This is a genomic window from Streptacidiphilus albus JL83 (assembly GCF_000744705.1).
Classification (GTDB): Bacteria; Actinomycetota; Actinomycetes; order Streptomycetales; family Streptomycetaceae; genus Streptacidiphilus; species Streptacidiphilus albus.
On sequence record NZ_JQML01000001.1, the window covers coordinates 3,385,158 to 3,442,828 of the forward strand.

Consider the following 57,671-nt stretch of genomic DNA (forward strand, 5'->3'; position numbering starts at 1 on the left):
CCTGGCGAGTGAGTGGATCACTCATCTGTTCGCATCCTGCCCGCAGCCGGACACCCGTCGTCGGATTGTCGGTGGTCCCTTCTAGGCTGGCCGTCATGAGCAGCGACCCCCCGAGCCCGACCGTCACCCTGACCGCCGACGAGGCCCGCCGCATCGCGCTGCGCGCCCAGGGGCTGCTCGGCGCACCCGAGCGGCGCGGCGGGGTGCCGGGTGTGCTGCGCCGGCTGGGGGCGGTCCAGCTCGACACCATCTCCGTCCTGGCCCGCTCGCACGAGCTGATCCCCTACGCCCGGCTGGGCGCGGTCGGCCGCGCCGCGGTCGAGAGCGCCTACTGGGGCAGCGGCCGGACCTTCGAGTACTGGTCCCACGCCGCCTGCGTGCTGCCGGTCGAGGAGTGGCCGCTGTTCGCCTTCCGCCGCCGCGCCTTCCTGGCGCGCGGCCACCGCTGGCACCGGATGGAGGACGCCGAGCGCTCCTGCGCGGAGGTGCTCGCCCGGCTGCGCGCCGACGGCCCGCTGACCGCCACCGAACTGGGCGGGGCGAAGAAGGGCGGGGAGTGGTGGGACTGGTCGGAGACGAAGATCGCGGTCGAATGGCTGCTCGACACCGGCCAGGTGGTCTGCGGTGACCGGCGCTCCTGGAAGCGGGTCTACGACCTGGCCGAGCGCGCGGTCCCGGAGGCCCTGCTCGCCGCCGAGCCCGACGACGACGCCTGCCTCCGGCAATTGGTCCGGCAGTCGGGCGCGGCCCTGGGCGTGGCCACCGCCAAGGACCTCGCCGACTACCACCGGCTGAAGGCCCAGCAGGTCGGCGCGGCCCTGCCCGACTCCGGCCTGGTCCCGGTCCGGGTCCAGGGCTGGGGGCGCGACGGCGCCGCCGCCCCGGCCTGGGCCGACCCGGCCGCCCTCGCCGAGGAGCCGCGCGGCCGGCACCGCACCACTCTGCTCTCGCCGTTCGACTCGCTGGTCTGGGACCGGGCCCGCACCGAGCGGATCTTCGGCCTGGTGCACCGGCTGGAGGCCTACACCCCGAAGGCCCACCGGCTGCACGGCTACTTCGCCATGCCGCTGCTGGCCGGCGGCCGGCTCGTCGGCCGGGTGGACCCGGCCCGCGACGGCCGGACCATGGTCGCCCGGCAGGCCTCGCTGGACTCGCCGAAGTCCCTGCCCGCACTGGCCCGGGCGCTGACGGAGGCCGCCCGCTGGGTCGGCTGCGACCGTGTCCGGGTGGAGCGACTGGAGGACGAGGCGCTGCGCCCGGCGTTGGACGCGCTGCTGCGCGAGAGCCTGAACGGCCCGGACGGGGACGCCGCCGGGCAGCCGGCCGGCTGAGCCGGATCAGCCTATTTCGAGGATCTTCTCCCGCATCGCGTAGACCACGGCCTCCATCCGGGAGTGCAGCTGCAGCTTCTCCAGGATGTTGCGGACATGGTTCTTCACGGTGTTCTCGCTGATGAACAGCTGCTTGGCGATGTCCCGGTTGTTCAGCCCGGTGGCCACCAGCTTCAGCACCTCCAGCTCCCGGTCGGTCAGCCGGGGCGCGGGCAGCAGCCTGCGGTCGTCCGAGCGCTGCTGGATCATCGACTTGAACTCGGTCAGCAGCTTGGCCGCCATCGACGGGCTGATCTGCGACTGGCCGTCGGCGACGGCCCGGATCGCGGTGGCGACCTCGTCGGTGGAGATCTCCTTCAGCAGGTAGCCGGTGGCCCCCGCCTTGATCGCCTCGTAGAGGTCCGCCTCCTCGTCGCTGATGGTCAGCATGATGATCTTGGTACTCGGGGCCGCCTCCTTGATCGAGGTACAGGCCTCTATCCCGCTGCGGCGCGGCATCCGGACGTCCATCAGGATGATGTCCGGCAGCAGGTCGACCGCCTTCTCCACCGCCTCGGCGCCGTCCCCGGCCTCGCCGACGACCTGGATGTCCTCCTCCTGCGCGAGAACGATCTCCAGCCCGCGCCGGAACAGTGCGTGGTCGTCGACGACCAGGACCCTGATCGGCTCGACCTCGCGGCACGGGAGCTCACGATCCCGGTCGTCGTCGCTCCGGTGGTCCCATCGCTCCCCCATCCGGTCCTCCCCCTCGGCTGGTCGGCTCTTGTCGCTTATGATTCCACGCTCCGTGGGTCCTCCGATCAATCAGCGGTCGCCGATTCACCCGTGCGTGCATTCCAGCCGCGCCCCGGCACGCGCCAGGGGCGCGGCGCTGAGCGCCGCGCCCCTGGTCCGCGGTCGTCGGTCGGGAGCGTGAATCCGGTGTCCCGACCGGCCCGTGCTACTCCTCCAGCTTGAGATGGATCACGCCGTAGTCGTATCCGTGCCGCCGGTACACCACGCTCGGCTGCCCGGTGTCGGAGTCCATGAAGAGATAGAAGTCGTGTCCGACCAGCTCCATCTCGTAGAAGGCCTGGTCCAGCGCCATGGGCACGCCGGGGTGCGTCTTCTCGCGCACGATCAGCGGGCCGTCACCCTCGATCTCCAGGCAGCCGACCTTGGTCCGCGGCACCGCGGCCACCGGCTCCTCCGCCGCTTCGGACGCGGCCTCCTCCGCGGACAGCTGCGCCGTCGCCTCCGCCACGCTCAACGGCGAGCGGGGTCCTTTGTGCACCCGACGACGGTCGGCGACCTTGCGCAGTTGTGCGTCGAGCTTGGCGGAAGCCAGGTCCAGCGCCGCGTACGGGTCGGGCGCGCTGGCCTCGGCCCGGATGACCGGGCCCCGGCTGTGCAGCGTGATCTCCACCCGCTCGGAACGCTCCGCCTGACGCGGGTTGCGCTCCTTGGAGAGCTCCACGTCGAGGCTGATGACCTTGCCGTCGAGCTTCTGGATGCGCTCCAGCTTCTCGGCGACGTGCTTCCGGAACCGCTCGGGCACCTCGGTCTTACGACCCTTGACGACGATGTCCACGCAGATCTCCGATCCCTTGCGCTGTCGCCGCCGGACCCTGGGGTCCCGGCGGCCCATCGAGTACGCGGCACCGCCCGCTCGGGGTGGGCGAGTCCGCCCCTCACAACCCCTCCTCCCCAGTGGGAACGGTTGGAACCCCATGAAACAACGCTTCCTGGAGTTCCGCCCGCCCGGCCGTGGAGGAAACGGCGGTGATCAGGGCGGCGGCACGTCCTGCCCTCCCAAACTCGCGGCGCCGGAGGGACTTGTACAGCCCCTGGACAAGTCCTACCTCCTTTCGAGTGAACTCGCGGTAAAGCCACTACGGCGGCTGCGCCGACTGCACATGCTTGGGTCGCCATCCGTACGCACCGCGCCGTGCCCCGCGGAACCGGAGGAGGCCACCGTGCCCAACGCCGCCGTTCGCGTCCTCGACACCGCCCTCGACCTGCTCGTACCCGCCCGCTGCGTCGGCTGTGACCTGCCGCACACCCAGCTCTGCCCGGGCTGCCGGGCCCTGCTGGAGCAGGCCGAGCCCGTCGGCGCCCGCCCGGCCGCCGCACCGCCCGGCCTCCCCGAGGTCTACGCCGCCACCCCTTACGCCGGGCCGGTCCGGCAGATCCTGCTCGCCCACAAGGAGCGCGGCGCGCTGCGCCTGGCCCGTCCGCTGGGCACCGCCCTGGCCGCCGCCGTCCGCTGCGCCCTCCCCGGGCGGGCCGCCAACCGGCTCCGGCCGCTGCTGCTGGTCCCCATGCCCTCCGCGCGGGCCACCGTCCGGGCCCGGGGGCACGACCCGACGCTACGGCTGACCCTCGCCGCGGCCTCGGCCCTGCGCCGGGCCGACGTCCCGGCCCGGGTCCTGCCCGCCCTGCGCCAGCGCCCCGGGGTGGCGGACCAGTCCGGGCTGGGCGCCGCCGACCGGCAGCGCAACCTCCACGGCGCGCTGCGCGTACCCCGGCACCGGCTGCACCACCTGGACCAGGGCCTGATCGTCCTGGTGGACGACCTGGTCACCACCGGCGCCACCCTGGCCGAGGGGGCCCGTGCCCTCGGCGAGGCCGGTGCCGACGTCCTGGTGGCCGCCGTGGTGGCGGCCACCGCCAAGCACGGCCCCGGGGACCGCGCCCAGCCTCAGCCCGGGTAGCTCGGCATCGGTCCGGTCTTGGCCCCCTGTGCGTCCGCCACCGGCTGCCAGTGCGGGTTGGACGTCCCGGTCCCCTCCCAGACGTAGATCTTCCCGGGCTCCTCGGAGTCGCCCAGCAGCATCGCCGACGAGTTCGACTCCAGCGCGGCCACCGTGGTCATTCCCTCACCCGTCGACTCCGGCGCCGCCGGGGCCGGGATCAGCGTGGACGACCCGTCGATCTCCCAGACCGACAGCGCCTTGGCCGGCGTGGTCGCCGACTGGCCCAGCACCATCAGCGTGTCGTCGTCCTGCCAGGACACCGCCTGCACGCTGGTCAGCGCCGGAGCGATGGGATGCAGGGCGATGACCGTCAGCTTCGGATCGGTCGACGAGCCGGAGCGCACGACCGCGCCGACCTCGACCGTGCTCGCGCTGCCGTTGCCGACGATCATGGCGATCCGCGCCCCGTCGGCGGCGACCCGCAGCCCCTTCACCCTCGCGCCCGCCGGCAGCCCCTCCACCGTCACCGGCACATGGGCGCCGCCGCCGGGCAGTACCGCCATCACCTGCGAGTCGGCGGCCGGATCGCCGTCGGTCACCCACAGGGTGCCGGTGACATCCCAACTCGGGCTGGAGATCGCGCCCTTGACCAGACTCTGCAGCGCCGGATGCGACGGAGCCGTGGTGGCCTGCAGGGTGCTGATGTACAGCGCCTCCCCGTCCGGCGAGACCACGGCCACCTGCCCGGTACCACCCGGAGCGACGGCGAAGGCTCCGATCCCGGGCACGGTCGACGGCTCCAGCAGCCCGGGGACCGACGCGACCCGGCCCTTCGCCACGTCGAGGCTCTGCAGATGCCCCGCGCTGTCGACGAAGTAGGCGGTGTCGCCGGCCGGGGTCTGCGCCGAGGTGTACGCGCTGCTCGACGAGGCCGAGCAGGCCGCGTTGTCGGCATCGCCCTGGACCAGCGCGGCCGAGGTGATCTGCTGGCCGGCCTGGAGCGCCTGCTGGGTGGGGACCGAGTTCAGCGTGAGGTACATCTGCGCGGCCATCTCGGCGCAGGCGTTCGGACTGTTCAGCAGCGAGGCGTCCTTGGAGTCCAGGACGACCCTGGCCGTGCCGTCCGTCCCGACCGTCACCGAGTCGACCGACACCCCCGGCTCGAAGGCGGTGTCGACCGTCGGCCCCAGCCAGGACGACGCCCCGCTCACCAGGGCCTGGGCCGCGGCCTTCAGCGGGTCTATTCGGCTGCGCACCCAGATCGGATCGGCGACCATCGGCGGAGTCCCGTTGCTGCTCGACGAGCCCTTCGCGGGGAAGTACAGGTCCGCCGACTCGTACAGCCGCACGAAGTCCGACTGGCTGATGATCAGCCCCTGCGGCAGATCCGTGATCTGCCAATTGCCCTGGGGGTCCCGCTCGAAGACGAACTGCTGGGAGTAGCGGGTCTGGGTCTTGGGCGGGGAGAAGGTGTGGGAGGCGTCCAGCGTCGCCTCCACCTGCCCGGACACCTCGAAGGTCATCCGACCGCTGGCCAGGCTGCCCGACACCGGCGTCTGCTGGATGTCGTCCAACACCGTCACCTGGGCACCGGGGTTCCACGCCTTCGGTTCCGCCAGGTAGTCCTTCGCGGTGTGGTAGTCCGGCTCGTCGCTGACCAGGTCGTCGATGAAGCCGGACAGCAGGTTGGCCGGATCCTCCTTCGGCTGGGGAGGAATGGCGAAGACCACCACCTGCGAGTCCTGAACGCTGCTGCTCTGGTCGCTGGAGCCGAGGACCGGGGCGCCGCTGTCGGGCATGGTGGCGCACCCGGCCAGAACCACGCCCAGCGCCATCGCCCCCGCCGCCCGGACACTACTCCTGCGCAGCAGCACCCTCATCCCGCCCCTCCTTCGAGACCACGACCTGTGCACCGGTGGTGCCGTACCCCGACGCGGCCCGGACGTCGGCAGGATTGCTCGGCGGCAGCGGCACCCGCCCGGACGTACCCGGGATCACGGAACCGTATCCCAGCACTCCGCCCAGCCCGGACCCGAGGCCCGCCCCCAGGGTCTCGCCACGCTCGATGGTGTCGGTCAGCGCGGTGGACCCGGCCGGCCGGGCGGAACGCCGGTAGGGCATCCCCGCCACGTCCAGACCCCGGTTGCTCCGCGAGTCCTCGGGCTCCAGCGGGATCGGCGAGCGCATCACCTCGCTGCCGGCATTGCGCGGCACCGTCAGCCGGAACTGCGAGCCACCGCCCGGCTCGCCCCAGGCATGCAGCCAGCCGCCGTGCAGCGCCGCGTCCTCCAGGGCGATCGACAGGCCGAGCCCGGTACCGCCGGTGGTCCTGGCGCGGGCCGGATCGGCCCGCCAGAAGCGGTTGAACACCCGCGACGCCTCGCCCGGTTTCAGGCCGATGCCGTGGTCGCGCACGGCCACCGCGACCGCGCCGTCCCCGGCCGCGAGCCGCACCTCGATGTCCCGGCCCTCGCCGTGCTCCAGCGCGTTGACCACCAGGTTGCGCAGGATGCGCTCGATCCGGCGCGGATCGACCTCCGCCACGACCGGCTCGTCCGCGCCGCAGACCACGACCGCGCTGCCCTTGGTCCGGGCCAGCGGCTCGGCCGCCTCGATCACCCGGGACACCACGTCCCGCATATCGGCCGGCTCGGCATCCAGGATCGCCGCGCCCGCATCGAAGCGGCTGATCTCCAGCAGATCGGCCAGCAGGGACTCGAACCGGTCCAGCTGGTTCTGCAGCAGCTCCGCCGAGCGCTCCGCCGCCGGGTCGCCGAAGTCCTCACGCGACTCGTACAGCAGGTCGGCGGCCATTCGCACGGTCGTCAGCGGAGTCCGCAGCTCGTGCGAGACGTCCGAGACGAAACGGCGCTGGACCCGGGAGAGCTCCTCCAGCTGGCGGATCTGGGTCTGCAGGGCAGATCCCATCCGGTTGAAGGACTCCGCCAGCCGGGCGATGTCGTCCGTGCCGGAGACCTTCATCCGCTCCTCCAGCCGGCCGTCGGCCAGCCGCTCGGAGATCTCGGCGGCCATGCGCACCGGGGTCACCACCTGCCGCACCACCAGCCAGGAGATCGCCCCGAGCAGCAGCACCACGAACAGGCCCGCCGTCGCCAGCGTCTTGGTGACCAGGCTCAGGGTGTTCGACTCCAGCGTGAACGGAAACAGGTAGTACAGCTGGTAGGACTGGCCGTCGGCGGCCTTGAACTGCTGCCCGATGATCAGCCCCGAGGTGCTGCTGCGGGCACCGTAGTGGATGGTCGTGTACTGCTCCTGCAGGGCGTTCGGACCCCCTGCGTTGTTGGTCACCTGGGCCTGGAACTGGGTCGGGATGCTCGCGTACGGGTCCACTTCGCCGGTCGCCCGCGGCCCGTGCGCATCCGGGGTGTCCGAGGACGAGTAGCTCGACCGGATGCTGCTGTTGGGCACCATCCCGACCACCGCGTACTGGCCGGCACCACTGGTCATCATGGAGCTGACCAGGGTGGTCAGCAGGGTGCCCATGTCCGTTCCCGGCCCGGCCGCCGTCTGGCCGCCCACCGTCGTCCCGGTGGCGGAGCCCCGCCCGGAGCCGTCGCTCTCGATGGTCTTGGCCAGCGTCTGGGCCTGGTTGAACCCACTCTGGGCCTGGACCCGGGCCGCGTCCTGCTTGGCGTCGAGCAGGCCGTTGCGCACCGCGCTCATCACGACGACGCCCAGGACCAGCACCACGCCCAGCGACAGCACCAGCGTGCCGGCCACCACCCGTACCTGGATGGACCGCCGGTACAGCCTGGTCAACCGGACGAACGGGCGCGACATCCGGCGCCGGAGCATGCCGACGAGCGAGCCTATGCCGCTCGACGACGAACCTATGGAAGCCGACCGCCCGCCGACCGGCTCGGGCGCGGCGGGGGGCCGACCACTCATATCAGCTCGGTCCCGCCTTGTAGCCGACCCCGCGCACCGTCACCACGATCTCGGGACGCTCGGGGTCGCGCTCGATCTTCGACCGGAGCCGCTGGACGTGCACGTTCACCAGCCGGGTGTCGGCGGCGTGACGGTAGCCCCAGACCTGCTCCAGCAGCACCTCACGGGTGAACACCTGCCAGGGCTTGCGGGCCAGCGCCACCAGGAGATCGAACTCCAGGGGGGTGAGCGGGATCCCGCGCCCCTCACGCTTGACCGAGTGGCCGGCCACGTCGATGACCAGGTCACCGATGGACAGCTGCTCCGGGCTCGGCTCCTCAGCCCGACGAAGCCGGGCGCGCACGCGAGCCACCAGCTCCTTCGGCTTGAAGGGCTTGGTCATGTAGTCGTCCGCCCCCGACTCAAGGCCGACGACCACGTCCACGGTGTCAGTCTTGGCGGTAAGCATGACAATCGGTACGCCGGACTCGGCGCGGATCTGACGACAGACGTCGATCCCGTCCCGGCCAGGCAACATCAGGTCGAGCAGCACCAGGTCGGGCTTCACCTCGCGGAAAGCGGCCAGAGCCTTGTCGCCGTCAGCGACGAAAGATGGCTCGAACCCCTCCCCACGCAGCACGATGCCAAGCATCTCAGCCAGAGCAGTGTCGTCATCGACGATCAAGACGCGTCCCTTCATGAACCCATGGTCTCATTGCGGAAACGTGAGTTGGGGCACAGTGGACAGAGAGATCCGCCACTCGTTCGAACTTTTCGGGCTGGCAATGGGTCGCTTCAGCAACAAACCGGACTTTTCGGCGGCCCCGAACGGCCCCGTCGAACCCTGAACCAGCCCTGCTCGGCCGGGTTCTACCGGGGTCGACACGTGCTCGGGCCGGTGCGGGCCGGTGCACGGTCGACGGCGCGACGGGTCGAGCCGAGTCCGGTGATGTGAAGTCGACCACGGGAGCGTCTCCCCGGCGCCGGGTCGCCGGCCCGGACACACCGACTCGACCATCCCCGGGTGTGCCCGGGTGTGTGTCCGTTCCGGTGTCCGGACATGCCGAAGAGCCCCCTGACCAGTGGTCAGGGGGCTCTTCGATAAAGGTTGTTCGGCGGCGTCCTACTCTCCCACAGGGTCCCCCCTGCAGTACCATCGGCGCTGTGAGGCTTAGCTTCCGGGTTCGGGATGTAACCGGGCGTTTCCCTCACGCTATGACCACCGAAACACTATGAAGATATCGACTAACACGCTGCCGGAAGCAGGGGTCGTTTCTTCAGAACAACACAGTGGACGCGTAGCAACTATGGACAAGCCCTCGGCCTATTAGTACCGGTCAGCTCCACCCCTCACAGGGCTTCCACATCCGGCCTATCAACCCAGTCGTCTACTGGGAGCCTTACCCACTCGATGGTGGTGGGAGTCCTCATCTCGAAGCAGGCTTCCCGCTTAGATGCTTTCAGCGGTTATCCCTCCCGAACGTAGCCAACCAGCCATGCCCTTGGCAGGACAACTGGCACACCAGAGGTTCGTCCGTCCCGGTCCTCTCGTACTAGGGACAGCCCTTCTCAAGACTCCTGCGCGCGCAGCGGATAGGGACCGAACTGTCTCACGACGTTCTAAACCCAGCTCGCGTACCGCTTTAATGGGCGAACAGCCCAACCCTTGGGACCTACTCCAGCCCCAGGATGCGACGAGCCGACATCGAGGTGCCAAACCATCCCGTCGATATGGACTCTTGGGGAAGATCAGCCTGTTATCCCCGGGGTACCTTTTATCCGTTGAGCGACGGCGCTTCCACAAGCCACCGCCGGATCACTAGTCCCTGCTTTCGCACCTGCTCGACCCGTCGGTCTCACAGTCAAGCTCCCTTGTGCACTTACACTCAACACCTGATTGCCAACCAGGCTGAGGGAACCTTTGGGCGCCTCCGTTACATTTTAGGAGGCAACCGCCCCAGTTAAACTACCCACCAGACACTGTCCCTGATCCGGATCACGGACCCAGGTTAGACATCCAGCACGACCAGAGTGGTATTTCAACGACGACTCCACAACCACTGGCGTGGCCGCTTCAAAGTCTCCCACCTATCCTACACAAGCCGAACCGAACACCAATATCAAGCTATAGTAAAGGTCCCGGGGTCTTTCCGTCCTGCTGCGCGAAACGAGCATCTTTACTCGTAATGCAATTTCACCGGGCCTATGGTTGAGACAGTCGAGAAGTCGTTACGCCATTCGTGCAGGTCGGAACTTACCCGACAAGGAATTTCGCTACCTTAGGATGGTTATAGTTACCACCGCCGTTTACTGGCGCTTAAGTTCTCAGCTTCGCTCCGTCGAAACAGAACTAACCGGTCCCCTTAACGTTCCAGCACCGGGCAGGCGTCAGTCCGTATACATCGCCTTACGGCTTCGCACGGACCTGTGTTTTTAGTAAACAGTCGCTTCTCGCTGGTCTCTGCGGCCGGCCCCAGCTCGGAGTGCAAGACTCGTCACCAGTTCCGGCCCCCCTTCTCCCGAAGTTACGGGGGCATTTTGCCGAGTTCCTTAACCATAGTTCACCCGAACGCCTCGGTATTCTCTACCTGACCACCTGAGTCGGTTTGGGGTACGGGCCGCCATGAAACTCGCTAGAGGCTTTTCTCGACAGCATAGGATCATCCACTTCACCACAATCGGCTCGGCATCAGGTCTCAGGCTCATGTTGTGCGGATTTGCCTACACAACGCCCTACACCCTTACCCCGGGACTACCACCGCCCGGGCTGGACTACCTTCCTGCGTCACCCCATCGCTCACCTACTACCCTGTTGGGTCAGCGGCTCCACCACTCCTCATCACCCGAAGGATCCGAGACGGCTTCACGGCTTTAGCATTCAGAGGTTCGACGTTGGCGCTTCAAAGCGGGTACGGGAATATCAACCCGTTGTCCATCGACTACGCCTGTCGGCCTCGCCTTAGGTCCCGACTTACCCTGGGCAGATCAGCTTGACCCAGGAACCCTTGGTCAATCGGCGCAAGAGTTTCCCACTCTTGTATCGCTACTCATGCCTGCATTCTCACTCGTATACCGTCCACGACTGGCTTCCGCCGCCGCTTCACCCGGCACACGACGCTCCCCTACCCATCACAGCCCCCGTTAGGAGTTAAGCTGCAATGACACGGCTTCGGCGGTGTACTTGAGCCCCGCTACATTGTCGGCGCGGAATCACTTGACCAGTGAGCTATTACGCACTCTTTAAAGGGTGGCTGCTTCTAAGCCAACCTCCTGGTTGTCTCTGCGACTCCACATCCTTTCCCACTTAGCACACGCTTAGGGGCCTTAGCCGGTGTTCTGGGCTGTTTCCCTCTCGACCATGGAGCTTATCCCCCACAGTCTCACTGCCGCGCTCTCACTTACCGGCATTCGGAGTTTGGCTAAGGTCAGTAACCCGGTGGGGCCCATCGCCTATCCAGTGCTCTACCTCCGGCAAGAAACACGCGACGCTGCACCTAAATGCATTTCGGGGAGAACCAGCTATCACGGAGTTTGATTGGCCTTTCACCCCTAACCACAGGTCATCCCCCAGGTTTTCAACCCTGGTGGGTTCGGTCCTCCACACGGTCTTACCCGCGCTTCAACCTGCCCATGGCTAGATCACTCCGCTTCGGGTCTTGGGCGCGCTACTAAACCGCCCTATTCGGACTCGCTTTCGCTACGGCTACCCCACACGGGTTAACCTCGCAACACACCGCAAACTCGCAGGCTCATTCTTCAAAAGGCACGCAGTCACGACAGCTATGTGCAAGCACACGCTGCGACGCTCCCACGGCTTGTAGGCACACGGTTTCAGGTACTATTTCACTCCGCTCCCGCGGTACTTTTCACCATTCCCTCACGGTACTGTCCGCTATCGGTCACTAGGGAATATTTAGGCTTAGCGGGTGGTCCCGCCAGATTCACACGGAATTTCTCGGGCTCCGTGCTACTTGGGAGAAACTCAAGAGAGCCGTACAGGTTTCGTCTACGGGGGTCTTACCCTCTACGCCGGACCTTTCGCATGTCCTTCGACTACCCATACGGTTTCTGACTCTCCGACCGGCCGGCAGACCGATCAAGAATTTTCCCACGACCCCAACCACGCAACCCCTGCCGGGTATCACACATGACTGGTTTAGCCTCATCCGATTTCGCTCGCCACTACTCTCGGAATCACGGTTGTTTTCTCTTCCTGCGGGTACTGAGATGTTTCACTTCCCCGCGTTCCCTCCACACTGCCTATGTGTTCAGCAGCGGGTGACAGCCCATGACGACTGCCGGGTTTCCCCATTCGGACACCCCCGGATCAAAGCTCGGTTGACAGCTCCCCGGGGCCTATCGCGGCCTCCCACGTCCTTCATCGGTTCCTAGTGCCAAGGCATCCACCGTGCGCCCTTAAAAACTTGGCCACAGATGCTCGCGTCCACTGTGCAGTTCTCAAGCAACGACCAGCCACCCATCACCCCCACACCACAACGGTGCGAAGTTCACTGGGGCCGGCGTACCGAAGACAGACCTTGCGGCCGTGCCCTCAGGACCCAACAACGTGCCCGACCCGACCAACACCCACAGAACTTTCCACGCCGAAGCAGTACTCGTGTCCATGACGATGATCGCGCCGAATAGTCAACGTTCCACCCATGAGCGAACCAGCACCGGACAGTCGCCGGTGTACTGGCCCTCTGCCCGACCGAAGCCGGGAGAAGAGCTCCTTAGAAAGGAGGTGATCCAGCCGCACCTTCCGGTACGGCTACCTTGTTACGACTTCGTCCCAATCGCTGGTCCCACCTTCGACAGCTCCTTCCCTTGCGGGTTAGGCCACCGGCTTCGGGTGTTACCGACTTTCGTGACGTGACGGGCGGTGTGTACAAGGCCCGGGAACGTATTCACCGCAGCAATGCTGATCTGCGATTACTAGCAACTCCGACTTCATGGGGTCGAGTTGCAGACCCCAATCCGAACTGAGACCGGCTTTTTGAGATTCGCTCCACCTCGCGGTATCGCAGCTCATTGTACCGGCCATTGTAGCACGTGTGCAGCCCAAGACATAAGGGGCATGATGATTTGACGTCGTCCCCACCTTCCTCCGAGTTGACCCCGGCAGTCTCCTGTGAGTCCCCGACATTACTCGCTGGCAACACAGAACGAGGGTTGCGCTCGTTGCGGGACTTAACCCAACATCTCACGACACGAGCTGACGACAACCATGCACCACCTGTATACCGACCACAAGGGGGCGACCATCTCTGGCCGTTTCCGGTATATGTCAAGCCTTGGTAAGGTTCTTCGCGTTGCGTCGAATTAAGCCACATGCTCCGCTGCTTGTGCGGGCCCCCGTCAATTCCTTTGAGTTTTAGCCTTGCGGCCGTACTCCCCAGGCGGGGAACTTAATGCGTTAGCTGCGGCGCGGACCACGTGGAATGTGACCCACACCTAGTTCCCAACGTTTACGGCGTGGACTACCAGGGTATCTAATCCTGTTCGCTCCCCACGCTTTCGCTCCTCAGCGTCAGTAATGGCCCAGAGATCCGCCTTCGCCACCGGTGTTCCTCCTGATATCTGCGCATTTCACCGCTACACCAGGAATTCCGATCTCCCCTACCACACTCTAGCCTGCCCGTATCGAATGCAGACCCGGAGTTAAGCCCCGGGCTTTCACATCCGACGTGACAAGCCGCCTACGAGCTCTTTACGCCCAATAATTCCGGACAACGCTCGCACCCTACGTATTACCGCGGCTGCTGGCACGTAGTTAGCCGGTGCTTCTTCTGCAGGTACCGTCACTTGCGCTTCTTCCCTGCTGAAAGAGGTTTACAACCCGAAGGCCGTCATCCCTCACGCGGCGTCGCTGCATCAGGCTTTCGCCCATTGTGCAATATTCCCCACTGCTGCCTCCCGTAGGAGTCTGGGCCGTGTCTCAGTCCCAGTGTGGCCGGTCGCCCTCTCAGGCCGGCTACCCGTCGTCGCCTTGGTAGGCCATTACCCCACCAACAAGCTGATAGGCCGCGGGCTCATCCTGCATCGCCGGAGCTTTCCACGCACACCCCATGCGGGGATGCGTCGTATCCGGTATTAGACCTCGTTTCCAAGGCTTGTCCCAGAATGCAGGGCAGATTGCCCACGTGTTACTCACCCGTTCGCCACTGATCCACCCCGAAGGGCTTCACCGTTCGACTTGCATGTGTTAAGCACGCCGCCAGCGTTCGTCCTGAGCCAGGATCAAACTCTCCGTGAATGTTCTCGGGATATCCCGATCGCACTCGCGTTGAGCGGCACAGCAACCGGCGGAATAGCCGATCCCGTGCACTGCGTCCTCGCTAGTGTTTACTACAGTTTTTCCCAAAGGAACCTCGACCGTCCACATGATGTGGCCGGACGGGGTATCAACATTTGGCGTTGACTTTTGGCACGCTGTTGAGTTCTCAAGGAACGGACGCTTTCTTCAAGACCCTTTCACCGGTCTCTCCGAGCAGTTCGTTTCAATGTTACTGCGTTCGTTCTTCGTTGTTTAGCTTAGCAGATCCGTTTCGGCCGGTCTAACCGGCCGTTCTCGTTTCCATCAAGCAATCCGGCGAATTCCTCCGCCGACATCCGTAAGCTTATCAGGCTTTCCGGATCCCGATTTCCCGGGCCGCCTGCCGAGCCAATCGGGACAGCATTCACCCGGCATTTCTGCCCGGGTTCGTGCTGAGGTTTCGACTGCCTTGGAGGTGAGACGTCAGAGACTACTCGGCGCCTCGTGGTGTGTCCAATCAAGGCAACCGCTCGAACCTACCCAGCCTGTCAGCCCGCGTCAACGGGTTTGCTGGGCGGCGACTCCAACTGCTCCAGCTCGATGCCGGGGGCGGCCAGCACCACGTCGCCGGCCAGGTGGACCAGTCCTTCTGCTCCGGTGGCCAGGTCGGCCACGCGGTAGCGCTCCACCTCCAACATTCCGTCGTCGGTGGGGTGCGACTCGATCCCGTCCAGGGTCCAGCCCTGGTCGAAGGTGCGCGGTGCGAGGACCGGGTCGGTCAGCTCCACCACCCGGACCCGGGAACTGCCTCCCGGGCGCAGCCGGAGCAGTCGGGCCGTGGCGATCAGGAAGGCCGGGGAGCGGCCGGCGAAGGCATGGGCGCGGTCGCTGCCCTCGCGGGCGTGTTGGCCGGTCGGGTCGTCGTCGTGGGTGCGGACCCAGGTGAGTCCGTCCAGCGCGCCGCCGCGGATCTGCCAGCCGTCGAGGCGCAGTTGGAGGCGCAGCGGCCGGCTCAGGCTGTCGAGGGTGAGATCGATCGAGCCGTTGGGGTTTCCGTCGACGGCGAAGGTCTGCGCGGTGTAGCGCCAGCCGGCCGGGCCGGGGGCGCAGCTGAACCGCTCTTCACCGAGAGGGGTGTCGTCGTGGGTGTCGTAGAAGGAGTATCGGCCGCTGGGCATGGTTCGACCCTATGTCCGAACGGCCGAGTGGCCGACGTCCAGGGACGTCGGCCACTCGGAGGGGTGCTGCTGCGCCAGGGGCGGGATCAGTAGCGGTACTGCTCCGGCTTGTACGGGCCCTCGACCGGGACACCGATGTAGGCGGCCTGCTCCTCGCTCAGCACGGTGAGCTTGACGCCCAGGGCGTCGAGGTGGAGGCGGGCGACCTTCTCGTCCAGGTGCTTCGGCAGCACGTAGACGCCGACCGGGTACTCCTCGGTCTTGGTGAACAGCTCGATCTGAGCGATCGTCTGGTTCGCGAAGGAGTTGGACATCACGAAGGACGGGTGGCCGGTCGCGTTGCCCAGGTTCAGCAGGCGGCCCTCGGACAGCATGATGATGGTGTGGCCGTCCGCGAAGCGCCACTCGTGGACCTGCGGCTTGACCTCGGTCTTGACGATCCCGGGCAGCTTGGACAGGCCCGCGATGTCGATCTCGTTGTCGAAGTGGCCGATGTTGCCGACGATGGCCTGGTGCTTCATCTGCTCCATGTGGCGGGCAAGGATGATGTCCTTGTTGCCGGTGGTGGTGATGAAGATGTCGGCGATGCCGACCACGTCCTCCAGGGTGGTGACCTGGTAGCCGTCCATCGCCGCCTGGAGGGCGCAGATGGGGTCGACCTCGGTGACGATGACCCGGGCGCCCTGGCCGCGCAGCGACTCGGCGCAGCCCTTGCCGACGTCGCCGTAGCCGCAGACGACCGCGACCTTGCCGCCGATCAGGACGTCGGTGGCGCGGTTGATGCCGTCGATCAGCGAGTGGCGGCAGCCGTACTTGTTGTCGAACTTCGACTTGGTGACCGCGTCGTTGACGTTGATGGCCGGGAACAGCAGGCTGCCGTCGCGGTGCATCTCGTAGAGGCGGTGGACGCCGGTAGTGGTCTCCTCGGTGACGCCCTTGATCGCGGCGGCGGCCTCGGTCCACTTGCGCGGGGAGTCCTTGAGGGTGCGGTTGAGCAGCTCCAGGACGATCCGGAACTCGTCGTTGTCCGCCGTCGAGGGGTCCGGGGCCACGCCGGCCTTCTCGAACTCGACGCCCTTGTGGACGAGCATCGTCGCGTCGCCGCCGTCGTCCAGGATCATGTTCGGGCCGACCTGGCCCGGCCAGGTGAGCGCCTGCTCGGTGCACCACCAGTAGTCGTCCAGCGTCTCGCCCTTCCAGGCGAAGACCGGGACGCCCTGGGGGTTCTCCGGGGTGCCCTCGGGGCCGACCGCGATGGCCGCGGCGGCGTGGTCCTGGGTGGAGAAGATGTTGCAGGAGCACCAGCGGACGTCGGCGCCGAGCGCGGTCAGCGTCTCGATGAGCACCGCGGTCTGGATGGTCATGTGCAGCGAACCGGTGATCCGGGCACCCGCGAGCGGCTGGCTGGCCGCGAACTCCTTGCGGATGGACATCAGGCCGGGCATCTCGTGCTCGGCCAGCTGGATCTCCTTGCGCCCGAAGGCGGCAAGGGAGAGGTCAGCGACCTTGAAGTCGCTGAGGGGGGTGGCAGACATGTATTTCTTCTCCATCGCGAAGTGGGGCCGGCGAAACCGGCGAGGGCTCAGGCGGTTCGGGTCGCGGGCAGCACGGGGCGCGCCGGTACTCCCGTGCCGGGCGCGCAGGTCCACGGCACGCCGAAGCACACGGGCCGCGGAGCGGTCGTGCTGTCTCGACCCAGTGCGTCGGAGGTCCTCTCTCCCTCGGCTCACCAGCGGGTCCGCGCCCGAGGGGCGAGGGAACCGACCGAATGCACCGACCGCCATCAGCAGCGACGTCTGGCTCTGGGACGAATCTACACCGATGGACCCGGTCTCCACCCTGCGAAGAGGTGGAGACAGGCCATGGTCGAGCGTGTCGTACGACTCGACATCGGTAGTGGCATCCCTGTGTCATGGTTCTGGAACACAGGCGTACATTCCGGTGTGCGCGCTCGAATGTTCGCTCTAGGGTTCGACGCGGCGAACCTCCACCGGTCCGCAGGACGAGAGCAGGAGAACTATGTCGGTGCCATGGAGCGGAGCCGGGTTGCCGCCGGCCGCCGCTGAGCGGATGGCCGAGATCAGTGGCAGCGGCACCTGGACCTCCGCACTGTCCACCAGCGAATTCGCTGCCATCCGTGGAGTCGGCTTCGAGCCCGTCGGCCAGGTCATGGGTTCTGCCGTCTTCCACATCGGGCGCAGCGGCGCCTACTGGGGCTACCACGACTGCCTGTACCAGGGAGCCGGGTTCGGCTTCAGCTACGGCAACGTGGGACAGGCGCCGATCGCTCTCTCCGGCCAGGGCGCCCCCTCCGCAGGGCTGGTCGGCGTCTTCGAGAAGGCCCGGCACACCGCGCTGGAGCGGATGACCACCGAGTGCCAGGCGCTCGGCGGGGACGGCGTCGTCTCCGCCCAGCTCACCATGGCGCCGTTCGCGGCTCAGCCCAACTGCCTGGAGTTCAAGGTCATCGGCACGGCGGTGCGGGCCAGGGGTCCGTACCGGCCGAAGCGTCCGTTCACCTCGCACCTGGACGGGCAGGGCTTCGCCAAGCTGCTCAGCTCGGGCTGGGTCCCGGTGGAACTGCTGGTCGGGATGTCCATCGGCGTCCGCCACGACGACTACCGGACCCAGTCGCAGACCTACTCCTGGCAGAACATCGAGGTCACCGGTTGGAGTGAACTGGTGCACGGGGTGCGTGCGGATGCCCGTCGGCAGCTGCAACGTCAGGGGGCACGGCACGGCGGCGACGGGATCATCATGGCCAGCAGCGCACTGCGGATCTGGAGCGAGGGCTGCATCCGGAGCCGTAACCGCAACAACTCCGAGCAGGAGGACCACGTCGCCGAGTCGACGATGGTGGCCACCACCATCGCCCGGTTCAAGACCACCGAAGCCGCGCCGAAGACACTGTCGGTCATGCCCCTGGGCGACCGGGGCGACCGGCTGCGGAAGCGCCTGGCGGCAGTCGCCGGCAGCCCCTACCGGGACGTCGGCGAGTACCGGCGGCTCTCTCGGGAGTTGAGCGAACTGAATGGCCAGATGTGAGCAGGTGTGACCCGGTCGCTCGGCGAACCGGGGGCAGTCCGTCCGAGGTGCCGAATGCGTGCAAGCGAGTAGGGGTTGTGAGATGAGCAAGTTGGAACCGACCGCCGAGGGTGTTCCCGCCGACGCCATGCGGCGGCTGGCGGAACTGGAGCCCGGCAAGCCCGGCTCGATCTTCACCAGCGACCTGTCCGTGAACGAGTTCCTGCTCGTCCGCGAGGCCGGCTTCAAGCCCATCGGTCTGGTGCTGGGCAGCTCCATCTACCACGTCGGCATGCAGATCGGCCGGTGGAACAAGAACCAGGAGCTGGAGACCCTCAGCCAGGCGATGTACCACGCCCGCGAGCTGGCGATGACCCGGATGGAGGCGGAGGCGGCCGCCCTGGGCGCGGACGGGATCGTCGGCGTCCGGCTCACCGTCGAGGCCCGCGAGTTCGGCAACGACGTCGCCGAGTTCATCGCCATCGGCACCGCCGTCAAGGCCGACCACCCGGCCCCGGGCAACACCACCTGGCGCAACAACAAGGGCCAGCCGTTCACCTCGGACCTCTCCGGCCAGGACTTCTGGACGCTGATCCGGGCCGGCTACGCCCCGCTCGGCATGGTGATGGGCACCTGCGTCTACCACATCGCCCATCAGCGGCTGGGCGCCGTGTTCTCCAACATCGGCCGGAACGTGGAGATCGAGCAGTTCACCCAGGCCCTCTACGACGCCCGTGAGTTGGCGATGGCCCGGATGCAGGCCGAGGCCGAGGCGCTGCACGCGGAGGGCGTGGTCGGGGTCCAGCTGAACGCCCACAACCACCGCTGGGGCGGGCACACCACGGAGTTCTTCTCCATCGGCACCGCCGTCCGCCCGCTGCGTCCCGACCACGAGATCGAGCGCCCCACCATGGTCCTCAGCCTCGACGGGTGAGAAGCTCGTCCCCTAGCGGTTCTGTCAGGCGCAGGCACAGGTCACGAGTGCAGGGAATGATGATGGGCGAGCAGGATCCGTTGCCGGCCCGGCCGGACGACGTCAGCGGTGCGGCGCTCGAAGGCGAGCTGAACGATCCGAGCATGTCGCTGGACATGCTGACGGCGGCGCTGCGCCAGGACTCGGCCGATCTGGAGATCTACGTCAAGGTGCTCACCGACTCGCTGGCGGACGCCCTGCCGCCGGGGTCGGTGGCCTTCGACCGCAAGCGCAGCATGAGCGACCGGATGTCCGGCCGCGAGGGTCGGGTGGAGCGGCTGGAGGTCTCGCTCGACGACCGCCGGCTGATCCTGACGCTGGCGCACGGCCGTCCCCAGGGCGAGGTGGCGACGGTGGTCCGCGGCGTGGTGCTGTCCCGCAAGCCGGTCGCCCTGGACGAGTGGGCCCGGGAGCTGGCCGGCGCGGTCGCCCAGCGGGCGCAGTCGGACGCCCGGGCCCGGGCCGCGCTGCAGCGCTTGCTGTTGGGCGGCTGACCGCCGCGTTCCAGGACGCGCACCCGTACGAGTGAAGTCGCCCCGCTTCCGGTCGAAGGACCGGAGGACGGGGCGACTTTCGGTTGCCGGGCGTGGATCTCGACTACACCGAGACCGTGGCACGGAACAGCGTGCTGGGCGTTCCGGTGACTGCGCTGTCGGCCCGGAGGCCGCAGCCGTCGGCGGGGACGAAGACCGACTCGCCCCGGTGCAGCGTGACGGATGACCCCTGTGCGTCGGTGAGGACCGTGGTCCCCTCCGTGCACAGGAGGATCTGCGGGGTGGCGCCGGGAATGCGGCCGGCGTTCGGTTCGGCGCCGCCCAGAGTGAATCGGGAGAGCCGGAACTCGTCGATCGGCGTGGGGTAGACCTGCTCGCCGTCGACGTCGGCGACCGGGTGGAGCACGTCGGGGACCAGGCTCCGGAAGACGACCACCCGCAGCAGCTCGGGGACGTCCACGTGCTTGGGGGTGAGCCCCGAGCGCAGCACGTTGTCGGAGTTGGCGAGGATCTCCACGCCCAGCCCGTTGAGGTAGGCGTGCGGAACCCCCGCGCCCAGGTACAGCGCCTCGCCCGGCTGCAGCCGGACCCGGTTCAGCAGCAGCGCGGCGACCACGCCCGGGTCCCCCGGGAAGCACCTGCCGAGACCGGCATAGGAGCGGAGGGAGTCCAGCATGGAACCGGGAAGGCTCGCCAGGGCGGAGCCGGAGATGTCGTCCGCCTCGACCGCCTTGGCCGCCTGGTCCAGGGCGTCCGTCGTCTCACGGACGGTGGCGGCCATCGTCTCGGGGTCGGCGGTGAGGATCGCGGTCAGCGCCTCCCTGAGCGCGGCCTCCTCGGACTCGCCCCGCAGGATCCGGGCGACGGGCCGAAGCGCCGGGACGCCGAGGGCCTCGAACAGCAGAGCGGTCTGCGCGGGCGCCCGGAATCCGCAGAGGCCGACGAACTCGTCGAGCGCGCAGATCAGTTCGGGCTTGTGGTTGGCGTCCTTGTAGTTGCGGTCGGGCGCGTCGAGGGCGAGCCCGCGCGCCTCCTCCGCCGCGAAGCCGGCCCGGGCCTGCTCCAGGTCGGGGTGGACCTGGAGCGACAGCGGCTCCCCGGCCGCGAGGACCTTGAGCAGAAAGGGCAGGGCGGGCCCGAACCGACGGACGCTCGCCGCACCGAGCTCGCGCTCGGGGTCGGTCTCGATCACGGCGTTCAGCGGCTGCGGGCCGCGGCCGCGGTCGACCGTGGAGGGCGCCCCCGGGTGTGCCCCCATCCAGAGCTCCGCCTGGGGCTCCCCGGTGGGTTCGGCGCCGAGGAGCTCCGGCAGGGCGGTCCTGGAACCCCACGCGTAAGGGCGGATGACATTGGTCAGACGATCCACGATTCAGATCCTGATCTGTGGTGCCGAGCAGGCGGGACGACGTGTACGGGGGCGGTCTTGCAGGTGTCAGTGGGCGCGGGACCGGGCCGCGGCGGCCAGACCCAGGTAGACGGCGCCGAAGTCGGTCATGGCCAGGAGTTCGACCAGGCCGCCGAGCAGGTCGGCGTGCGGGGCGGTCAGCTCCTGGATGCCGACCTGGTGGTCGGAGGCGAGCCGGTGGGCCCGGGCCACCGCGTGCGGCGGGGGAAGCGGTTCCGCCTCGGTTGCGGGCTCCTCGGCCGGGAACGCCGCGGCCTGGGCCGGAGCGGGCGCGGGGGCGGGGGCGGGGGTGCGGCGGAGCAGGAAGACCTTCAGCTGCAGGCCGTCCGGCTGCTCGGTGCGGTCGCGGAAGAAGTCGTCCTCGTCCGGGTCCGCCGCGAGGTGGCCGAGGAGCAGGCCGCGCTGGGTGGTCAGCGCCTCGGGCAGGACGCCGGTGATGGCCGGGTGCCCGGCGTGGTCGGCCAGCATCCGGGCGAAGCGCTCGGCCACCGCGGCGGTGCCCGGACCGTCGCTCCACAGCAGCGGCAGCATGTCGTCGAGTTGGACGGCCAGCACCTTGGCCGGGTTGCTGTAGGTGTCCGCGGCCGGGCGGCAGCGGACCGCCGCCTCGTCCAGCTGGTCGGCGGCGGCCTGGAGCGAGGCATAGGGGACCGAGGCCAGCCCGACCCGGTCGGCGAGGGCGAGGGTGGGTGCCAGCAGGCCCCAGAGGGCCGAGGGGGCGTCGTACGGGAGGTCCCGCTCCAACCCGGTCGGCGGCTCGGGCGCGGCCGCCGACGGCTCGAAGGGCAGCGGCATGCCCCGGACCTGGACGGTCGCCCCGGCCAGCGGGCTGTGCGCGGGGGTGACGGAGACGACCGAGCAGCCGCGCGCGTACGCGCGCTGGGCCAGGGCGATCAGCCCCGGTTCGGTGCCCCGGGTGGAGAGGATCAGCACCAGGTCGGAGGGGCCGGCCCAGCCGGGCAGCACCCAGTCGAGCCCCAGGCTGAATTCGGAGCGCACCTCGGCCGGGGTGGCCGCCTCGGCGGCATCGTCCCGATCGGGGTGCTGCGCCGGGTCGGCCAGCGTGGGACGGAGGACCACGACCGGGCCGGCCGGGCCCGCCAGCGCGGCCAGCAACTGCCCGGCCAGCGCGGCGGTGCCGTGTCCGGCGACGAAGGCCGCCCGGGGCCTGCCCTCGGGACGGAGCTGGTCGAGCCCGGCCTCACCGGCCAGTCGCAGCGCCCTGCGCACGGTCGCACCGGCCGAGGCGAGGTCGAGCAGCAGTCCTGCCTCGTCGGCCCGGGTCAGCGCCGCCGGGTCGTCCAGCAGCCACTCCTCGATCATGCGGCGCTCTCCTGCGTACTCGGGGTGCCGGACCTGGGTCAGCCGGGGCGCCGGGCCTCGTCCACCAGCAGCACCGGGATGCCGTCGCGCACCGGGTAGGCCAGCCCGCACTCGTCCGAGGTGCAGACCAGCTCGTCGTCGGCCTCGGTGAGCGGCGCGTGGCACTCCGGGCAGGCGAAGATCTCCAGCAGGGCGGGGTCGATGCTCATACCGGTGTGCTCCGTGGTCGGTCGGCGGGACGGGGCGGGATCGCTCCCGGAAAACTACCGTACCGCTGCCCCGAACCCGGGTGGGACGGGGCAGCGGAACGGGCGCGCTGCGGTCAGGCCCGGACGAGGGCCAGCACCTCGTCGCGGAGCTTGGCCATCACGGCCTCGTCCCGGGCCTCGACGTTCAGCCTGAGCAGCGGCTCGGTGTTGGACGCCCGCAGGTTGAACCACCAGTCGTCGCCGGTCACGGTCAGCCCGTCCAGCTCGTCGAAGGCGACGCCGGGGACGTCGGCGTAGGCGGCGCGGACGGCGGCGGTGCGCGCCGCCTGGTCGGCCACGGTGCTGTTGATCTCGCCCGAGGCGGCGTAGCGGTCGTACTCGGCGACCAGGGCGGACAGGGTGCCCTGCTGCCCGCCGAGGGCGGCCAGGACGTGGAGGGCGGCCAGCATGCCGGTGTCGGCCCGCCAGAAGTCGCGGAAGTAGTAGTGCGCGGAGTGCTCGCCGCCGAAGACGGCGTTGGTGCGGGCCATCTCCTGCTTGATGAAGGAGTGGCCGACGCGGGTGCGCACGGTCTTGCCGCCGTTGGCGCGGACGACCTCGGGGACGGTCCAGGAGGTGATCAGGTTGTGGATGATCGTCGGCTCCTCCTCGCCCTCCGCCCTGGCCCTGGCCAGCTCGCGGACGGCGACCAGGGCGGTGATAGCGGAGGGGGAGACCGGCTCGCCGCGCTCGTCGACGACGAAGCAGCGGTCGGCGTCCCCGTCGAAGGCGAGGCCGATGTCGGCGCCGACCTCGCGCACCTTGGCCTGGAGGTCGACCAGGTTCTTCGGGTCGAGCGGGTTGGCCTCGTGGTTGGGGAAGGTGCCGTCGAGCTCGAAGTACATCGGCACGACGTCGAGCGGCAGGCCGTCGAAGACCGTCGGCACGGTGTGGCCGCCCATGCCGTTGCCGGCGTCCACGGCGACCTTCAGCGGCCGGATGGCGGCGAGGTCGACCAGGCCGCGCAGGTGGTCGGCGTAGGCCTGCAGCTCGTCCTGCTGGGTGATCCGGCCGGGCTCGCCGTCGGCGACCGGGATGGTGACGACCCCGTCGGCGTCGGTCCACTCCTCGACCAGCTCGCGGATCTCCACCAGCCCGGTCTCCTCGCCGACCGGCGCGGCCCCGGCGCGGCACATCTTGATGCCGTTGTACTGGGCCGGGTTGTGGCTGGCGGTGAACATCGCGCCCGGCAGGTCGAGCTTGCCGCTGGCGAAGTAGAGCTGGTCGGTCGAGCAGAGCCCGATCTCGACGACGTCCGCCCCCTGCGCTGTGGCCCCCTCGGCGAAGGCGCGGGTCAGGCCGGGCGACGACGGCCGCATGTCGTGGCCGACGACGATCGCGTCCGCGCCGGTGACCCGGACGAAGGCCGCACCGAAGGCACGGGAGAGCGACTCGTCCCACTGCTCGGGGACAACGCCGCGCACGTCGTACGCCTTCACGATCTGCTTGAGGTCACGCACTCGGGGTCTCCGCCATTCTCGTTGCACGTCGGTGGCTGGGCACGTCGATGTCTGGGCACGTCGCCCTCGGGGGCACAGTACCGGGTGCACGTATACGAAAGGTGTGGGCGTACGGAGCCGCACGGCCGGTGACGGTGCGTCCGCACCCCGGTGGCGGGTGCTCAGGATTCCGGGGAGCGCAGCACCCGCAGGTGCCCGCGGCGGCCGACCTCGGTGGGGTCCGCCTGGCTGCCGCCGTCCTGACGGCGGGCCGGCGGCCGGGCGGCCTCCCGGACGGCGTTGGCGAGCGCCTCCAGGTCGTCCCCGCTGGGACGGATCGGTCCGGAGTCGACGGTCAGCCGGACCACCTCCCAGCCGCGCGGGGCGGTGAGGCGCTCGGAGTGCTCGGCGCAGAGGTCGTAGCAGTGGGGCTCGGCGTAGGTGGCGAGCGGGCCGAGGACCGCGGTCGAGTCCGCGTAGACGTACGTCAGCGTCGCGACAGCGGGACGGCCGCACGCGGTACGCGAACATCGACGGACAGGGCTCACGACGATGGACGGTACCGCACTCGTGACCGGCCCGCGACGACCACGCCCTCGTGTCGCGTGGAATATGCCGCTGCGGGTCGCCGGAATCACGTCCGCGGCACACCTCCGCGCCATGTCCCGGACAGATCGGCCGGACAGATCGGCCCGGTCGGTCGGGTCGTTGACGGCCGAGAAGTTGACTAGTGTGACCCGGGTGGACAGACCAGCCGCCTCCGACAGCCGTCCGCGCCGACGGGACCGACACGGCCGGGGGCTCCGCGGCCCCCTGGCGCCCCCTCAGGTGCCCATCGCCCTGAGCAGATCGGAGCTCTTCGACGACTACGTCCGCGAGTCGGTGGAACGCCTGGTGCGGCACTGGCCGCAGCTGAACGAGGTCGACTTCGCCGTCCAGGACGTTCCGGGCCCGGTCCCGGGCGAACCCGAGCCGGAGCCGACCGCGCTCCGCTCGGACGAGGTGCCGCTCGGGCGGCTGGTACCCGCAAAGAAGAAGGGCGACTCGCCCCGGATCGTGGTCTACCGGCGGCCGGTGGAGAACCGGGCCAAGGGGCGCGACGAACGCGCGGCGCTGGTCCACGAGGTGGTCGTGGAGCAGGTCGCCGAGTTCCTGGGGGTCGACCCGGAGACGGTCGACCCCCGGTTCGGCGAGTTCGGCGGCGGGTTCGGCGAGGAGGAGTGACGGCTACGGCATCAGGATCGAGCCGTCCTGGACGACCTGCGGGATCTGCACCGTGCTCCGGTCGTCGGTCAACTGCTGGATGGTGAACCCGGGTCCGTTCTTGGTGCCGATCATGCGGGCGGCGTAGACCGGTCCGCCGGACACCGGCTCGACGGTCACCGCGAACGTCCCGCCGCCGGTCGGCGTCTGCGGGCTGACCGACACCGTCGTACCCGCCGCGACCTGCACCGTCTGGTCCACCGGGGCGCCGCCGGCGCCGAGTGAGCCGACCTTCACCGAAGCGGCGGTGGTGCCCGGGTTGCTGAGCAGCAGGGTCGTGGTACCGGCCGTGTTCCCCGCGGCCGTGGCCCGCTGTCCGACGGACACCGCGCCGGCCAGGTAGCCGGTGTCGGTCGATCCGCTCTTGCCCCGGACCACCTGGACGCCCGCGATGAACGGCACGGTCTGGCCGACCCCGGAGGGGGTGAGCACCAGCGCCGCCGGCTGCCCCTTGGTGATGGCGCCCAGGTCGACCGAGGTCACCTGCCCGGCCTTGACGTGGATCGAGTCGTGGCCGCTGGGCACGATCAGGCCGCCCTGCCAGGCGAGGTGGATGCTGAGGTCGGCATCGGCCGCGCCCGGGTCGGCGACGACCAGGGTGGCGTCGCTGAGGTCCCCGGGCAGCCCGGCGATGACCTGGGAGGTGGCGAGGGTCGTGGCCGGAATCCAGTCGGCGCCCTCGCTGCCGCTGTCGGCGTGCAGCGCGGCGGCGATCCGGCCGGTGTGGACGATCACGTGGACGGCGAGCGACGTACCCGTGTTGCCGGGGCCCAGCAGCGTGGAGAGCAGCAGCGAGACGGTCTGGTCGGCCGGTACCTCGATGTTCGACGCCTGGGTGCCCTCGACCTCGCCGCTGGGGTTGAAGATCCGGATGTCGACGTCGGAGCTGACGTCCTCGACATTGGTCAGCTCGACGTAGTCGTTGCTGCCCTTGTTCGAGTCGGCACCGACGAACCAGAAGTCGGTGGCCGACTGGGTGCAGGAGGTACCGGAGATCGACGACCCGTCAGTGGTGGTCTGCTGTGTGGTGAAGCCCGGGGCGGTGGTGCCACTGGCGGCGGCGATCAGGGCCGGGGCCTTGTCCCCGGCGGCGGCCTTGGCCGTGGTCGCGCCGCCGAGGGCGGTCTGCTGGACCAGCGCCGTGGCGGCGCTGCCGCCGGTCGCGGGCGCCGCGCTCAACGGCGTGAGCGAGGCGCTGCCGGAGCTCGCGGTGGAGCTGCTCGACCCCGGTGCGGCCAGGCTGTAGACGGTGCTGCCGCTGCCCTGGAGCGGCGGCGGGCAGACCAGGCTGTTGTTCTGGACGGCGGTGCGGACGGCGGTGCCGGTGACGGCGGCCTGTCCGGTCGGCGGGTGGACCTCGGCGACGCCGATCGCGAGGGCGAGCACGCCGACGGCTCCGAGCAGGGACTGCGTGGTGCGGCTGATCATCTCTGCTCAGCTCCCGGTTCCGTCGTGGTGGGCACCGTTGGTGCCCTGCGCGTCATTGGACTGGAGCCACGGGTCGTCCGCCCGGAGCGTGCCGTACGCCCCCGTGTCGTGCTCGGGAACGGCCTGTCCCGGGACGGGGGCGCCGCCGGTCCATTCGTAGCCGGGCGGGGCGTACCCCTGCTCGGCCTGGTAGCCGCCCTGCTCAGGGCCGTAGCGGGGCTCCGCCGGGTAGGCGGGGTCGACCTGGTACCCGGGCTCGGCCCGGTAGGCCTGCTCCGGGTAGTACGGCTGCTGGTAGCCGGGCTGCTGCTCGTAGCCGGACTGCTGCTGCTCGTAACCCGGCTGCTGCTCGTAACCCGGCTGTGGCTGCGGCTCGTAGCCCGGCTGCTGCTGCTCGTACTCGTAGCCCTGCTGCTCGTAGCCGGGCTGCTGGTAGCCCTGGGGCGCGGTCCCGTACTGGTCCCAGCCGTAGGGCTGCGCCGCGGGCTGCTCGTAGCCCTGCTCCCAGGTCTGCTGGGGCGGGACGAAGGCCGGCGCCGGTTCGGCGGGCTCCGTCACCGGTTCGGGTGCGGGAGCCGTCGGGGCGGCGGCCTCCTCCTCGGTGCCCTCGGCGCCCTCGCTCGCCAGCCGCCGGGCCCGGCGCGAGCCGGCCGCCGGGGCATCGGCCCCTGGCTCCGTCTCGGCGCCCGCGCCCCCGCTCGGGACCGTGCTCTCCGCGTCGTCCGGCTGGTCGTCGTCGTTGCGGTCGCGTCGGCCGGGCAGCGCCAGCACCAGCAGGGCCAGCGCCAGCACGCCCTGGCCGATGATCCAGCCCTGGTGCAGGGTGCTCTCGTGGTAGGTCACCACCAGCTTGCCGCCCGAGGCCGGCAGGGTGAAGCCCTGGGCCCAGCCGTCGACCGTGGTCGGGGTGAGCGCTGTGCCGGCCAGGGTGGCCTGCCAGCCGGAGTCGGCCGAGTCGGCCAGGCGCAGGACGCGTCCGGCCGGACCGGCCGGAATGGTGGTGTCGATGCCGACCGCTCCGGCCTTGACGTCCACGTCGGCGGCGCTCGACGACTGGATCACGGCCCGGGAGACGTTGTCGGTGAGCCGCCAGATGCTGCTGCCGGTCTGCTGGTTGAGCCGGGTGAGCCCCGGCGTCGCGTCGAGGGTCGCCGCGACCTGGGCGCTCACCGGCGCGAGGATCTGCACGTACTGGACGGCGTAGCCGTCGAGTTGATCGGCCGGGTCGCCGCCCGCCCCGGCGACCAGGTTGCCGACGAGGGCGCCGAGGTTGCCGGGGGGCTGGGTGGCGTCCATGGACTCGGCGCTGCCGATGGTCGGTCCGGCGCCGCGCACCAGCGAGTACGAGACGACCCCGCCGTCGGATCCGGTCTGCAGGACCAGGGTCCGGATCTGGTCGACGCTGCCGGCCTGCTGGGCGATGAAGGCGGGGACCAGCTGTCCGCTGCCGCTTTCCAACGGGCCGTCCGCCCCGCGCACCATCCACCAGCCGGCGGCGGCGACCGGCGCGACCGCGGCGACCACCAGCAGCAGCGCCGCGACCGGCTGCCGCCAGCCGAAGTCGATGCCGGCCACCCGGTCCCGGGCGCCGTCGGCGCCGATGGCGGCGGCGGAGAGCAGTGCGATGCCGACCAACAGCGTCGCGGGCCCGGCCCAGGCGGACACGGCCTGCTGGCCGGGGCCCGGCACGACCTTGGCGGTGCCGGTCAGGACGGTCACCAGCAGGCCGACCGAGGCCGCGCCCCAGGCCGCGACGACGGCACGGCGGCGGTCGGCGCGCAGCAGGGCCGCGAGCGCGGCCAGCACGATGCCGACCACCAGGATGCCGGGGACGGCGCCGCTGCCGCCCGGGTTGAGCAGCAGCAGGCCCAACGGCGTCGCGGTCGGGCCGACCGCGCCGGGGATCCCGGCCTCCAGCAGCAGTCGGCCGGGGTGGGTGACCAGGCCGAGCGACCAGGGGGCGAGCACCAGCAGCGGGGTGCCGACGATGGCCAGGCAGCGCAGCCCGAGGCCGATCAGGGCCCCGACGCCGCGTCCGAAGGCGCCGCCGCGGAGGAAGCCGGCCAGCAGCGCGCCGACGGCCAGCAGCAGTCCGAGCACCCAGGCCAGCGGCACGAAGGCGGTGGTGAAGGTCAGCAGCAGGGCGGCGACCCAGGCGCTGCGCCAGCCGGGGCGCCCGCCCTTGGCGGCGGTCTCGCGGCGGATGCCGAGGCCCACCGCGATGGCCGCGGCGCGGGCGAGCGGCGGCAGCAGCACGGCGAGGACCAGGGTGCCGATCCGGCCCTGGGCGAGCGCGCCGGTGGCGGCGGGCAGCAGGGCGTAGCCGGCGCTGGCCCAGGCCCGGACCAGCCGGGAGGCGATCAGCGGCCGGGAGACCAGGTAGGCGGACACGCCGGCCAGCGGCACGGCGAGGATCAGCAGCAGCGCGACCGCGAGGCCGGGCTTGCCGAGCAACAGCGTGGAAAGACCGGCCAGGATGCCGAGGTAGGGGGGTGCGCCGCCGGAGCTGCCGACGCCGTTGGCCTGCCAGCTCGCCGCGAACTGCTGCCAGAGGTCACTGGCTCCGCCGGGGGTGGGCAGCAGCGCGCCGCCGTAGAGCTCGCCCAGGCCGAGCAGGTTGCGGCAGGCGACGAGGGTGATCAGCAGCAGTCCGGCGAAGAGCACCGGGGCCGGCTTGCGGGCGATCCGCTTGAGCCGGGCGAACTGCTCGATCTCCAGGAACTCGGCGTCGTCGTCGACGGGTCCGGACTCGACCGAACCGTGGCGGCTGGACATGGCCTCGTTGCCGGTCCGGCCGCCGAACTCGGCGATCAGGTTCTCGACGGCGGCGCGGGTGGTGGCGCCGGGGGCCGGGAACAGGCCGGACTCGTCGAGGGCGTCGTGGCTCCTGGTCCGGCTGCGCCGGGCGCGGGCGGCGACCAGGCCGCCGAAGCGCAGCAGCACGTGGGCCAGCCCGGCGAGTTCGTCCACCGCCTGGCCCGGGGTCTTGCCGAGCAGGTAGCCGAGGGAGCGGAGCACGGTGCTGAGGGTGATCCGCAGCAGCAGGTAGGGCAGGAGCAGGCCGCGGGAGTTGGCGAGCAGCGTGAAGACCGCGCCGGCCTTGTCGATCCGGTGCGGGTGGCCGGGGCGGGCGCAGTCGATCGGGCGGCGCTCGCGGCTGGCGGCCTCGGCGTGCCGGAGGACCGCGTCCGGGGCGACGACGGTGCGGTGCCCGGCGGCGGCGACGCGCCAGCACAGGTCGACGTCGTCGCGCATCAGCGGCAGGGCCTTGTCGAATCCGCCGAGCTGTTCGAAGACGTCGCGGCGGATCAGCATGCCGGCCGTGGAGACCGAGAGCACCGGGCGGACCTGGTCGCGCTGGCCCTGGTCCTGCTCGCGGCGGTCGAGGCCGGTCCAGCGGCGCCCGCTGCGGGCGATGCTGACGCCGACCTCCAGCAGCTGCCGCTTGTCGTACCAGCTGCGGAGCTTGGGGCCGATGACGGCGGCGGTGGGGGTGGTCTCGGCGACCTGGAGCAGCTTGCGCAGGGCGTCCGGCGCGGGCTCGCAGTCGTCGTGGAGCAGCCAGAGCCACTCGACCGGTTCGGTCGAGACGCCGGCCAGCAGCTGGTCGGCGGCGAGTTCGTCGTGGTGGCCGAGCGGGTCGCCGAACTGGTCGCCGCCGCCGTTGCCGACCGGGTCGTAGCCGCCGCCGGTGATCGTGTAGGGGAGGTCGGCCGGGTCGAGCGGGCCGGTGCCGCGCACGGTCTCGTTGACGGCGGTGCCGAAGCCGGTACGGCGTCCGTACTGGCGGACCGCGTCCGGGCCGAGGGCGTCGGCGAGCAGCTGCGGGGTGGCGTCCCCGGAACCGGTGTCGGCGGCGAGGATCCGCTGCGCCGGACGGTCCTGGCCGAGCAGGCCGCGCAGCGCCTGCGGCAGCCAGCGCGCCCCGTCGTGGGCGACCAGGACGGCGGTGACCAGGTGTCGGGGGTACGCGGGTGGGCGTCCTGACGCCGGCTGACCGTAGGGAGTGGCTGTGGCAGTCATCGCGGTGGCTGGCCCCGGTTCGCTGGGTGGCAGGGTGTGCGCGCCAGGGAACGGCCTCCGGCCGGGTGGCGCGCGGATCCCGGGCGCCGTCTTGGTTCGGGCTCGGGTTTAGCGCCCCACACTAACGGGTGTTGCCCGGGGGGTCGGGAGCCGGTGCTGAAATCCTGCGTCAAGGAAGTGGCCGGTGAGGCCGGTTGCGACGCCGTGGCGGCGTGCCCGGAGCCGGGCGTTCCGGCGCTGCGCCGAGCCGCTGCCGACGGCGTCGGAGCAGGTCGGAGGCGGCGGGGCGGCGGGGTCCTGCGGGCGCCGGACGGAGCGGGCCGCGGCTGGTGCAGGTGATGCAGGCGGTGCGGATGGTGTGAGTGGGACGGATGTTGCGGGCGGCAAGGAGCTGGCCCCGGACGCGGCGAGGGCCGACCCCGGCCGCAGCGGGGTCGACCCGAGCCGTCAGACGACGGCCTTCTTGAGCCGCCGGCGCTCGCGCTCGGAGAGTCCGCCCCAGATTCCGAAACGCTCGTCATTGGCGAGCGCGTATTCGAGGCATTCGGAACGGACCTCGCAGGCGAGGCAGACCTTCTTCGCCTCACGTGTGGAACCGCCCTTCTCCGGGAAGAAGGATTCGGGGTCGGTCTGGGCGCAGAGGGCTCGCTCCTGCCAGCCGAGCTCTTCCTCGCCGGTGTCGTCGTCGGCGATCATCAACTCAAAGAGCTCGCTCATCAGCGCGTTTCCTACCCCTCTTAGCGTGCGTCCCCGTGGCGGCCGTTATCCAAAGTGACGAAACGACACGAGTGAAATTACAAGTGGGCCGCTCTGGCCCAGTCAAGCCGTGCTCTGGTATTGGGCCCGGGATTCACTCCCTGGAACCAAGCAGCCACGATAAGTGTGCATATCCGGACAAACAGGAATGCTGCACCTCAGGCACCTGTGACCGCACCGGTCCCGGTCCCTCCCCGTCAGGGAGGACGGGAACCGGGGTGCACCCGGTTCCGAAACGCCCCGGTTCGCCCGACCCGGCCACCCACTGCTGCCCGGCTCGTTCCCGGCGATCTTCAGAGCCAAACCAATGCTGGGACATGTCCCCTGATCGAGTGATTTCGCCGACTGTCCCCCGGTTCGGAGTTGACAGCGGGCAGCCTCTCGGGTTGTGCTGGCACCTATGTCAGAGCAGCGCGCAGTCACTCGGAGCCTCCACGGCGAGTTCCGCCGTGTCTCCGGCGCGCTCTGTTGTTGCCGCTGTAGCTAGGGCCTGAGTCCAGGCCCTCCGGCTGCTCCCCGCCCGCCGCCCGCTCCGCGGGGGCCAGGGCCGCCCGGGAAGTCGCTTCGCACTCCCCCTGCTCACGGCAACCATCAAGGACCGTCGAAACGTGTCTCGCTCCGACCTCGCCCCCGGCACCCCCCTCGCCGCGCCCGCCTCCGCCCACGACGGGCTGAGCGACGTCAGCATCGCCGGCGACCCGCTCGCCTGGCCGCATCTGGCCCCGGCCCCGCTCACCCGGCCGACCACCGTCGGCGACTTCGCCGCGCTCGCCCGCCGGGTCGCGGAGGACCGGGCGAGCTGGGAGCGACTGGTCCGCTACGACGCGCTCACCCGCTGGTACGCCCAGCTGGAGACCGGCCCGGGGTACGAGGTGTGGCTGCTCAGCTGGCTGCCCGGCCAGGGCAGCGGCGGCCACGACCACGGGCGCTCCTCCGGGGTGCTGACCGTGCTGCGCGGCGAACTGACCGAGCGTTCGCTGACCGGGGCCGGCCGGAGCGTCCGGCAGCTCGGGGCCGGGGCGCAGCGGATGTTCGCCCCCGGCTACCTGCACGAGGTGGTCAACGACTCGCTGGAGCCGGCGGTGAGCCTCCATGTCTACTTCCCCGGGCTCACCGAGATGACCCCGTACGGCTCGCACTGGGCGAACGCCCAGGCCGCGCCGGGCCCGGCGGCCGCGCTGTCCCCCGCGCTCCCGCAGCACTGAGGCGTCCGCCACCGCCCTCTGCGGAGCCGTCGCACCTTACGGAAGTCGTACGGGAGGCGCCGATCCCGACGCCCGGGCCGCTCCGGCTCCTACTCTCGTAGGGTGACCCGCATCCTTGTCGTCGACGACGACCCCACCGTCGCCGAAGTCGTCGCCGGCTACCTGCTCCGTGCCGGATACACCGTCGAGCGCGCCGCGGACGGCCGTGCCGCGCTGGAACGGGTCGCCGCGGCCCGGCCCGACCTGGTGGTGCTGGACCTGATGCTGCCCGAGATCGACGGCCTGGAGGTGTGCCGCAGGCTGCGCGCCGACCGGGCCACCCGCGCGCTGCCGGTGGTGATGCTCACCGCCAAGGGCGACGAGCACGACCGGATCCTGGGGCTGGAGCTCGGCGCCGACGACTACGTCACCAAGCCCTTCTCGCCGCGCGAGCTGATGCTCCGGATCCAGTCGGTGCTGCGCCGCAGCGCGAGCCCGGAGCCGGGGACCGCCCCCGGGCCGCTGGCGGCCGGGGACCTCGTGCTCGACCCCGCGGCCCGCCGGGCCCAGCGCGGCGGACGCGAACTGGCGCTGACCCTGCGCGAGTTCGACCTGCTGGCGTTCCTGCTCCAGCACCCCGGCACGGCCTTCGGCCGGGAGGAGCTGATGCACCGGGTCTGGGGCTGGGACTTCGGCGACCTGTCCACCGTCACCGTCCATGTCCGCAGGCTGCGCGAGAAGATCGAGGACGACCCGGCGGCGCCGCGGCTGATCACCACCGTCTGGGGCGTCGGCTACCGCTTCGACCCCAGCGCGGACGGCACCGGAGCGGGCCCGCAGGAGGCGGTGGACGGATGAACGACTACCTGGTGATAGCCGGCTACGCGGCCGCCGGGGCCGGGGTGGCCGGGCTGCTCGGCTGGCCGGCCGTGGTGCTGCTGCGGCGCCGGTCGCTGGCGCTGTCGCTGTTCACCGTCGCCTTCGTGACCGCGCTCTCGCTGAGCGGCAGCACCATCGCCGTCGCCCAGGCGATGCTGCTCTACCGGCACGACTACGCCGTGGTCAGCATCGTACTGACGATGGGCTGCGTGGTGTCGCTGATCGTCGCCGCGCTGCTGAGCCGCCAGGTGGTGGCCGGCAGCCGGGCGCTGACCCGGGCGGCCCGCACCGTGGGCAGCGACTCCGGTTTCACCGCGCCGTCCGAACCGCTCAGCTCGGAGCTGTCCGAGCTGAGCGCCGAGCTGTCGGCGACCAGCGCCAGGCTGGCCGAGTCCCGGCAGCGCGAGCGCGCGCTGGAGACCTCCCGGCGCGAGCTGATCGCCTGGATCTCGCACGACCTGCGGACCCCGCTGGCCGGGCTGCGGGCGATGGCGGAGGCGCTGGAGGACGGGGTCGCGGACGACCCGGCGCGCTACCACGCGCGGATCCGCACCGAGGTGGACCGGCTCACCGGCATGGTCGACGACCTGTTCGAGCTCTCCCGGATCCAGGCCGGGGCGCTCACCCTCACCCTCTCCCGGGTGTCCGTCTACGACCTGGTCGGCGACGCCATCGCGGGCGCCTATCCGCTGGCCCGGGAGCGCGGGGTGCACCTGGTCGGCGACCAGGTCGCGCCCGCGCCGGTCGAGGTGGACAGCCGGGAGATCACCCGGGTGCTCGGCAACCTGCTGATCAACGCCATCCGCTCGACCCCGATGGACGGCACGGTCGCCGTCGCCGCCCGGCGGGAGCGGACGGAGGTGGTGGTCTCGGTGACGGACGGCTGCGGCGGCATCGACGAGCAGGACCTGCCCCGGGTGTTCGAGACCGGGTGGCGCGGCGGCTCCGCCCGGACGCCGCGCAGCGCGGCCACCCCCTCCGGGGCGGTGCAGCACCACGGCGACACCGGTGCGGGGCTCGGGCTGGCGATCGTGCGCGGGATCGTGGAGGCGCACGAGGGGCGCGCGACGGTCCGCAATGTGCACGGCGGCTGCTGCTTCGAGATCGCGCTCCCGGCCGCCGCCGCGCCCCGGGTCTGAGCACCCGGCGCCGTCGGCCGACGATCCGTCAACGGATCGGCGGCGGCTCGGCGGCACTCGGCCAGGGGGCGGCCCGGGACCGTCGGACACACCTGCGAGGATGGACGGCATGCGCATCGTGGTACTGGCCGGAGGAATCGGCGGCGCGCGCTTCCTGCGCGGCCTCAAGCAAGCAGTCGGTCCTGAGGCCGACATCACCGTCATCGGCAACACCGGGGACGACATCCACCTGTTCGGACTGAAGGTCTGTCCGGACCTGGACACCGTCATGTACACCCTGGGCGGCGGCATCCACGAGGAGCAGGGCTGGGGCCGCTCGGACGAGTCCTTCGCGGTCAAGGAGGAACTGAAGGCCTACGGCGTCGGCCCCGAGTGGTTCGGCCTGGGCGACCGGGACTTCGCCACCCATATCGTGCGGACCCAGATGCTGGGCGCGGGCTACCCGTTGAGCGCCGTCACCGAGGCGCTGTGCGACCGCTGGCAGCCGGGGGTGCGGCTGCTGCCGATGTCGGACGACCGGGTCGAGACCCATGTGCTGATCAACCAGGACGGCGAGAAGAAGGCGGTGCACTTCCAGGAGTTCTGGGTGAAGCTGCACGCGACCGTCCCGGCCGAGGCGATCATCCCGGTCGGCGCGGAGTCGGCGGCCCCGGCCCCGGGCGTGCTGGAGGCCATCGCCGCCGCCGATGTGATCATCCTTCCGCCGTCCAACCCGGTGGTGAGCGTGGGCACGATCCTGGCGGTCCCGGGCATCCGGGCCGCCGTGGCGAAGGCCGCGGCCCCGGTGGTCGGGCTGTCGCCGATCATCGGCGGCGCGCCGGTGCGCGGCATGGCCGACAAGGTGCTGGCCGCCGTCGGGGTGGAGACCTCCGCCGCCGGCGTCGCCCTCCACTACGGCGGCCGGGCGGCCGGCCCGGACGGCACGGCCGGCACCGGGCTGCTGGACGGCTGGCTGGTCGACACCTCCGACGCGGCCGCCGTGGCCGGGGTGGAGTCCGCCGGGATCGTCTGCCGGGCGGTCCCGCTGTGGATGACCGACGTCGACACCAGCGCCGAGATGGCGCGCGCTGCGCTGGCCCTGGCCGAGGAGGTGCGGCGCGCATGAGCACCTTCCGGGCGCTGGGCGTCGAGGGCATCCCCGAGGTGGCCGCCGGCGACGACCTGGCCGAGCTGCTGCTGGCCGGCTCGGTCGACGGCCTGCCGGTCGCGGAGGGGCTGCGGGACGGCGACATCCTGCTGGTCACCTCGAAGATCGTGAGCAAGGCCGAGGGCCGGATCGTCCTGGCCGACGACCGGGAGGCGGCGATCGACGCCGAGACCGTCCGGGTGGTCGCCCGGCGCGGCCGGACCCGGATCGTCGAGAACCGGCAGGGCCTGGTGATGGCCGCCGCCGGGGTGGACGCCTCCAACACCCCCTCGGGAACCGTGCTGCTGCTGCCCGAGGACCCGGACGCCTCGGCCCGGGGGCTGCGCAAGCGGCTCCGGGAGCTCACCGGTGCCCGGATCGCCGTACTGGTCACCGACACCTTCGGCCGCCCCTGGCGGAACGGTCTCACCGACGTGGCGATCGGCGCGGCCGGCCTGGACGTGCTGGAGGACCACCGGGGCCGGACCGACTCGCACGGCAACGAGCTGGCGCTGACCGTCACCGCCGTCGCCGACGAGCTGGCCGCCGCCGCCGACCTGGTCAAGGGCAAGGCGACCGGCCGCCCGGTGGCCGTGGTGCGCGGCCTCGGCCACCTGGTCACCGAGGAGGACGGCCCCGGCGTCCGGCCGCTGATCCGCAACGCCGCCGAGGACATGTTCCGGCTGGGCACCTCGGAGGCGATCCGCGAGGCCGTCACCGGCCGGCGCACGGTGCGCCGGTTCACCGACGAGCCGGTGGACGGCGGCGCGGTGCGCCGGGCCGTCGCGGCGGCGGTCACCGCGCCCGCGCCGCACCACACCACGCCCTGGCGCTTCGTCCTGCTGGAGGACCCGGACACCCGGCTCCGGCTGCTGGACGCCATGCTGGCGGCCTGGAACCGGGACCTGAGCGCGCTGGACGGCTGGTCGGCCGAGCGGATCGCGACCCGGGTCCGGCGCGGCGACGTGCTGCGGGACGCGCCCTACCTGGTGGTGCCCTGCCTGGTGACCGAGGGCGCGCACGACTACCCGGACGCCGCCCGGGCCGCCGCCGAGCGGGAGATGTTCGTCGTGGCGATGGGCGCGGCCGTGCAGAACCTGCTGGTCACCCTGGCCGGCGAGGGGCTGGGCACGGCCTGGGTGTCCTCGACGATGTTCTGCCGCGACACCGTCCGCGAGGTGCTGGCCCTCCCGGCCGGCTGGGACCCGATGGGCGCCGTCGCGGTCGGCCGCCCGGCCGACGTACCGCCGCCGCGGCCGGAGCGCGGCGCGGAGACGTTCATCGCGGTGCGCTGAACCCCGGCCGGACCGCCGCTGCCGAACCGCCGCTGTCCGACCGCCGCCGGGTGCGGGCTCACATCCGGCGGAAGTCGTGCGGCGAGTAGCGGGGGCCTCGGCGCGGCGCGTGCACCCGGATCAGCCGGATCAGCCGGCAGACCCGGTGCCGGTGCCCGGCGAAGGGCCGGAGCAGCTCCAGCATCCCGGCGTCGTCGGTGCGCTCGCGCCCGGCCAGGGCCCAGCCGACGGTGTTGGACAGGTGGAAGTCGCCGACCGACACGGCGTCGGCGTCGCCGTTGCAGCGCTGGGTGGTCTCCGCGACGGTCCAGACGCCGATCCCGGGGACGGTGGTGAGCAGCGCCGCGGCCTCGTCCGCCGGGGCGGCCGAGGCCCGCTCCAGCCGGGGCGCGAGCCGCACCGCGCGGACCACGGTCGCGGCCCGCTTGGCGTCCACCCCCGCCTCGTGCCAGGCCCAGGAGGGGACCATGGCCCAGTCCCGGGCCGAGGGCGCGAGCCGCATGCCCTCGGGGGCGGGTCCGGGCGCGGGCGTGCCGAACCGGGTGAGCAGCCGCCGCCAGGCGCGGTGGGCCTCCTCGACGGTGACCTTCTGTTCCAGGACGGCGGGCACCAGTGACTCCAGCACCAACCCGGTCCGGACCAGTCGGAGCCCGGGGTGGCGGCGGTGGGCGTCGCGCAGCACCGGGTGCGCGGCCGGGTCGAAGCCGGAGGGGTCGTCGTCCGCGCCGAGCAGCGCCGGGAGGCGGTCGAGCAGCCAGTCCGCGCCGGGCCCCCACGCCTGCGCGCCGACCAGCCCCTCGCCGGGGCTGACCGTCAGCCGCAGTGTCCCGGGGCCGCCGGGGGTGCGCGAGGCCCGCCACAGCGCCCCGTCGGGGGTGGCCCGGTAGGACGGGTCGCCCGGGCCGCGCCGCAGCACTCCCAGCGTGCCGTGCAGGTCGAAGGCCCAGCCGGGACGCCAACTGCGGACCGCCGCCACGACCGGGACCGCAGCCGGAGGCGGAGGCGGGACCGGAAGCGCAGCCGGAGGCGGAGCCTGGACCGGAAGCGCAGCCTGGACCGGGAGCGGAGCCGGGACCGGAGTTCGGTTCACCGCCGTGTGGCCGACACCACCGCTTACTCCGGCCGCTGCCGTTCCCTTGTCCACCCCTGCAACAGTACGCTCGCGTCCCACACGTCCCTACGGAATCCCCGACCCGAGGAATCCGCCGGTGGCCCGGCCCGGTGCACGGCCTTTCGAGGCTCGCCCGAGCACCGTGCCGTACAGGTGCGCGATCACGTCCGACCCAAAGGCATAGGCTGGACCCCACCATGAGCCAGACACCCCTCAGCGGCGCAGCGACCCCCGCCGATCTGCTGCGCTCCGCCCTCGCGTCCGACCCGGCCCGACCGCTGGTCACCTACTACGACGATGCCACCGGCGAGAGAGTCGAACTCTCCGTCAAGACCTTCGACAACTGGGTGGCGAAGACCGCCAACCTGTTGCAGGACGATCTCGCCGCGGCCCCCGACGACCGGGTGGCGCTGCTGCTGCCCGCGCACTGGCAGACCGCCATCTGGCTGTTCGCCTGCTGGTCCGTCGGGTTGACGGTCTGTCCGGGCGGCGACCCGGCCGAGGCCGCGCTGGTGGTGAGCGGCCCGGACACGCTGGACACCGCACTGGCCTGTCCCGGCGAGCGGGTGGCGCTGGCGCTGCGTCCGCTGGGCGGCCGGTTCCCGGAGCTCCCGGCCGGGTTCGTGGACTACGCGGCCGAGGTCCCGGCCCAGGGCGACCGCTTCGTGCCGTACGCCCCGGTGGACGCCGACCGGCCGGCCCTGATCGTCGACGGCGAGCTGCTGACCGGCGCGCGGACGGTGGCGCTGGCCGCCGAGCAGGCGGCCGAACTCGGGCTGTCGGCCGGCGACCGGGTGCTCAGCACCCTGTCCTACGACGACTGGGCCGGGCTCGGCGGCGGGCTGCTGGCGCCGCTGGCGGCGGGCGCCTCGGTGGTGCTGTGCCGCAACAGCGAGCAGTTGGAGCCCGAGGTCATGGAGCAGCGCATCGCCTCCGAGCGGGTCACCCACCGGATCGGCTGACCCGGCGCCGCCGACCGGGGCGCGGGGGCGCGTACGGGGCGCGCGCCGCCCCGGTTGCACGCTGCCGTTCGGGCTGCGAACTCCGGGCGGTATCCGCAGCTTTCAGGTCGACCGGCTAGTGTGACCGACTCAGAGCAGCTGTCGACAGAGCGGAGCAGCAGGTGCGGACCGGCGATGGTGCGGGCCCGGTGGGCGAGGACCCCGACCCGGCCGACCTGTGGACCCTCGATCCGGCCACCGGCGAGTACCGGATGCTCCGCCCCGGCGAGCGCCCCCGCCCCGCGCCGCAGCCCCCGGCGGCCCCGTCACCGGCCCGACCGGCCACGGCCCGGCCGGGCCCGGCCGGGCGGCCCGCCGCCGCGCGGGGCCCGCACCGGGCCCTGGGTCGGCGGCGCCCTCTGCTTCCTGCTGCTGACCGGCGGCGTCGGCGGCTACCTGCTGCTGCGCGGCGGTGGCAGCGGCACCGCCGCGGCGGCCGGGACCGCCGCGGCGAGCTGTCGTCCGTCCGCCGCCGCTCCGGCCGCGACGCCGAGCCCGAGCATCGAACCAGCGGTCTCCGGCAGCTTCCTGAACGGGCCGAAGTCCGACCCCATCGGCATCCGGGTCACCGTCATGGACGGCAGCGGCACCTTCGGCCAGGCCGAGGCGGTCCTGGAGTGGATGCAGAACGACAAGGACTACCTGCGGTCCAGCAACGGCGGACCGGCCCCGGCGGTCATCCCGAGGACCACCCTGGTCTACGCCCCCGACCATGTCTCCCAGGCGCGGGCGCTGGCCGCCGCGATGGGCCTGCCGGCCTCGGCGCTGCACGGCGACGGCAACACCAGCGGCGACATCGGGCGAATGGTGCTGACGCTCGGTCAGGACTTCCACGGCATAGGCAAGCCGTTCGCGGCCCCCGTCACCGCCGCCCCGTCCTCCCCGGCCCCGGCCAACGCCGCCGGCCAGGGGAAGGACGGATGCGGCAGCCCGTAGCCCGGCGCGTCCCGGGCCCACGCCCGAGCACGAAGGCAGGCAGCCCCGTTGACCAGCGACAACGCCTCACCACGCGGTGACCGAAAGCAGCCAGGACGACGGCGCGCCGGTGGCCGGAGCAGCAGCCGGAGCAGCAGCGGCACCCGGGGGCGGCGGCTGCTGCCACGCGGGCCGCTGGTCCGCCGGGTGGCGCTGGGCTGCGGACTGCTGGTGGTGCTGGGCTGCGTCGGCGGCTGGGGCTACGTCTCCTACCTGGACGGCAACATCAAGCACGGTGCGCTGAGCTTCGGCGACCAGGGCGTGGCCCAGCCGGACGCCGGCGGCGGCACCCCGCTGAACATCCTGCTGATCGGCTCGGACACCCGGGACACCGCCGCCGACCTGGCCCTCGGCGGCTCCCACGACTCCGTCGGCGGACCGGCGCACGCGGACGTGGAGATGCTGCTGCACGTGTCGGCGGACCGCAGCAACGCCTCGCTGATCAGCATTCCGCGCGACACCATGGTGGACATCCCCGCCTGCACCGATCCGGCGACCGGCAAGGTCTACCCGGAGTCGCCGCACGAGCAGATCACCGACAGCCTGTCGCACGGCGGCCCCGGCTGCACCGTCTACACCTGGCACCAGTTGACGGGCATTCACATCGACCACTACATGATGGTCGACTTCGGCGGCGTGGTCAGCATGGCGGACGCCATCGGCGGCGTCCCGGTGTGCACCACCGACAATGTCGCCGACCCGTACTCGCACCTGCGGCTGACCAAGGGCGACCATGTGGTGCAGGGCGTCCAGGCGTTGGAGTGGCTGCGCTCCCGGCACGGCTTCGGCGACGGCAGCGACCTCTACCGGACCCAGGTCCAGCACATGTACCTGACCTCGATGATGCGCCGGCTGACCTCCGCCGGGACGCTCACCGACCCGGGCCGGGTGCTCTCCCTCGCCGACGCCGCGACCAGGGCGCTGACCGTGGACGACGGCCTGGACAGCGTCGGCAAACTGGTCGGCCTGGCGGCGCAGTTGAGGGACCTCAGGCCGGAGCGGCTGACCACGGCGACCATGCCCTACGCGGCCGACCCGAGCAATCCCCGGGCCTGGGTGATCCCGATGCCGGGTGACGCGCAGCGGCTGTTCGCGATGGTGCGCGGCGACGTCCCGCTGGACGCCCGCGGCCCGGCCGCACCGCCGCCGTCGCCCGCCGCGCAGCCGGCCCGGCCGGCCGCCTCCGCGAGCGGGGACGACTCAGCGAGCGGGGACGCCTCCGCGAGCGGCGACGCCTCCCCGAGTGGGGCCGCGCCGGGGCCGTCCGCCGTCCGGCTGCTGGTCGAGAACGGCAGCGGGGTGCCGGGGCGCGCCACCGCGCTCACCGCCGCCCTGCGCGAGGCCGGCTTCGCCCAGGCCAGGAACGGGCACAACGCCCCGCTGCGGCAGCTGAGCACCTCGCTGGCCTATCCCCCGGCCGACGCGGCCGCGGCGGCCGCCGTGGCCGCCGCGCTGCACCTGCCGCCGGGCAGCCTGCGACAGGCCGCCGAGCTGGACCGGCCGACGCTGGTGATCGGTGCGGACTGGCCCGACGGCGAAGCCTTCCCGACCGTCTCCACCCCCTCGGCGGGTGCGGTGCCGACCAGCGCCCCGCTGCAGAGCGGCGACCAGACCAGGTGCGCCAAGGTGAACCCGGTCTACAGCTGGTGACCGGAGTCGGCGCCCCCGGCGGCTCCGATCGCTCAGGCCGGGCGGGTGGCGGCGCCGGGTCCGGCGCCGACCGAGCCCGGGGCCGGGGCAGTGCTGGCGATCACCCGGCGGGCCAGGGACCGGGGGCTGGTCAGGAAGCCCCAGCCCCAGGACATGTGCATGGTGGCCAGGGCGACCGGCAGTTGGGCCCGGGCCGCGACCGACAGGCCCCGGCCCTCGCGCAGCGAGCCGGCCGCGATCGCCGCCACGTAGCCGCCGGGCAGCACCAGCAGCCAGGGGCTGAGCACCGCGCCGCCGACCAGGCCGAGCCCGACGCCGAGCACGGCGGCCGGCGGGGCCAGGTAGCGGAGGTTGACCGAGCCCCGGTGGTAGCGGGTGACCACCCGGCGCCAGCGGCCGTAGTCGTGGTACTGCCGGGCCAGGGCCCGGACGCTGGGCCGGGGGCGGTAGGTCACCCGCAGGTCCGGGGTGAACCAGACCAGCCCGCCGTCCTGGCGGATCCGGTAGTTCAGCTCCCAGTCCTGGGCCCGGAGGAACTCCTCGTTGTAGCCGCCCTGCCGTTCCAGCACCTCGCGCCGGAACACGCCGAGGTAGACGGTGTCGGCCGGGGCCGCCTCGCCGCCGGTGTGGAAGGCGGCGTTGCCGACCCCGATCCGGGAGGTCATCGCGGCGGCGACGGCCTTCTCCCACTCGGTCTCGCCCTCGGCGTGCATGATCCCGCCGACGTTGACCGCACCGGTCCCGTCCAGCAGCCGGACGGCGGTGGCGATGTAGCCGGGCGTCAGCAGCCCGTGCCCGTCGACCCGGACCACGACCGGGTGGCGTGAGCCCCGGATCGCGGCGTTGAGGCCGGCCGGGGTCCGCCCGGTCGGGTTGCGCACCGTCCGCACCTCGCGCGCGGTGCCGGCGGTCTCGGCCACGAGCTCGGCGGCGATCGCGTCGGTGTCGTCGGTGGACGGACCGAGCGCGATCACCACCTCGACGTCACCTGGGTACTCCTGCGCGAGGATCCGCTCGACGGAATCGCGCAGGTAGCGGGACTCGTTGAGCACGGGCATGATCACCGAGACGGCGGGGACCGGGGCGGAAGCCCGGTCCGCGGGCCGGTCGTCCGGTTCCGGAGAGGCGGGGGTGGCGTTCATATGGAGGAAACGGTACCGCCGCCACCCGTGCCGCGCCGAACCGGCGGCGCTCCGTCACCCCCGCCCCCGGCCCCCGGCCCGCCCTCCGGCCCGGCTCAGCCGGCGTGCCGAGCCAGCGGGTTGGAGCCGATCGAGTTGGCGATGGCGAAGCTGACCGTGCCGGAGCGGTAGCGGTCGTCCGACCATTCGATCGGCCGTCCGGCGTGGGTGGTGGTGGTGCGCCGGATCCGCAGCAGCGGCCCGCCGCGCCGGATGCCGAGCAGCTCGGCGTCCTGGGTGCCGGCCGCGACCGCGTCGATGATGTGCTCGCCGTAGGCGAAGATGATGCCGATGTCCTCGTAGAGGGCCTGGACGACCGACTCCGAGTCCGGCGGGATCCGCTCCACCGCCTCGGCCATCCACATCGGGTAGACATTGCGCTCGACCAGGGCCGGCTCCCCGTCCAGCCCCCGGATCCGGAGTACCTGGAGCACCGGGTCGCCGATGTCGATCAGCAACCGCTCGGCGTCCTCCGGGGTGGCCGGGCGGCGCGACTGCTCGATCACCAGGCCGGTCGCGGTGCGCCCCATGGCGCGGGCCCACTGGGCGAAGCTGCGGAGCTCGGCGAAGCTCTGGCTGCGCCGGTTGCCGAGGACGACCCGGCGGGCGCCCTGCCGGGAGCCGATCCGGCCCTCGGCGGTGAGCGCGGCCACGGCCTGACGGACCGTGCCCCGCGAGACCTCGTAGCGGGAGGCCAGTTCGCTCTCGGTGGGGAGGGTGCCTCCGACCGGGTACTCCCCCCGGTCGATGGCCTGACGCAGTTCCTCGGCGATCTCCTCGTGGCGTGCAGCCATGGCGCGGACCTCCCTGTCGGACGTGTGGTACGGGGCTGGCTGTGCACAGACAGGTCGCATGCGGACGGGGTCCCCCTCCGTCTCCCAACTGCGGCCCGGCGGCACGGGCGAAGCGGCGTGATCGTACCGTTATCCGCCGGTGACGGGAAATGCGGTCCGAAGCAGCGGAATACCGTCAGGTAACGGCACGCAGTTGTCCAGCCCCTGTTCACACTCCCGTCACTCTGCTCGTGCGTACTGTCATCAACTTGTCCGAACAAGTACCGCCGGACAGGCAGCCCGAAGGCCCGAGCCTTCCGGCCCTCCTTCAGACGCCTTTAATCAGGAGCCATCGTGACCTCCTCCCGTACCCGGGCCGCCGCCCTCACCGGCTGCCTGGTGGCCGCAGCGCTCACCCTCAGCGCTTGTGGCTCCGCGACTTCGTCCAAGACTGCTTCCACCGGCGGCGGCAGCAGCGCCAACGCCGCCACCGCCACCTCCGCCGCCCAGTTCGGCGGCATGGACGCCCTGGTGGCTGCGGCCAAGAAGGAGGGGACGCTGAACGTGATCACCCTCCCCAGCAACTGGGCCAACTACGGCGCGATCATGGCCGCGTTCACCCAGAAGTACGGGATCAAGATCAGCGACGAGAACCCCGAGGGCTCCAGCCAGGACGAGATCAACGCGGTCACCACCCGCAAGGGCCAGAACCGCGCCCCCGACGTGCTCGACCTCGGTGGCGCCTTCGCCCTGAGCGGTGCCGCCCAGGGTCTGTTCGCCCCCTACAAGGTCGCCACCTTCTCCGACATCCCGGCCGGCCAGGCCGACCCGAACGGGCTCTGGACCAACGACTACGGCGGCTACATCTCCATCGGCTGCAACGCCACGAAGATCGCGGTCTGCCCGAAGACCTTCGCCGACCTGCTCAAGCCCGAGTACAAGGGCGAGGTGGCCCTGAACGGTGACCCGACGCAGGCCAACGCGGCCTTCTCCGGCGTCTTCGCCGCGGCGCTGTCCAACGGCGGTTCGCTGAGCAACATCACCCCGGGTCTCGCCTACTTCACCAAGCTGAAGAAGGCCGGCAACTTCAACCCGGTCCAGGCGACCCAGGCCACCGTCGAGTCGGGCGAGACCCCGATCACCGTCGACTGGGACTACCTGAGCGCCGGCTACGCCTCCGCGTTCAAGTCCAAGGGCATCAACTGGCAGGTCAGCGTCCCCTCGGACGGCGTCTACGCCTCGTACTACAACCAGGCCATCAACAAGTGGGCGCCGCACCCGGCCGCTGCCCGCCTGTGGGAGGAGTTCCTCTACAGCACCCAGGGCCAGAACCTCTTCCTCCAGGGCTTCGCCCGCCCGGTCGAGTTCGCCGCCATGCAGTCCGCCGGCACCCTGGACTCGGCCGCCGCCGCGCTCCTGCCGACGGTGAGTGGCACGGCGACCTTCCCGACCCAGGCCCAGATCACGTCCGCCAAGGCGACTGTCGCCTCCGGCTGGGCCGCGGCCATCGCGGGGTGAGCACCATCGACCCCACCACCCCCACCGGGGTAGCCGGGGCCGTCCCCTCCCGCCGCCGCCTGCGCAGCTCGCTGCGCAAGGCGGCGGCGGGGCGGGCCGCCGTCCTGCCCCTGATCATCTTCGTCGCCGTGGCTTTCGGCCTCCCCGCCGTCGCCATGGCCTACGGTGCGTTCACCAGCTACGCACCCGGCCAGCCCAGCAGCTACACCATGGGCAATGTGAGCGCCTCGCTGGAGGGCGGCTACCTGACCGCGCTCCTCGGCAGCGTCAAGCTGTCCGCGACCGCCGCGCTGGTCGCGACCGTCTTCGGGCTGCTGCTCGCCCAGGCGATCGTCACCTCCCGGTTCGAGATGCTGCGCCACGTCGTGCTCAGCGCCTCCGGGGTGCTCGCCAACTTCGGCGGCGTCCCGCTGGCCTTCGCCTTCGTCGCCACCCTCGGCAACGCCGGCGTGCTGACCACCCGGCTGCACCTGGCCCAGGCGGGCTGGAGCCTCTACAGCTTCTGGGGCCTGACCCTGGTCTACCTGTACTTCCTGATCCCGCTGATGGTGCTGACGGTCATCCCCTCACTGGACGGCCTGCGCCGCCAGTGGCGCGAGGCCGCGCAGAACAACGGCGCCGGGGTCTGGCAGTACTGGCGCTACGTGGCCCTGCCGGTGCTGACGCCCTCGCTGCTCGGCGGCTTCGTGCTGCTCTTCGGCTCGGCCTTCGCCGCCTACGCCACCGCCGCCGCGATGGTCGGCGCCTCGGTGCCGCTGATCACGCTGCAGATCGCCGACGCGCTCAACGGCAACGTCTCCGCCAGTGCCAGCAACGTCGCCCTGGCGATGAGCCTGGACATGGTCGTCATCTCGGTGCTGGTCATGGCCCTGTACATACCCCTGCAACGCCGGAGTGCCCGATGGCTGGTGTGAGCACCCTCGACCCGACCGCGGGCCTGTCCCGCGCGAAGGCCCCCGCCCGCAAGCGCGAGGGCCGGCCGCGCCTCGGACGCGGCGCGGTGATGCTGATCGCCGCGGTCTACTTCATCGGCCCGATCCTGTGCTCGTTCATCTTCACGGTGGACGACCCGGTGAAGGGCTTCACCCTCAGCGCCTACAGCCAGATCTTCAGCGTCAGCGGCCTCTGGCCGGCGCTGCAGCTCTCGCTGCTGCTGGCGCTCGCCACCATCGTGGTGGTCTTCCTGCTGCTGATCCCGACCGTGATCGCGATCCGGCTCGGCAGCCCCCGGCTGCGCTCGGTGGTCGAGTTCGTCTGCATGCTGCCGCTGGTGGTGCCCTCCATCGCACTGACCTCGGGCATCAACATCCTGCTCCGCTGGGGCAGCGACAACCTGCAGACCACGCCCTTCTGGGACACCCTGGTCTTCATCCAGAACGCCAGCTTCCCGATCATCCTGGTGCTGGCCTACGTGGTGATGGCGCTGCCGCTGGCCTTCCGCACCCTGGACGCCGGGATGCGCGCGCTGGACGTCCGCACCCTGCTGGAGGCCGCGCAGAACAACGGCGCCAGCCGCACCCGGGCCATCTTCACCGTCGTGCTGCCCAACCTGCGCGGCGCGATGGTCAACGCCGGGATGCTCACCCTGGCCCTGGTCCTCGGCGAGTTCACCGTCTCCTCGATCCTCGGCTACGAGCCCTTCTCGGTCTGGATCGTCAACGGCAACTCGGCCGGCGACGGCCCGGTCACCACCGCCGTCTCCATCACCAGCCTGGTCCTGACCTGGGTCGTGCTGCTCGCCCTGTCCGCCACCGGCCGCCGCAAGGCCGCCTCCGCCCCCACCGCCTAGGGAGCCACCCCCATGTCGAACGCGGCCCCCACCGTCGCCACCGCCACCGCACCCGTCACCGGGACCAGCGCCACCGTCGAGTTCCGGCAGCTGCGCCGCAGCTTCGGCGCGACCACCGCGCTGGACGGCCTGGACCTCACCGTCCAGCCGGGCGAGCTGCTCGCCCTGCTCGGCCCCTCGGGCTGCGGCAAGACCACCGCGCTGCGGATGCTCGCCGGCTTCGAGACCCCCGACTCCGGCGAGGTGCTGCTGGACGGCGAGTCCATCCTGGGCGTGCCGGCGCACCGGCGCGACGCCGGCATGGTGTTCCAGTCCTACAGCCTCTTCCCGCACCTCAACGCCCGCGACAACGTGGCCTTCGGGATGCGGATGCGCGGCGTAGCCACCGCCGAGCGCCGCAAGCAGGCCGACGAGATGCTGGAGCTGGTCGGTCTGCCCGAGCACGGCGACCGCTACACCCACCAGCTCTCCGGCGGCCAGCAGCAGCGGATCGCGCTGGCCCGCGCCCTCGCGCTGCGCCCCCGGGTGCTGCTGCTGGACGAGCCGCTCTCGGCGCTGGACGCCAAGGTCCGGCTGAACCTCCGCGAGGAGATCCGCCGGCTCCAGCAGGAGCTGGGGATCACCACCCTGTTCGTCACCCACGACCAGGAGGAGGCCCTGTCGATGGCCGACCGGGTCGCGGTCATGCGCGGTGGCCGGCTGGAGCAGATCGCCACCCCCGCCGAGCTCTACGCCCGTCCCGCCACCGCGTTCGTGGCCGAGTTCGTCGGCACCATGAACCGCATCCCCGGCCGGATCGGCGCCGAGCCGGACCAGGTCGAGGTGCTCGGCCAGCGACTCCCGGTGGACGGCCACCCGGTCGCGCTCAACACCGACGTCGACGTCCTGGTGCGCCCGGAGAACCTGCTGCTCGAAGCCGGCGACGGCGGAGCCGTGGTCACCGGTACCACCTTCCTCGGCGCGGTCACCCGGCTCACCGTCCGGCTGGACGACGGCTCCGTGCTCAAGGCCGACCTCTCCACCCACGAGGCCGCCGCGCTCCCGGCCGGCAGCAGCGTCACGGTTCGGCTGCCCGAGCGCCCGGTGCTGGTCGACGCCCGTACTGTGGCCTGAGCGACCGTCACCCGTTCGGCGGACATCGAGCCTGACCGGCCGTCACCCACGCGGGCGGCAGCCCCGTGGACGAAAGCTCGGCGGACGACAGCTCGGCGGACGACAACCGAACAACCGTCATCGAGCCCGGCACCGAAACCCGGGGCTCGACCCCGGGGCCGCGAACCACGGCCCCACCACCAGCGCGACCCCGGCAGCCGCCGGGACCGCGCCCCGACAGAGAGCAGCGCCCCGTGCCCACCCGCACCGCCGCCACACCCCGTACCCTGCAGGCCGTCCTCTTCGACATGGACGGCACCCTCGTGGATACGGAGGACCTGTGGCGGCACGCGGTGGAACGCGAGGCCGACCTCCTGGGCCTGATGCTCGGCCCCGAGGACCAGTCGGACATCCTCGGCCGTCCGGTCGAGCACACCGCCGCCCACCTGCACCGCCGCAGCGGCACCGCCCGCAGCCTGGCCTCCCTGGTCACCGCGCTGGACCGGCGTTTCGCCGCGCTGGTCGAGGACCAGGTCGTCCCGCTGCCCGGCGCGCTGGAACTGCTGGACGCCGTCCAGGCCGCCGGGATCCGCACCGCACTGGTGTCGGCCTCGCCCCGGAACGTCGTCGACATCGTGCTGGAGGCGCTCGGACGCCGCCGCTTCAGCGTCTCCTTCGCCGCCGGGGAGACCCCGGCGACCAAGCCCGCGCCCGACCCCTACCTGGCCGCCGTCGCGGCGCTGGGGCTGAGCGCGGACTCCTGTGTCGCGGTCGAGGACACCCCCGTCGGCATCGCCTCGGCCGAGGCCGCGGGCTGCGCCGTGGTGGCCGTCCCCTCCGCCGTGACGATCACCCCCGCGCCCGCCCGGGCCGTGGTCGGCAGCCTGCTCGACGTGGACCTTCCGCTGCTCCACGCCCTGGTCGCGAACCGGTAGCGTCGGCTCCCATGCCCTACGTGTTCCTGACCCTCGCCATCGCCAGCGAGATATGCGCGACCATCTCGATGAAGTTCTGCGAGGGCTTCACCCGGCTGCTGCCGAGCATCGTCGTGGTGCTCGGCTACCTCGTCTCCTTCGCCCTGTTCAGCCAGGCGCTGAAGCACATGTCGGTGAGCACGGCCTACGCGATCTGGTCCGGCGCGGGCACCGCCGTGGTGGCCGCGATCGGCTTCAGCTTCCTCGGCGAGGACGTGAACCTGCTGAAGGTGGGCGGCATCGTGCTGATCATCGCCGGCGTGGTGGCGCTCAACCTGGGCGGCGCCTCGCACTGAGCGCCGGGGCGGGCAGCGCCGGGCGCCGGACGGGCGCCGCGTCGGCCTCGCCCCAGTGGCCCCTTCCATGCACACCTGTCCGCTGGCCATACTGCTGTCCCGTGACCCTGCACGGATCCCACGACACCCTGGCCGGCGTCGCCGCGGCCGGACCCAACGCCCACGCCGTACCGGAGGCCCGGTCCACCGGGGACCCTGACGGCCCGTCGGGGAACAACCGGTCGGCGACCCCGACCACCCTCGACGGCAGCGCGCTGACCGCCGCCGGCGCCGCCGCCCTGGCCCGCCGCTCCGTCCGGGCCGAGGTCGACCCGGCCGCCCGGGCCCGGATGCTGCGGGCCCGCGCGGTCGCCGAGCAGGTCGTGGCCGGACGCCGGGTCTACGGGCACACCACCGGCGTCGGCGCCAACCGCACCACCGACCTCGCCGGGCCGGACGCCGACGGCCACGGGATGCGGCTGCTGCGCAGCCACAGCGGCGGCGTCGGCGCCCCGGTCCCGGCCGAGCAGACCCGGGCGATGCTGGCGGTCCGGCTGAACCAGATCCTCGGCGCGGGCTCGGCGGTCTCGGCCGCCGTGGCCGACCGGCTGGCCGAGGCCCTCGGCTCCGGCCATGTGCCACTGGTCCACGCACTGGGCTCGGTCGGCACCGCCGACCTCTCCGCCCTCGCCGAGCTGGGGCTGACCCTGGCTGGCGAACTGCCCTGGCGCCAGGGCGAGGGCGAGGGCCCGGCCCCGGCGGCCATCGCCCTGGACACCTGGGACGCCCTGCCGCTGATGTCGAGCAGCGCGCTGACCATAGGTCAGACCGCGCTCGCCCACACCGACACGGCCGCCCTGCTGGACCTCGTCCCGATGATCGCGGCGCTGTCGCTGACGGCGGTGCGGGGCTCGACCGAGCCGTATGCGGCGGTGGTCCACAGCCGCCGCCCGCACCGGGGCGCGGTCCGCACCGCCGGCCGGATGCGCTCCCTGCTCGAACCCGTCGGCTGGACGCCCGCCCTGGTCCAGGACCCCTTCGGCTTCCGCTGCCTGCCCCAGGTCCACGGCGCGGCCCTGGACGCGCTGGACGCCCTGGGCGGCGTGCTGGACGTGGAGCTGAACGCGGCGGCGGAGAACCCGCTGCTCTCACTGGACCCGGCCGACTACCACCACCACGGCGGCTTCCACCAGGCCTCGCTGGCGCTGGCGCTGGACCAGGCGCGACTGGCCGTGCTGGGCACCGCCCAGCTGTCCACCGCCCGGCTCGGCGTGCTGGCGGCGCCGTCCTTCACCGGTCTGCCCGCGTTCCTCGCCGAGGACGCCGAGGGCAGCAGCGGCATCATGATCGTCGAATATGCGGCGGCCTCCGCCCTGGCCGAACTCCGGGGCGCGGCGCAGCCGGTGACGCTGGGCCATGCGGTGCTCTCGCGCGGCGTGGAGGAGCACGCCAGCTTCGCGGCCACCGGGGCCCGGCGGCTGACCGAGTCCGTGGGCCACCTCCGGCTGGTCCTGGCCTGCGAACTGCTGGCCGCCGTCCGCGCCCTGCGGATGCAGCGCCGCGCGCCCGCCGACCGGCCGTCCGAGCTCGGACGCTTCCAGCGGGCCGCCGAGCGGGTCCTGGACCCGGGCACCGCCGACCGGAAGCTCACCGCCGACGTCGAGGCGGCGACGGCGCTGCTAGACCGCTGGGCGGCCGGGCGGCGCTGAGCGGGACCGAGCGACGACCGGTCGCGTCGGTGGCCCGGCAAGCCGAGGGGCGCCCCTGGAAGGGGGCGCCCCTCGGGCCCGGCCGGTGCCGGGCCGGAACTACGGCAGGTTGCGGGCCATGACGATCCGCTGGACCTGGTTGGTGCCCTCGTAGATCTGGGTGATCTTGGCGTCGCGCATCATCCGCTCCACCGGGTAGTCGCGGGTGTAGCCGTAGCCGCCCAGCAGCTGGACCGCGTCGGTGGTGATCTCCATGGCGGCGTCGGAGGCGAAGCACTTGGCCGCCGCACCGAAGAAGGTCAGGTCGCTGTCGCCGCGCTCGGAGCGGGCCGCCGCCGCGTAGGTGAGCTGGCGGGCCGCCTCCAGCTTCATCGCCATGTCGGCGAGCATGAACTGGACGCCCTGGAACTCGGCGATGGCCTTGCCGAACTGCTTGCGCTCCTTGACGTAGCCGGAGGCGTAGTCGAGCGCGCCCTGGGCGATGCCGAGCGCCTGCGCGGCGATGGTGATCCGGGTGTGGTCGAGGGTCTTCATCGCGGTGGAGAAGCCGGTGCCCTCGGCGCCGATCATCCGGTCGGCCGGGATCCGGACATTGTCGAAGTAGACCTCGCGGGTCGGCGAGCCCTTGATCCCGAGCTTCTTCTCGGGCGCTCCGAAGGAGACGCCCTCGTCGCCCTTCTCGACCACGAAGGCCGAGATCCCCTTGCTGCGCTTCTCCGGGTCGGTGACCGCCATCACCGTGTAGAACTCGCTGACACCGGCGTTGGTGATCCACCGCTTGACGCCGTTGAGCACCCAGAAGTCGCCGTCGCGCACCGCGCGGGTCTTCATCCCGGCGGCGTCGGAGCCGGCGTCGGGCTCGGACAGGCAGTAGGAGAACATGCCCTCGCCGCGCGCCAGCGCGCCCAGGTACTTCTGCTTGAGCTCCTCGGAGCCCGAGAGCGCGACCGGCAGCGAGCCGAGCTTGTTGACGGCGGGGATCAGCGAGGAGGAGGCGCAGACCCGGGCGACCTCCTCGATGACGATCACGGTCGCCAGCGCGTCGGCGCCCGCGCCGCCGTACTGCTCGGCCACATGGACCGCGTGCAGGTCGTTGGCCAGCAGCGCGTCGAGGGCCTCCTGCGGGAACCTGGCCTGCTCGTCCACCTCGGCCGCGAACGGGGCGATCTTCGCCTCGGCGAGCGAGCGGACCGCGTCGCGGAGCATCTCGTGCTCCTCGGAGATCCGGAAAAGGTCGAAGTCTGCGGAACCGCTGGACGCCACGTGGCTCACCCCATACTGATTAACTACCGTTAAGTAACTTTTCTGATACCACTGAATTCTAGGGCTTCCGGGCGGTCGGCACCTGCGTGACGTGCGCAACAGGTCCGGCCCGCGCGAGCGTACGATCACAGGGCCCGCCCGAGCCGCTCGCACCCGAGCGGCCCAGACCCAAGGATGCGACGCCGTGAAGATCACCGTCATCGGTACCGGCTACCTCGGGACCACCCACGCCGCCTGCATGGCCGAGCTCGGCTTCGAGGTGCTGGGCCTCGACATCCTGCCCGAGCGGGTCGAGGCCCTGTCCGCCGGCCGGGTGCCGATGTACGAGCCGGGCCTGGAGGCGCTGCTGCGCAAGCACCTGGTGGGACAGCCGGGCTCCACCGGACGGCTGCGGTTCACCAGCTCCTGGGCCGAGGTCGGCGCCTTCGGCGACGTCCACTTCGTCTGCGTCAACACCCCGCAGCGGCGCGGCGAGTTCGCCTGCGACATGTCCTACGTGGAGAGCGCCTTCGACCTGCTCGCCCCGCATCTGCAGCGGTCGGCGGAGCAGCCGCCGGCGCTGGTGGTCGGCAAGTCGACGGTCCCGGTCGGCAGCGCGGAGCGGCTGGCCGAGCGGCTGGCCGAGCGCGTCCCCGCCGGGGCGCGGGTGGAGGTGGCCTGGAACCCGGAGTTCCTCCGCGAGGGCTTCGCCGTCAACGACACCCTGAACCCCGACCGGCTGGTCGTCGGCGTCCGGAGCGAGCAGGCCGAGGCGGTGCTGCGCGAGGTCTACGCCGGGCTGCTGGAACGCGGGACACCGATGGTGGTGACCGACTTCCCGACCGCCGAGCTGGTGAAGACGGCGGCGAACTCGTTCCTGGCCACCAAGATCTCCTTCATCAACGCCATGGCCGAGGTCTGCGAGGCCTCCGGCGCGGACGTGGTCCAGCTCTCCGGCGCGCTCGCCTACGACGCCCGGATCGGCGGCAAGTTCCTCAATGCCGGGCTCGGCTTCGGCGGCGGCTGCCTGCCCAAGGACATCCGGGCGTTCATGGCCCGCGCCGGGGAGCTGGGCGCCGACCAGGCGCTGACCTTCCTCCGCGAGGTCGACTCGATCAACATGCGCCGCCGCTCGCGGATGGTGGAACTGGCCCGCGAGCAGTGCGGCGGCGGCTTCCTCGGCCGCCGGATCGCGGTCCTCGGCGCGGCCTTCAAGCCGGACTCGGACGATGTCCGGGACTCCCCGGCGCTCAACGTCGCCGGGCAGATCCAGCTCCAGGGCGGCCAGGTCACCGTCTTCGACCCCAAGGCCGTGGACAACGCCCGCAAGCTGTTCCCCTCGCTCGGCTACGCCGACTCCGTCCTGGAGGCCGCCGAGGGCGCCCATGTGGTGCTGCATCTGACGGAGTGGCAGGAGTTCCGGGAGATGGACCCGCACGCCCTGGCCGAGGTCGTCTCCGAGCGCCGGATCCTGGACGGCCGCAATGTGCTCGACCCGCAGCGCTGGCGCGCGGCCGGCTGGACCTACCGCGCCCTGGGCCGCCCCAGCTGAACGGGGCGGGCCCAGGGCCCGGGCTGCGGCTGTCAGCCGGTGTAGCCGGCGAACAGCTTGGAGAACTCGTACGGCGTCTGGGCGACGTCGGTGCAGTCGGACAGCGAGCCGGTGCAGGCGTTGGCGTCGCGGCCGACCTCCCAGAAGCCGAGCGAGGCGAGGTGCTTCTGCTCGGCGAAGGTGATCAGCTGCGAGGCGTCCGAGAGGCCGAAGACCTCGTCCGAGGAGTCGTTCTGGCCGATCATCGGGGTGACCCCGACCATCGCGTAGGCCTGGGCGTCGGTCAGGCTCGGCCAGACCGACTTGACCTGGGCCTCGGTGGCCTCCGCCGAGTCGATCGCGTAGGTGCCCATCTGCCCGGACGGGTTGGGCGCCGTGCTGTCGCCGAAGTCCATCGCCATCACATTGACGTCGGAGACGGTGACCCCCGCCGCCGCCGCGGACTGGAGCACGTAGAGGCCGTCCGAGGTGAGCCCGCTGGGCAGCACCGGCAGGGTGAACGACACCTGGAGGTTGCGGCCCTTGGCCCGCTGGGCGGCCTGGACCGCCGCGATGGCGGCCGAGCGGCGGTCGATCGAGGCGTGGTCGGTGACCGCGCTGCCCTCGATGTCGAAGTCGATCCAGTCGAGCCCGTACTCGTTGACCACCTGCTGGTACTGGGCGGTGAGGCTGGGCACGTCGGTGCAGGACTGGGCCAGCTCGGTGCCGTTCTCGCCGCCGAAGGAGACCCGGACGTCGCCGCCGGCCGCCTTGACCGCCGCGATGTCGGCGGCGTCCCAGCCGGTCGAGGTGTTGTAGTCGCCGAACCAGCTGGCGGTGCAGGGGGTGCTGCCGTTGACGATGAAGGCCAGCGAGAGCTGCTTGAGCCCGCTCGCGGCGACGATGCCCGGCAGGCTGGGCGTCGGGTAGGCGCCCATGTCGACGTACGGGGCGGCCACCCCGGGCGCCGTGCCGCTGCCCGCGACCGCGGTCACCGCGGCGGAGGGGGCGGAGACGTTGCCGGCCTCGTCGAAGGCGGTGACGGTGAAGGTGTGGCTGCTCCCGCCGAGCAGCCCGGTGATGTTCGCCCTGGTGCCGGTCGAGGTGGCGACGACCGAGCCGCCCTCGTCGATGTCGTAGCCGGTGACCCCGACATTGTCGGTGGAGGCGGTCCAGGACAGGGCGATGCTGCCGGGTCCGGTGCCGGTGACGGCGAGTCCGGTCGGCGCGGTCGGCGGGGTGGTGTCGGCCGGCTCGCCCTGGCACGGCAGGTTGTTGATGGTGCAGCTCTGCGGCGCGGTCTGGGTCGCGCCGGAGGAGATGTCCAGGCCGACGACATCGGCGGAGGCCCCGGGGGCCAGCGCGGAGGCCCAGCTCGGCGAGGTGATGGTGTAGGTGCTGCCGGAGTGGCTGAGCGTGCCGTTCCAGGCGCTGGTGACCGCTTCGCCCGTGGGGAGGGTGAAGGTCAGCGACCAGGAGTTGACGGTCTGGTTGCTGTTGTTGGTGACCGCGTAGTTGCCCTGGAATCCGCTGGACCAGGTCTGGCTGATGCTGAAGTTCGCCATCAGCCCGGTCAGCCCGCCGGTGGTGGCGTGCGCGGCGGCGGGGACGAGCAGGGGGGCCGCGGCCAGTGCGGCGGCCGTGGCGACATGCAAGGTGACGCGCCTCATGGGCGTGTTCTCCTGGGCCTGAGGGCAGCGCGAAGCTCGCGCCGCCGGGGAACATGTGGGGGTGTGCGCCGCGGCCCCCTTACAGTGGTCCAGACCAATGTCCGACGTCAAGGAAATCGTGGACATGGCAATGAGGGGGTTCCGGGTTGGCCGGAAACCGCCCCTGCCCCGCCGGTCGCGGCGGAATCAGCCGGGCGGGGATGCGGTTGAACCCATGGGCAGGATCGGGCGGCAACCGGAGGAGCGACAGGATGTACGGCGACGCAGAGACCATCCGCAGGATCCTCACCGGGACCGGTGACACCTGGGCCGTCGTCGGACTGTCCGGCAACCAGCGGCGGGCGGCGTACGGCGTGGCCCAGGTGCTGCAGCGCTACGGCAAGCGGATCGTGCCGGTGCACCCCAAGGCCGAGACCGTGCTCGGCGAGCAGGGCTACCCCTCGCTCGCGGCGATCCCGTTCCCGGTGGACGTGGTGGACGTCTTCGTCCGCAGCGACCTGGCCGGTCCGGTCGCCGACGAGGCCGTGGCGATCGGCGCCAAGGCCGTCTGGTTCCAGCTCGGCGTCATCGACGAGGCGGCGTACGAGCGCACCCGGGGCGCCGGGGCGGACATGGTGATGGACCGCTGCCCGGCGATCGAGATCCCCCGGCTCGGTTGATCCAGCGACCCTGCTGATCCACTGACGGGCACTGGGGCCGCCGGTAGGCTGGGCGCCATGCGGCTCGACAGCGTCAGCCAGCGCTACGGACTGCGCGGCCCCTGGATCCTGCGGGACGTCAGCCTGACCGTGCCCGAAGGCAGCCTGGTCCGGGTCCAGGGCGGCAACGGCAGCGGCAAGTCCACGCTGCTCCGGCTGGTCGCGGCGGTCTGCGAGCCGACCCGCGGCCGGGTCCGCGAGCGCCCCGCGCGGCGCGCGTACGTGCCCGAGCGCTTCCCCGCGGCACTGCCGTTCACCGCCCACGGCTACCTCTGCCACCTCGGCCGGATCCACGGGCTGCGCGGCTCCGAGCCCGCGCGCCGGGCGGACGCCGCGCTGGAGCGCTTCGGCGCGGCGGCCTTCGCCCACCGGCAGCTCCGCGAGCTCTCCAAGGGCACCTGCCAGAAGGTGGCGGTCGCCCAGGCCCTCCTCGGCGAGCCGGAACTGCTGGTCCTGGACGAGGCCTGGACCGGCCTCGACGCCGGGGCCCGCGCCGCGCTCGACGACGCGGTCGGCGAACGGCTGGACGCCGGCTGCACGGTGGTCTTCGTCGACCACGACCCGGCCCGGCTCGCCGGACTCCCGAACCTGCACTGGCTGGTGGGCGCCGGCCGGGTCCGCGAGCCGGACCTCGCCCGCACCGGCCCGGACCTCCCCTGCCGCATCGTCCTCAGCGGGCGACCGGGCGGGGCGAAGGGGCTGGACGGACTCGCCGGCGTGCTGGCCGTCGCCGAACTCGGCGACGACCGGGTCCGGTTGACCGCCGCCGCCGGGAGCAGCGACGACCTGCTGCGAACGCTGCTGGCCGACCCGGCCGTCCATGTGGAGTCGGTCCGATGAGCCCGTTGATCCGCTACCAGCTGGCGCTGCTGCTGCGTTCGCAGCGCTGGCTGCCGCCGGTGCTGCTGTTCGTGCTGCTGATCGTCCTCGGCAGCTTCGGCGGCCAGCAGTACGGCGACTCGCTGGGCTGGTGCGCGGGGATGCTGGTACCGGCCTGCGCCTGGCTCACCCGGACCGTCCTGACCGGCGAACCCGAGCCGGCGCGCGCCTGCGTCGCGGCGGCGAGCGGGCCCCATCGGGCGCACCTCGCCCCGCTGACGGCGGCCCTGGCCGTCAACTCGGTGCTGGCACTGGCCGGTGGCGTGTTCGAGTGGC

General features: G+C 71.6%; 45 protein-coding genes and 3 rRNA genes (1 of these 48 only partly in view). 25 read left to right on the plus strand and 23 right to left on the minus strand.

Annotation, left to right across the window (positions count from 1 at the left end; all coding sequences use genetic code 11):
* Window positions 1-95: 95 nt before the first annotated feature.
* A complete protein-coding gene (locus BS75_RS14530; protein WP_034088528.1) occupies window positions 96-1,331 on the plus strand; it encodes a winged helix-turn-helix domain-containing protein in 1,236 nt (411 codons plus the stop codon).
* Window positions 1,332-1,337: 6 nt separating this feature from the next.
* Here the strand turns inward: BS75_RS14530 and BS75_RS14535 are convergent, their stop codons facing one another.
* Together BS75_RS14535 and hpf are read right to left on the minus strand one after the other, a co-directional pair.
* Window positions 1,338-2,066, minus strand: a complete 729-nt coding sequence (locus BS75_RS14535) for a response regulator (RefSeq protein ID WP_034088529.1) — start codon at window positions 2,064-2,066, stop codon at window positions 1,338-1,340.
* 205 nt (window positions 2,067-2,271) lie between these two features.
* A complete protein-coding gene (gene hpf / locus BS75_RS14540) occupies window positions 2,272-2,901 on the minus strand; it encodes a ribosome hibernation-promoting factor, HPF/YfiA family (RefSeq protein WP_034088530.1) in 630 nt (209 codons plus the stop codon).
* Between the two features lie 385 nt (window positions 2,902-3,286).
* On the opposite strand from hpf, the gene BS75_RS14545 reads away from it, so the two are divergent.
* Entirely contained in the window at window positions 3,287-4,024 is a 738-nt protein-coding gene (locus tag BS75_RS14545; RefSeq protein ID WP_034088531.1) for a ComF family protein, read from the plus strand.
* Here the strand turns inward: BS75_RS14545 and BS75_RS14550 are convergent.
* The 8 genes from BS75_RS14550 to ahcY form a co-directional block, all read right to left on the minus strand.
* Entirely contained in the window at window positions 4,012-5,886 is a 1,875-nt protein-coding gene (locus BS75_RS14550) for an LpqB family beta-propeller domain-containing protein (RefSeq protein WP_081982318.1), read from the minus strand. The genes BS75_RS14545 and BS75_RS14550 overlap by 13 nt on opposite strands.
* Entirely contained in the window at window positions 5,861-7,807 is a 1,947-nt protein-coding gene (mtrB, locus tag BS75_RS14555) for an MtrAB system histidine kinase MtrB (protein WP_408022535.1), read from the minus strand. The genes BS75_RS14550 and mtrB overlap by 26 nt, the downstream gene beginning before the upstream one ends.
* A gap of 109 nt (window positions 7,808-7,916) precedes the next feature.
* Window positions 7,917-8,594 (minus strand): MtrAB system response regulator MtrA, encoded by a 678-nt coding sequence (mtrA, locus tag BS75_RS14560; RefSeq protein WP_034088533.1) that lies wholly within the window; start codon window positions 8,592-8,594, stop codon window positions 7,917-7,919.
* A gap of 410 nt (window positions 8,595-9,004) precedes the next feature.
* Window positions 9,005-9,121: ribosomal RNA gene (gene rrf, locus BS75_RS14565) — 5S ribosomal RNA — on the minus strand.
* A gap of 80 nt (window positions 9,122-9,201) precedes the next feature.
* Window positions 9,202-12,324, minus strand: a 23S ribosomal RNA gene (locus BS75_RS14570).
* Window positions 12,325-12,631: 307 nt separating this feature from the next.
* Window positions 12,632-14,150: ribosomal RNA gene (locus BS75_RS14575) — 16S ribosomal RNA — on the minus strand.
* The 16S, 23S and 5S rRNA genes sit together here, the layout of an rRNA operon.
* 548 nt (window positions 14,151-14,698) lie before the next feature.
* Window positions 14,699-15,328: a hypothetical protein gene (locus tag BS75_RS14580; RefSeq protein WP_034088534.1), complete on the minus strand. Its 630-nt coding sequence runs from the start codon at window positions 15,326-15,328 to the stop codon at window positions 14,699-14,701.
* An 86-nt stretch (window positions 15,329-15,414) separates the two neighbouring features.
* Window positions 15,415-16,863, minus strand: coding sequence for an adenosylhomocysteinase (ahcY, locus tag BS75_RS14585; RefSeq protein WP_034088535.1), 1,449 nt, complete (start codon window positions 16,861-16,863; stop codon window positions 15,415-15,417).
* Between the two features lie 535 nt (window positions 16,864-17,398).
* Here ahcY and BS75_RS14590 point away from each other — a divergent pair.
* The 3 genes from BS75_RS14590 to BS75_RS14600 all read left to right on the plus strand — a co-directional run bounded on the left by BS75_RS14590 (window position 17,399) and on the right by BS75_RS14600 (window position 19,819).
* Window positions 17,399-18,373: a heavy metal-binding domain-containing protein gene (locus BS75_RS14590; protein WP_052069416.1), complete on the plus strand. Its 975-nt coding sequence runs from the start codon at window positions 17,399-17,401 to the stop codon at window positions 18,371-18,373.
* 82 nt (window positions 18,374-18,455) lie between these two features.
* On the plus strand, window positions 18,456-19,286 hold the full coding sequence (locus tag BS75_RS14595; protein WP_197091939.1) for a heavy metal-binding domain-containing protein: 831 nt from the start codon (window positions 18,456-18,458) through the stop codon (window positions 19,284-19,286).
* A gap of 62 nt (window positions 19,287-19,348) precedes the next feature.
* Window positions 19,349-19,819: a hypothetical protein gene (locus BS75_RS14600; protein WP_081983282.1), complete on the plus strand. Its 471-nt coding sequence runs from the start codon at window positions 19,349-19,351 to the stop codon at window positions 19,817-19,819.
* Window positions 19,820-19,922: 103 nt separating this feature from the next.
* Here the strand turns inward: BS75_RS14600 and manA are convergent, their stop codons facing one another.
* The 5 genes from manA to BS75_RS14620 form a co-directional block, all read right to left on the minus strand.
* Complete coding sequence (manA, locus tag BS75_RS14605) at window positions 19,923-21,185, minus strand: mannose-6-phosphate isomerase, class I (RefSeq protein WP_034088536.1); 1,263 nt, start codon at window positions 21,183-21,185, stop codon at window positions 19,923-19,925.
* Between the two features lie 66 nt (window positions 21,186-21,251).
* Window positions 21,252-22,547, minus strand: coding sequence for an SIS domain-containing protein (locus tag BS75_RS14610; RefSeq protein WP_034088537.1), 1,296 nt, complete (start codon window positions 22,545-22,547; stop codon window positions 21,252-21,254).
* Between the two features lie 38 nt (window positions 22,548-22,585).
* Window positions 22,586-22,756: a Trm112 family protein gene (locus tag BS75_RS46420; protein WP_081982321.1), complete on the minus strand. Its 171-nt coding sequence runs from the start codon at window positions 22,754-22,756 to the stop codon at window positions 22,586-22,588.
* Between the two features lie 113 nt (window positions 22,757-22,869).
* Window positions 22,870-24,255 (minus strand): phosphomannomutase/phosphoglucomutase, encoded by a 1,386-nt coding sequence (locus BS75_RS14615; protein ID WP_034088538.1) that lies wholly within the window; start codon window positions 24,253-24,255, stop codon window positions 22,870-22,872.
* A 161-nt stretch (window positions 24,256-24,416) separates the two neighbouring features.
* Window positions 24,417-24,848, minus strand: coding sequence for a DUF3499 domain-containing protein (locus BS75_RS14620; RefSeq protein ID WP_231608133.1), 432 nt, complete (start codon window positions 24,846-24,848; stop codon window positions 24,417-24,419).
* A 46-nt stretch (window positions 24,849-24,894) separates the two neighbouring features.
* On the opposite strand from BS75_RS14620, the gene BS75_RS14625 reads away from it, so the two are divergent.
* Complete coding sequence (locus tag BS75_RS14625; RefSeq protein ID WP_081982323.1) at window positions 24,895-25,458, plus strand: metallopeptidase family protein; 564 nt, start codon at window positions 24,895-24,897, stop codon at window positions 25,456-25,458.
* A 3-nt stretch (window positions 25,459-25,461) separates the two neighbouring features.
* On the opposite strand, the gene BS75_RS14630 is transcribed toward BS75_RS14625, so the two are convergent.
* The 3 genes from BS75_RS14630 to BS75_RS14640 form a co-directional block, all read right to left on the minus strand.
* Complete coding sequence (locus BS75_RS14630) at window positions 25,462-26,925, minus strand: DUF5719 family protein (protein ID WP_052069417.1); 1,464 nt, start codon at window positions 26,923-26,925, stop codon at window positions 25,462-25,464.
* A gap of 6 nt (window positions 26,926-26,931) precedes the next feature.
* The gene (locus BS75_RS14635; RefSeq protein ID WP_052069418.1) at window positions 26,932-30,948 is read right to left on the minus strand and encodes a glycosyltransferase family 2 protein; all 4,017 of its coding nucleotides are present in this window, start codon (window positions 30,946-30,948) and stop codon (window positions 26,932-26,934) included.
* Between the two features lie 447 nt (window positions 30,949-31,395).
* Window positions 31,396-31,665, minus strand: coding sequence for a WhiB family transcriptional regulator (locus BS75_RS14640; RefSeq protein ID WP_034088540.1), 270 nt, complete (start codon window positions 31,663-31,665; stop codon window positions 31,396-31,398).
* Window positions 31,666-32,375: 710 nt separating this feature from the next.
* Here BS75_RS14640 and BS75_RS14645 point away from each other — a divergent pair.
* From BS75_RS14645 to BS75_RS14665, 5 genes are all read left to right on the plus strand, one after another.
* A complete protein-coding gene (locus tag BS75_RS14645; protein ID WP_034093059.1) occupies window positions 32,376-32,909 on the plus strand; it encodes a cysteine dioxygenase in 534 nt (177 codons plus the stop codon).
* Between the two features lie 102 nt (window positions 32,910-33,011).
* Window positions 33,012-33,746, plus strand: coding sequence for a response regulator transcription factor (locus BS75_RS14650; RefSeq protein WP_042440779.1), 735 nt, complete (start codon window positions 33,012-33,014; stop codon window positions 33,744-33,746).
* On the plus strand, window positions 33,743-34,906 hold the full coding sequence (locus BS75_RS14655; protein WP_034088541.1) for a sensor histidine kinase: 1,164 nt from the start codon (window positions 33,743-33,745) through the stop codon (window positions 34,904-34,906). Before BS75_RS14650 ends, BS75_RS14655 begins: the two co-directional genes overlap by 4 nt.
* Before the next feature lie 109 nt (window positions 34,907-35,015).
* Window positions 35,016-36,011 carry a 2-phospho-L-lactate transferase gene (gene cofD, locus BS75_RS14660; RefSeq protein WP_034088542.1) on the plus strand — a complete coding sequence of 332 codons (996 nt, stop codon included), beginning with the start codon at window positions 35,016-35,018 and terminating at the stop codon, window positions 36,009-36,011.
* Window positions 36,008-37,327, plus strand: a complete 1,320-nt coding sequence (locus BS75_RS14665; RefSeq protein ID WP_034088543.1) for a coenzyme F420-0:L-glutamate ligase — start codon at window positions 36,008-36,010, stop codon at window positions 37,325-37,327. Before cofD ends, BS75_RS14665 begins: the two co-directional genes overlap by 4 nt.
* A gap of 58 nt (window positions 37,328-37,385) precedes the next feature.
* Here BS75_RS14665 and BS75_RS14670 read toward each other — a convergent pair whose 3' ends face one another.
* Complete coding sequence (locus BS75_RS14670; RefSeq protein WP_042440781.1) at window positions 37,386-38,303, minus strand: DNA-3-methyladenine glycosylase family protein; 918 nt, start codon at window positions 38,301-38,303, stop codon at window positions 37,386-37,388.
* 332 nt (window positions 38,304-38,635) lie between these two features.
* Between BS75_RS14670 and BS75_RS14675 the strand changes: the two genes are divergently transcribed.
* The 3 genes from BS75_RS14675 (at window position 38,636) to BS75_RS14685 (ending at window position 42,064) form a co-directional block, all read left to right on the plus strand.
* Window positions 38,636-39,400 (plus strand): TIGR03089 family protein, encoded by a 765-nt coding sequence (locus tag BS75_RS14675; protein WP_034088544.1) that lies wholly within the window; start codon window positions 38,636-38,638, stop codon window positions 39,398-39,400.
* A gap of 174 nt (window positions 39,401-39,574) precedes the next feature.
* Window positions 39,575-40,375, plus strand: coding sequence for a LytR C-terminal domain-containing protein (locus BS75_RS43350; protein ID WP_052069419.1), 801 nt, complete (start codon window positions 39,575-39,577; stop codon window positions 40,373-40,375).
* 48 nt (window positions 40,376-40,423) lie between these two features.
* Complete coding sequence (locus tag BS75_RS14685) at window positions 40,424-42,064, plus strand: LCP family protein (protein WP_152646032.1); 1,641 nt, start codon at window positions 40,424-40,426, stop codon at window positions 42,062-42,064.
* 32 nt (window positions 42,065-42,096) lie between these two features.
* Here BS75_RS14685 and BS75_RS14690 read toward each other — a convergent pair whose 3' ends face one another.
* Window positions 42,097-43,206 (minus strand): glycosyltransferase family 2 protein, encoded by a 1,110-nt coding sequence (locus BS75_RS14690; RefSeq protein WP_042439052.1) that lies wholly within the window; start codon window positions 43,204-43,206, stop codon window positions 42,097-42,099.
* Window positions 43,207-43,301: 95 nt separating this feature from the next.
* Window positions 43,302-44,039 (minus strand): GntR family transcriptional regulator, encoded by a 738-nt coding sequence (locus BS75_RS14695; RefSeq protein ID WP_034088545.1) that lies wholly within the window; start codon window positions 44,037-44,039, stop codon window positions 43,302-43,304.
* A 333-nt stretch (window positions 44,040-44,372) separates the two neighbouring features.
* Between BS75_RS14695 and BS75_RS14700 the strand changes: the two genes are divergently transcribed.
* The 7 genes from BS75_RS14700 (at window position 44,373) to BS75_RS14730 (ending at window position 51,375) form a co-directional block, all read left to right on the plus strand.
* On the plus strand, window positions 44,373-45,536 hold the full coding sequence (locus BS75_RS14700; RefSeq protein ID WP_034088546.1) for an ABC transporter substrate-binding protein: 1,164 nt from the start codon (window positions 44,373-44,375) through the stop codon (window positions 45,534-45,536).
* A gap of 5 nt (window positions 45,537-45,541) precedes the next feature.
* Window positions 45,542-46,450 carry an ABC transporter permease gene (locus tag BS75_RS14705; RefSeq protein WP_034093064.1) on the plus strand — a complete coding sequence of 303 codons (909 nt, stop codon included), beginning with the start codon at window positions 45,542-45,544 and terminating at the stop codon, window positions 46,448-46,450.
* Window positions 46,438-47,325, plus strand: coding sequence for an ABC transporter permease (locus BS75_RS14710; RefSeq protein WP_081982325.1), 888 nt, complete (start codon window positions 46,438-46,440; stop codon window positions 47,323-47,325). Before BS75_RS14705 ends, BS75_RS14710 begins: the two co-directional genes overlap by 13 nt.
* Before the next feature lie 12 nt (window positions 47,326-47,337).
* Window positions 47,338-48,438: an ABC transporter ATP-binding protein gene (locus BS75_RS14715; RefSeq protein ID WP_034088547.1), complete on the plus strand. Its 1,101-nt coding sequence runs from the start codon at window positions 47,338-47,340 to the stop codon at window positions 48,436-48,438.
* A gap of 233 nt (window positions 48,439-48,671) precedes the next feature.
* Complete coding sequence (locus BS75_RS14720; protein WP_231607775.1) at window positions 48,672-49,352, plus strand: HAD family hydrolase; 681 nt, start codon at window positions 48,672-48,674, stop codon at window positions 49,350-49,352.
* A gap of 11 nt (window positions 49,353-49,363) precedes the next feature.
* Window positions 49,364-49,687 (plus strand): DMT family transporter, encoded by a 324-nt coding sequence (locus BS75_RS14725; protein ID WP_034088548.1) that lies wholly within the window; start codon window positions 49,364-49,366, stop codon window positions 49,685-49,687.
* Between the two features lie 101 nt (window positions 49,688-49,788).
* Window positions 49,789-51,375 carry an aromatic amino acid ammonia-lyase gene (locus tag BS75_RS14730; protein WP_231607776.1) on the plus strand — a complete coding sequence of 529 codons (1,587 nt, stop codon included), beginning with the start codon at window positions 49,789-49,791 and terminating at the stop codon, window positions 51,373-51,375.
* A gap of 99 nt (window positions 51,376-51,474) precedes the next feature.
* Here BS75_RS14730 and BS75_RS14735 read toward each other — a convergent pair whose 3' ends face one another.
* Window positions 51,475-52,638 carry an acyl-CoA dehydrogenase family protein gene (locus BS75_RS14735; protein ID WP_034088549.1) on the minus strand — a complete coding sequence of 388 codons (1,164 nt, stop codon included), beginning with the start codon at window positions 52,636-52,638 and terminating at the stop codon, window positions 51,475-51,477.
* 184 nt (window positions 52,639-52,822) lie between these two features.
* Between BS75_RS14735 and BS75_RS14740 the strand changes: the two genes are divergently transcribed.
* Complete coding sequence (locus BS75_RS14740) at window positions 52,823-54,169, plus strand: UDP-glucose dehydrogenase family protein (RefSeq protein ID WP_034088550.1); 1,347 nt, start codon at window positions 52,823-52,825, stop codon at window positions 54,167-54,169.
* Window positions 54,170-54,201: 32 nt separating this feature from the next.
* Here BS75_RS14740 and BS75_RS14745 read toward each other — a convergent pair whose 3' ends face one another.
* A complete protein-coding gene (locus tag BS75_RS14745; protein ID WP_034088551.1) occupies window positions 54,202-55,818 on the minus strand; it encodes a cellulose binding domain-containing protein in 1,617 nt (538 codons plus the stop codon).
* Between the two features lie 251 nt (window positions 55,819-56,069).
* On the opposite strand from BS75_RS14745, the gene BS75_RS14750 reads away from it, so the two are divergent.
* The 3 genes in view from BS75_RS14750 to BS75_RS14760 are tightly spaced (at most 57 nt apart) and all read left to right on the plus strand, a layout consistent with a single transcriptional unit that may run on beyond the window.
* Window positions 56,070-56,477: a CoA-binding protein gene (locus BS75_RS14750; RefSeq protein ID WP_034088552.1), complete on the plus strand. Its 408-nt coding sequence runs from the start codon at window positions 56,070-56,072 to the stop codon at window positions 56,475-56,477.
* A gap of 57 nt (window positions 56,478-56,534) precedes the next feature.
* The gene (locus BS75_RS14755) at window positions 56,535-57,356 is read left to right on the plus strand and encodes an ATP-binding cassette domain-containing protein (RefSeq protein ID WP_034088553.1); all 822 of its coding nucleotides are present in this window, start codon (window positions 56,535-56,537) and stop codon (window positions 57,354-57,356) included.
* Window positions 57,353-57,671: the beginning of a hypothetical protein gene (locus tag BS75_RS14760; RefSeq protein ID WP_034088554.1), read on the plus strand. 365 nt of this gene lie beyond the right edge of the window; 319 of the gene's 684 nt are visible here — the first part of the coding sequence; it begins with the start codon at window positions 57,353-57,355; its stop codon lies off the right edge, out of view. The genes BS75_RS14755 and BS75_RS14760 overlap by 4 nt, the downstream gene beginning before the upstream one ends.

Excerpts from the sequence above, each read along its gene's own strand:
- BS75_RS14530 (WP_034088528.1), top strand. The coding sequence starts at position 96 with ATGAGCAGCGACCCCCCGAGCCCGACCGTCACCCTGACCGCCGACGAG.
- BS75_RS14535 (WP_034088529.1), bottom strand. The coding sequence starts at position 2,066 with ATGGGGGAGCGATGGGACCACCGGAGCGACGACGACCGGGATCGTGAG.
- BS75_RS14550 (WP_081982318.1), bottom strand. The coding sequence starts at position 5,886 with ATGAGGGTGCTGCTGCGCAGGAGTAGTGTCCGGGCGGCGGGGGCGATG.
- mtrB (WP_408022535.1), bottom strand. The coding sequence starts at position 7,807 with ATGTCGCGCCCGTTCGTCCGGTTGACCAGGCTGTACCGGCGGTCCATC.
- mtrA (WP_034088533.1), bottom strand. The coding sequence starts at position 8,594 with ATGAAGGGACGCGTCTTGATCGTCGATGACGACACTGCTCTGGCTGAG.
- BS75_RS14580 (WP_034088534.1), bottom strand. The coding sequence starts at position 15,328 with ATGCCCAGCGGCCGATACTCCTTCTACGACACCCACGACGACACCCCT.
- ahcY (WP_034088535.1), bottom strand. The coding sequence starts at position 16,863 with ATGTCTGCCACCCCCCTCAGCGACTTCAAGGTCGCTGACCTCTCCCTT.
- BS75_RS14590 (WP_052069416.1), top strand. The coding sequence starts at position 17,399 with ATGGCCGAGATCAGTGGCAGCGGCACCTGGACCTCCGCACTGTCCACC.
- BS75_RS14595 (WP_197091939.1), top strand. The coding sequence starts at position 18,456 with ATGAGCAAGTTGGAACCGACCGCCGAGGGTGTTCCCGCCGACGCCATG.
- BS75_RS14600 (WP_081983282.1), top strand. The coding sequence starts at position 19,349 with ATGGGCGAGCAGGATCCGTTGCCGGCCCGGCCGGACGACGTCAGCGGT.
- BS75_RS14610 (WP_034088537.1), bottom strand. The coding sequence starts at position 22,547 with ATGATCGAGGAGTGGCTGCTGGACGACCCGGCGGCGCTGACCCGGGCC.
- BS75_RS46420 (WP_081982321.1), bottom strand. The coding sequence starts at position 22,756 with ATGAGCATCGACCCCGCCCTGCTGGAGATCTTCGCCTGCCCGGAGTGC.
- BS75_RS14625 (WP_081982323.1), top strand. The coding sequence starts at position 24,895 with ATGTCCCGGACAGATCGGCCGGACAGATCGGCCCGGTCGGTCGGGTCG.
- BS75_RS14630 (WP_052069417.1), bottom strand. The coding sequence starts at position 26,925 with ATGATCAGCCGCACCACGCAGTCCCTGCTCGGAGCCGTCGGCGTGCTC.
- BS75_RS14635 (WP_052069418.1), bottom strand. The coding sequence starts at position 30,948 with ATGACTGCCACAGCCACTCCCTACGGTCAGCCGGCGTCAGGACGCCCA.
- BS75_RS14640 (WP_034088540.1), bottom strand. The coding sequence starts at position 31,665 with ATGAGCGAGCTCTTTGAGTTGATGATCGCCGACGACGACACCGGCGAG.
- BS75_RS14655 (WP_034088541.1), top strand. The coding sequence starts at position 33,743 with ATGAACGACTACCTGGTGATAGCCGGCTACGCGGCCGCCGGGGCCGGG.
- cofD (WP_034088542.1), top strand. The coding sequence starts at position 35,016 with ATGCGCATCGTGGTACTGGCCGGAGGAATCGGCGGCGCGCGCTTCCTG.
- BS75_RS14665 (WP_034088543.1), top strand. The coding sequence starts at position 36,008 with ATGAGCACCTTCCGGGCGCTGGGCGTCGAGGGCATCCCCGAGGTGGCC.
- BS75_RS14675 (WP_034088544.1), top strand. The coding sequence starts at position 38,636 with ATGAGCCAGACACCCCTCAGCGGCGCAGCGACCCCCGCCGATCTGCTG.
- BS75_RS43350 (WP_052069419.1), top strand. The coding sequence starts at position 39,575 with ATGGTGCGGGCCCGGTGGGCGAGGACCCCGACCCGGCCGACCTGTGGA.
- BS75_RS14690 (WP_042439052.1), bottom strand. The coding sequence starts at position 43,206 with ATGAACGCCACCCCCGCCTCTCCGGAACCGGACGACCGGCCCGCGGAC.
- BS75_RS14695 (WP_034088545.1), bottom strand. The coding sequence starts at position 44,039 with ATGGCTGCACGCCACGAGGAGATCGCCGAGGAACTGCGTCAGGCCATC.
- BS75_RS14710 (WP_081982325.1), top strand. The coding sequence starts at position 46,438 with ATGGCTGGTGTGAGCACCCTCGACCCGACCGCGGGCCTGTCCCGCGCG.
- BS75_RS14715 (WP_034088547.1), top strand. The coding sequence starts at position 47,338 with ATGTCGAACGCGGCCCCCACCGTCGCCACCGCCACCGCACCCGTCACC.
- BS75_RS14725 (WP_034088548.1), top strand. The coding sequence starts at position 49,364 with ATGCCCTACGTGTTCCTGACCCTCGCCATCGCCAGCGAGATATGCGCG.
- BS75_RS14745 (WP_034088551.1), bottom strand. The coding sequence starts at position 55,818 with ATGAGGCGCGTCACCTTGCATGTCGCCACGGCCGCCGCACTGGCCGCG.
- BS75_RS14750 (WP_034088552.1), top strand. The coding sequence starts at position 56,070 with ATGTACGGCGACGCAGAGACCATCCGCAGGATCCTCACCGGGACCGGT.
- BS75_RS14755 (WP_034088553.1), top strand. The coding sequence starts at position 56,535 with ATGCGGCTCGACAGCGTCAGCCAGCGCTACGGACTGCGCGGCCCCTGG.